Origin of the sequence: Knoellia terrae, assembly GCF_048606435.1 — a bacterium.
GTDB lineage: Bacteria > Actinomycetota > Actinomycetes > Actinomycetales > Dermatophilaceae > Knoellia > Knoellia terrae.
The window spans coordinates 113,309-169,270 of the sequence record NZ_JBMBWH010000003.1 but is presented as its reverse complement, the minus strand read 5'-3'; the positions used below and the strand labels follow the sequence as shown (position 1 = coordinate 169,270).

At 69.4% G+C, this 55,962-nt stretch carries 54 protein-coding genes and 1 tRNA gene (1 of these 55 running past the window's edge); 17 read left to right on the top strand and 38 right to left on the bottom strand.

Features of this window, described 5'->3' with window-relative positions; translation table 11 throughout:
• The 3 genes in view from tatA to ACOJV9_RS05985 are tightly spaced (at most 33 nt apart) and all read right to left on the bottom strand, a layout consistent with a single transcriptional unit that may run on beyond the window.
• On the bottom strand, nt 1-49 hold the beginning of the coding sequence (tatA, locus tag ACOJV9_RS05995; protein WP_420184282.1) for a Sec-independent protein translocase subunit TatA. The gene continues 257 nt to the left of window position 1, outside the view; only the first 49 of its 306 coding nucleotides appear in the window; its start codon is at nt 47-49; its stop codon lies beyond the left edge, outside the window.
• Between the two features lie 33 nt (nt 50-82).
• A complete protein-coding gene (locus ACOJV9_RS05990) occupies nt 83-1,054 on the bottom strand; it encodes a helix-turn-helix transcriptional regulator (RefSeq protein ID WP_420184281.1) in 972 nt (323 codons plus the stop codon).
• Nucleotides 1,054-2,043: a helix-turn-helix transcriptional regulator gene (locus ACOJV9_RS05985; RefSeq protein WP_420184280.1), complete on the bottom strand. Its 990-nt coding sequence runs from the start codon at nt 2,041-2,043 to the stop codon at nt 1,054-1,056. Before ACOJV9_RS05985 ends, ACOJV9_RS05990 begins: the two co-directional genes overlap by 1 nt.
• Before the next feature lie 31 nt (nt 2,044-2,074).
• On the opposite strand from ACOJV9_RS05985, the gene ACOJV9_RS05980 reads away from it, so the two are divergent.
• Entirely contained in the window at nt 2,075-3,178 is a 1,104-nt protein-coding gene (locus ACOJV9_RS05980; RefSeq protein WP_420184279.1) for a DUF3866 family protein, read from the top strand.
• Here the strand turns inward: ACOJV9_RS05980 and ACOJV9_RS05975 are convergent.
• The 3 genes from ACOJV9_RS05975 to pafA are packed head-to-tail and all read right to left on the bottom strand — an operon-like array spanning nt 3,165 to nt 5,972.
• Nucleotides 3,165-3,548 carry an FKBP-type peptidyl-prolyl cis-trans isomerase gene (locus ACOJV9_RS05975; protein ID WP_420184278.1) on the bottom strand — a complete coding sequence of 128 codons (384 nt, stop codon included), beginning with the start codon at nt 3,546-3,548 and terminating at the stop codon, nt 3,165-3,167. The genes ACOJV9_RS05980 and ACOJV9_RS05975 overlap by 14 nt on opposite strands.
• A gap of 41 nt (nt 3,549-3,589) precedes the next feature.
• Nucleotides 3,590-4,552 carry an FKBP-type peptidyl-prolyl cis-trans isomerase gene (locus ACOJV9_RS05970; protein WP_420184277.1) on the bottom strand — a complete coding sequence of 321 codons (963 nt, stop codon included), beginning with the start codon at nt 4,550-4,552 and terminating at the stop codon, nt 3,590-3,592.
• Between the two features lie 58 nt (nt 4,553-4,610).
• Nucleotides 4,611-5,972, bottom strand: a complete 1,362-nt coding sequence (gene pafA, locus ACOJV9_RS05965) for a Pup--protein ligase (protein ID WP_420184276.1) — start codon at nt 5,970-5,972, stop codon at nt 4,611-4,613.
• Between the two features lie 126 nt (nt 5,973-6,098).
• Between pafA and ACOJV9_RS05960 the strand changes: the two genes are divergently transcribed.
• On the top strand, nt 6,099-6,734 hold the full coding sequence (locus ACOJV9_RS05960) for a peroxiredoxin (protein WP_420184275.1): 636 nt from the start codon (nt 6,099-6,101) through the stop codon (nt 6,732-6,734).
• 59 nt (nt 6,735-6,793) lie between these two features.
• The gene (locus tag ACOJV9_RS05955; protein ID WP_420184274.1) at nt 6,794-7,498 is read left to right on the top strand and encodes a dienelactone hydrolase family protein; all 705 of its coding nucleotides are present in this window, start codon (nt 6,794-6,796) and stop codon (nt 7,496-7,498) included.
• On the opposite strand, the gene prcA is transcribed toward ACOJV9_RS05955, so the two are convergent.
• The 4 genes from prcA to dop are packed head-to-tail and all read right to left on the bottom strand — an operon-like array spanning nt 7,495 to nt 10,909.
• On the bottom strand, nt 7,495-8,304 hold the full coding sequence (prcA, locus tag ACOJV9_RS05950; protein ID WP_420184273.1) for a proteasome subunit alpha: 810 nt from the start codon (nt 8,302-8,304) through the stop codon (nt 7,495-7,497). The genes ACOJV9_RS05955 and prcA overlap by 4 nt on opposite strands.
• The gene (gene prcB, locus ACOJV9_RS05945; RefSeq protein WP_420184272.1) at nt 8,301-9,143 is read right to left on the bottom strand and encodes a proteasome subunit beta; all 843 of its coding nucleotides are present in this window, start codon (nt 9,141-9,143) and stop codon (nt 8,301-8,303) included. The genes prcA and prcB overlap by 4 nt, the downstream gene beginning before the upstream one ends.
• Nucleotides 9,140-9,331, bottom strand: coding sequence for a ubiquitin-like protein Pup (locus ACOJV9_RS05940; protein ID WP_420184271.1), 192 nt, complete (start codon nt 9,329-9,331; stop codon nt 9,140-9,142). The genes prcB and ACOJV9_RS05940 overlap by 4 nt, the downstream gene beginning before the upstream one ends.
• Nucleotides 9,332-9,382: 51 nt before the next feature.
• Nucleotides 9,383-10,909 carry a depupylase/deamidase Dop gene (gene dop / locus ACOJV9_RS05935; protein ID WP_420184270.1) on the bottom strand — a complete coding sequence of 509 codons (1,527 nt, stop codon included), beginning with the start codon at nt 10,907-10,909 and terminating at the stop codon, nt 9,383-9,385.
• 91 nt (nt 10,910-11,000) lie between these two features.
• Here dop and ACOJV9_RS05930 point away from each other — a divergent pair, with 91 nt between their 5' ends.
• From ACOJV9_RS05930 to ACOJV9_RS05920, 3 genes are read left to right on the top strand one after another with little or no spacing between them, the layout of a single operon-like run.
• On the top strand, nt 11,001-11,981 hold the full coding sequence (locus ACOJV9_RS05930) for an alpha/beta hydrolase (protein ID WP_420184269.1): 981 nt from the start codon (nt 11,001-11,003) through the stop codon (nt 11,979-11,981).
• Nucleotides 11,982-11,990: 9 nt separating this feature from the next.
• Nucleotides 11,991-12,980, top strand: a complete 990-nt coding sequence (locus tag ACOJV9_RS05925; protein ID WP_420184268.1) for a ribose-phosphate diphosphokinase — start codon at nt 11,991-11,993, stop codon at nt 12,978-12,980.
• 4 nt (nt 12,981-12,984) lie between these two features.
• Nucleotides 12,985-13,332, top strand: a complete 348-nt coding sequence (locus tag ACOJV9_RS05920) for a DUF3054 domain-containing protein (RefSeq protein WP_420184267.1) — start codon at nt 12,985-12,987, stop codon at nt 13,330-13,332.
• Between the two features lie 38 nt (nt 13,333-13,370).
• Here the strand turns inward: ACOJV9_RS05920 and ACOJV9_RS05915 are convergent, their stop codons facing one another.
• The 4 genes from ACOJV9_RS05915 to ACOJV9_RS05900 form a co-directional block, all read right to left on the bottom strand.
• Entirely contained in the window at nt 13,371-14,381 is a 1,011-nt protein-coding gene (locus ACOJV9_RS05915; RefSeq protein ID WP_420184266.1) for a hypothetical protein, read from the bottom strand.
• Between the two features lie 602 nt (nt 14,382-14,983).
• Nucleotides 14,984-16,648 carry a proteasome ATPase gene (arc, locus tag ACOJV9_RS05910; protein WP_420184265.1) on the bottom strand — a complete coding sequence of 555 codons (1,665 nt, stop codon included), beginning with the start codon at nt 16,646-16,648 and terminating at the stop codon, nt 14,984-14,986.
• Between the two features lie 34 nt (nt 16,649-16,682).
• Nucleotides 16,683-17,684 carry a tRNA (adenine-N1)-methyltransferase gene (locus tag ACOJV9_RS05905; protein WP_420184264.1) on the bottom strand — a complete coding sequence of 334 codons (1,002 nt, stop codon included), beginning with the start codon at nt 17,682-17,684 and terminating at the stop codon, nt 16,683-16,685.
• A gap of 11 nt (nt 17,685-17,695) precedes the next feature.
• Complete coding sequence (locus ACOJV9_RS05900) at nt 17,696-18,796, bottom strand: site-2 protease family protein (RefSeq protein ID WP_420184263.1); 1,101 nt, start codon at nt 18,794-18,796, stop codon at nt 17,696-17,698.
• A gap of 63 nt (nt 18,797-18,859) precedes the next feature.
• On the opposite strand from ACOJV9_RS05900, the gene metH reads away from it, so the two are divergent.
• A complete protein-coding gene (gene metH, locus ACOJV9_RS05895) occupies nt 18,860-22,687 on the top strand; it encodes a methionine synthase (RefSeq protein WP_474544336.1) in 3,828 nt (1,275 codons plus the stop codon).
• A gap of 1 nt (nt 22,688) precedes the next feature.
• Here metH and ACOJV9_RS05890 read toward each other — a convergent pair whose 3' ends face one another.
• A complete protein-coding gene (locus ACOJV9_RS05890; RefSeq protein ID WP_420184262.1) occupies nt 22,689-23,198 on the bottom strand; it encodes a MarR family winged helix-turn-helix transcriptional regulator in 510 nt (169 codons plus the stop codon).
• A 147-nt stretch (nt 23,199-23,345) separates the two neighbouring features.
• On the opposite strand from ACOJV9_RS05890, the gene ACOJV9_RS05885 reads away from it, so the two are divergent.
• Nucleotides 23,346-24,644 carry an MFS transporter gene (locus ACOJV9_RS05885; protein WP_420184261.1) on the top strand — a complete coding sequence of 433 codons (1,299 nt, stop codon included), beginning with the start codon at nt 23,346-23,348 and terminating at the stop codon, nt 24,642-24,644.
• Nucleotides 24,645-24,725: 81 nt separating this feature from the next.
• Nucleotides 24,726-25,571 carry a RecB family exonuclease gene (locus ACOJV9_RS05880; protein ID WP_420184260.1) on the top strand — a complete coding sequence of 282 codons (846 nt, stop codon included), beginning with the start codon at nt 24,726-24,728 and terminating at the stop codon, nt 25,569-25,571.
• Here ACOJV9_RS05880 and ACOJV9_RS05875 read toward each other — a convergent pair.
• Nucleotides 25,500-26,207, bottom strand: coding sequence for an HAD family hydrolase (locus ACOJV9_RS05875; RefSeq protein ID WP_420184259.1), 708 nt, complete (start codon nt 26,205-26,207; stop codon nt 25,500-25,502). The genes ACOJV9_RS05880 and ACOJV9_RS05875 overlap by 72 nt on opposite strands.
• A gap of 48 nt (nt 26,208-26,255) precedes the next feature.
• On the opposite strand from ACOJV9_RS05875, the gene ACOJV9_RS05870 reads away from it, so the two are divergent.
• On the top strand, nt 26,256-27,101 hold the full coding sequence (locus tag ACOJV9_RS05870) for a PAC2 family protein (protein WP_420184258.1): 846 nt from the start codon (nt 26,256-26,258) through the stop codon (nt 27,099-27,101).
• Nucleotides 27,102-27,130: 29 nt separating this feature from the next.
• Here the strand turns inward: ACOJV9_RS05870 and mshC are convergent, their stop codons facing one another.
• The 8 genes from mshC to ACOJV9_RS05830 are packed head-to-tail and all read right to left on the bottom strand — an operon-like array spanning nt 27,131 to nt 32,959.
• On the bottom strand, nt 27,131-28,375 hold the full coding sequence (mshC, locus tag ACOJV9_RS05865; RefSeq protein WP_420184257.1) for a cysteine--1-D-myo-inosityl 2-amino-2-deoxy-alpha-D-glucopyranoside ligase: 1,245 nt from the start codon (nt 28,373-28,375) through the stop codon (nt 27,131-27,133).
• Nucleotides 28,376-28,397: 22 nt separating this feature from the next.
• Complete coding sequence (locus ACOJV9_RS05860; RefSeq protein ID WP_420184256.1) at nt 28,398-29,189, bottom strand: SCO1664 family protein; 792 nt, start codon at nt 29,187-29,189, stop codon at nt 28,398-28,400.
• Between the two features lie 2 nt (nt 29,190-29,191).
• Complete coding sequence (locus tag ACOJV9_RS05855; protein WP_420184255.1) at nt 29,192-29,701, bottom strand: DUF3090 domain-containing protein; 510 nt, start codon at nt 29,699-29,701, stop codon at nt 29,192-29,194.
• A 9-nt stretch (nt 29,702-29,710) separates the two neighbouring features.
• Nucleotides 29,711-30,442 (bottom strand): energy-coupling factor ABC transporter ATP-binding protein, encoded by a 732-nt coding sequence (locus ACOJV9_RS05850; RefSeq protein ID WP_420184254.1) that lies wholly within the window; start codon nt 30,440-30,442, stop codon nt 29,711-29,713.
• Nucleotides 30,439-31,200 (bottom strand): cobalt ECF transporter T component CbiQ, encoded by a 762-nt coding sequence (gene cbiQ, locus ACOJV9_RS05845; protein WP_420184253.1) that lies wholly within the window; start codon nt 31,198-31,200, stop codon nt 30,439-30,441. The genes ACOJV9_RS05850 and cbiQ overlap by 4 nt, the downstream gene beginning before the upstream one ends.
• A 1-nt stretch (nt 31,201) precedes the next feature.
• Complete coding sequence (locus ACOJV9_RS05840; protein ID WP_420184252.1) at nt 31,202-31,534, bottom strand: PDGLE domain-containing protein; 333 nt, start codon at nt 31,532-31,534, stop codon at nt 31,202-31,204.
• The gene (locus tag ACOJV9_RS05835; protein WP_420184251.1) at nt 31,531-32,223 is read right to left on the bottom strand and encodes an energy-coupling factor ABC transporter permease; all 693 of its coding nucleotides are present in this window, start codon (nt 32,221-32,223) and stop codon (nt 31,531-31,533) included. The genes ACOJV9_RS05840 and ACOJV9_RS05835 overlap by 4 nt, the downstream gene beginning before the upstream one ends.
• Before the next feature lie 40 nt (nt 32,224-32,263).
• The gene (locus tag ACOJV9_RS05830; protein ID WP_420184250.1) at nt 32,264-32,959 is read right to left on the bottom strand and encodes an MSMEG_4193 family putative phosphomutase; all 696 of its coding nucleotides are present in this window, start codon (nt 32,957-32,959) and stop codon (nt 32,264-32,266) included.
• Between the two features lie 29 nt (nt 32,960-32,988).
• On the opposite strand from ACOJV9_RS05830, the gene ACOJV9_RS05825 reads away from it, so the two are divergent.
• Entirely contained in the window at nt 32,989-33,972 is a 984-nt protein-coding gene (locus ACOJV9_RS05825; protein WP_420184249.1) for a magnesium and cobalt transport protein CorA, read from the top strand.
• A gap of 6 nt (nt 33,973-33,978) precedes the next feature.
• Here the strand turns inward: ACOJV9_RS05825 and ACOJV9_RS05820 are convergent, their stop codons facing one another.
• From ACOJV9_RS05820 to ACOJV9_RS05810, 3 genes are read right to left on the bottom strand one after another with little or no spacing between them, the layout of a single operon-like run.
• A complete protein-coding gene (locus tag ACOJV9_RS05820) occupies nt 33,979-34,857 on the bottom strand; it encodes an undecaprenyl-diphosphate phosphatase (protein ID WP_420184248.1) in 879 nt (292 codons plus the stop codon).
• The gene (locus tag ACOJV9_RS05815; RefSeq protein ID WP_420184247.1) at nt 34,854-35,927 is read right to left on the bottom strand and encodes an LLM class F420-dependent oxidoreductase; all 1,074 of its coding nucleotides are present in this window, start codon (nt 35,925-35,927) and stop codon (nt 34,854-34,856) included. Before ACOJV9_RS05815 ends, ACOJV9_RS05820 begins: the two co-directional genes overlap by 4 nt.
• Nucleotides 35,928-35,983: 56 nt before the next feature.
• Entirely contained in the window at nt 35,984-36,367 is a 384-nt protein-coding gene (locus tag ACOJV9_RS05810) for a hypothetical protein (RefSeq protein WP_420184246.1), read from the bottom strand.
• 38 nt (nt 36,368-36,405) lie between these two features.
• Here ACOJV9_RS05810 and ACOJV9_RS05805 point away from each other — a divergent pair, with 38 nt between their 5' ends.
• Entirely contained in the window at nt 36,406-36,591 is a 186-nt protein-coding gene (locus ACOJV9_RS05805; protein ID WP_420184245.1) for a DUF5703 family protein, read from the top strand.
• An 18-nt stretch (nt 36,592-36,609) separates the two neighbouring features.
• Here the strand turns inward: ACOJV9_RS05805 and ACOJV9_RS05800 are convergent, their stop codons facing one another.
• Complete coding sequence (locus ACOJV9_RS05800; RefSeq protein ID WP_420184244.1) at nt 36,610-37,938, bottom strand: M20/M25/M40 family metallo-hydrolase; 1,329 nt, start codon at nt 37,936-37,938, stop codon at nt 36,610-36,612.
• A 103-nt stretch (nt 37,939-38,041) separates the two neighbouring features.
• Here ACOJV9_RS05800 and ACOJV9_RS05795 point away from each other — a divergent pair.
• Nucleotides 38,042-38,126, top strand: a tRNA-Leu gene (locus tag ACOJV9_RS05795).
• A gap of 496 nt (nt 38,127-38,622) precedes the next feature.
• On the opposite strand, the gene ACOJV9_RS05790 is transcribed toward ACOJV9_RS05795, so the two are convergent.
• Nucleotides 38,623-38,991: a hypothetical protein gene (locus tag ACOJV9_RS05790; RefSeq protein ID WP_420184243.1), complete on the bottom strand. Its 369-nt coding sequence runs from the start codon at nt 38,989-38,991 to the stop codon at nt 38,623-38,625.
• Between the two features lie 271 nt (nt 38,992-39,262).
• On the opposite strand from ACOJV9_RS05790, the gene ACOJV9_RS05785 reads away from it, so the two are divergent.
• The gene (locus ACOJV9_RS05785) at nt 39,263-41,911 is read left to right on the top strand and encodes a hypothetical protein (protein ID WP_420184242.1); all 2,649 of its coding nucleotides are present in this window, start codon (nt 39,263-39,265) and stop codon (nt 41,909-41,911) included.
• A gap of 61 nt (nt 41,912-41,972) precedes the next feature.
• Here ACOJV9_RS05785 and ACOJV9_RS05780 read toward each other — a convergent pair whose 3' ends face one another.
• From ACOJV9_RS05780 to ACOJV9_RS05755, 6 genes are all read right to left on the bottom strand, one after another.
• Nucleotides 41,973-42,461 (bottom strand): DUF4760 domain-containing protein, encoded by a 489-nt coding sequence (locus ACOJV9_RS05780; RefSeq protein WP_420184241.1) that lies wholly within the window; start codon nt 42,459-42,461, stop codon nt 41,973-41,975.
• Nucleotides 42,462-42,972: 511 nt separating this feature from the next.
• A complete protein-coding gene (locus ACOJV9_RS05775; protein WP_420184240.1) occupies nt 42,973-43,989 on the bottom strand; it encodes a S1 family peptidase in 1,017 nt (338 codons plus the stop codon).
• A gap of 1,212 nt (nt 43,990-45,201) precedes the next feature.
• Entirely contained in the window at nt 45,202-45,447 is a 246-nt protein-coding gene (locus ACOJV9_RS05770) for a hypothetical protein (protein ID WP_420184239.1), read from the bottom strand.
• Nucleotides 45,448-45,699: 252 nt separating this feature from the next.
• Nucleotides 45,700-46,110, bottom strand: a complete 411-nt coding sequence (locus ACOJV9_RS05765; RefSeq protein WP_420184238.1) for a hypothetical protein — start codon at nt 46,108-46,110, stop codon at nt 45,700-45,702.
• A 235-nt stretch (nt 46,111-46,345) separates the two neighbouring features.
• Nucleotides 46,346-46,960 carry a hypothetical protein gene (locus ACOJV9_RS05760; protein WP_420184237.1) on the bottom strand — a complete coding sequence of 205 codons (615 nt, stop codon included), beginning with the start codon at nt 46,958-46,960 and terminating at the stop codon, nt 46,346-46,348.
• A 194-nt stretch (nt 46,961-47,154) separates the two neighbouring features.
• Nucleotides 47,155-48,222, bottom strand: coding sequence for a CHAT domain-containing protein (locus tag ACOJV9_RS05755; protein ID WP_420184236.1), 1,068 nt, complete (start codon nt 48,220-48,222; stop codon nt 47,155-47,157).
• A gap of 369 nt (nt 48,223-48,591) precedes the next feature.
• Between ACOJV9_RS05755 and ACOJV9_RS05750 the strand changes: the two genes are divergently transcribed.
• From ACOJV9_RS05750 to ACOJV9_RS05740, 3 genes are all read left to right on the top strand, one after another.
• Nucleotides 48,592-49,743, top strand: coding sequence for a hypothetical protein (locus ACOJV9_RS05750; protein WP_420184235.1), 1,152 nt, complete (start codon nt 48,592-48,594; stop codon nt 49,741-49,743).
• 321 nt (nt 49,744-50,064) lie between these two features.
• Nucleotides 50,065-51,657 (top strand): reverse transcriptase domain-containing protein, encoded by a 1,593-nt coding sequence (locus tag ACOJV9_RS05745; RefSeq protein ID WP_420184234.1) that lies wholly within the window; start codon nt 50,065-50,067, stop codon nt 51,655-51,657.
• 227 nt (nt 51,658-51,884) lie between these two features.
• The gene (locus tag ACOJV9_RS05740; protein ID WP_420184233.1) at nt 51,885-52,232 is read left to right on the top strand and encodes a hypothetical protein; all 348 of its coding nucleotides are present in this window, start codon (nt 51,885-51,887) and stop codon (nt 52,230-52,232) included.
• Nucleotides 52,233-52,935: 703 nt separating this feature from the next.
• Here the strand turns inward: ACOJV9_RS05740 and ACOJV9_RS05735 are convergent.
• The 3 genes from ACOJV9_RS05735 to ACOJV9_RS05725 form a co-directional block, all read right to left on the bottom strand.
• Nucleotides 52,936-53,712, bottom strand: coding sequence for a hypothetical protein (locus tag ACOJV9_RS05735; RefSeq protein ID WP_420184232.1), 777 nt, complete (start codon nt 53,710-53,712; stop codon nt 52,936-52,938).
• A gap of 294 nt (nt 53,713-54,006) precedes the next feature.
• Nucleotides 54,007-54,516: a hypothetical protein gene (locus ACOJV9_RS05730; protein ID WP_420184231.1), complete on the bottom strand. Its 510-nt coding sequence runs from the start codon at nt 54,514-54,516 to the stop codon at nt 54,007-54,009.
• Nucleotides 54,517-54,619: 103 nt separating this feature from the next.
• A complete protein-coding gene (locus ACOJV9_RS05725; protein ID WP_420184230.1) occupies nt 54,620-55,180 on the bottom strand; it encodes a hypothetical protein in 561 nt (186 codons plus the stop codon).
• Nucleotides 55,181-55,962: the final 782 nt, after the last annotated feature.

Here is a 55,962-nt window from a genome sequence, read left to right as displayed (position 1 = left end):
GGAGCACCGCGATGATGATGATCTCGGGAGCCCCGAAGTTGCGAAGCATGATGCGTGCCTTCTTCCGATGAGAGGTCTGGGGTCAGTCTACGTCGTGGGTGCCAGGGGCCAGCGCTGCGCGGGCGCGCTCGGCCAGCCGCTCGCGCAGGTCCGGTGGCGCCACCACGACGGCGTGGCCGCCCAGCCGGAGCACGAGTCGCTCCAGCCACGCGGTGTCGGCCGTGCGCAGGGTGATGGTGCGCGACCCGTCCTCGGCGTCGCTGACCGACTCGACCGGGTAGTAGTCGCTCACCCACAGGGCACCGGGCAGCAGCCGCAGCGTGACGAGGAGGTCGTCGTCGGTGGGGCTGAAGATGCTGTCGCCCACATCGCGGGGCGCGACCCCCTCCGGGGGCGTGCCGTCCTCGTCGAGCAGCGTGAGGGCCTCGACCCGGTCGAGCCGGAACACCCGGGTGCCGACGGCCCGGTGGCACCAGCCCTCGAGGTACCAGAAGCCGTCGGCGGCGATGACGCGCATGGGGTCGACGTCGCGCTCGGTCGACTCGTCGCGCCCCGGCACGTGGTAGCTCAGGTGCAGGCGTCGGTGGCGCTGGACGCCCTCGCGGGCACGGGCGAGGACGGCGTCGTCCACGCCGGCGCCGGCCAGGTCCACGGAGACCCGTGAAGCGGGCTCCGCCGAGGCCCCGGCCGCCGCCTCCAGCTTGGCCAGGGCCCGTTCGATGGCGTCGCGCTCGGTCAGCCCGGGCACCTCGAGGAGGGTGCGCAGCCCGACGATGAGGGTCACGGCCTCGTCCACCCCGAGGCGCAGGGGCCGTGAGATGGCGTCGGCGTTCCCGACGAAGACGCGGCCCTCCTCCCAGTCCGCCTCGATGAGCTCGTCGGGCATCTGCCCGTAGCCGCAGAGGAAGAGCAGGTTGAGGTCGGACTCGAGCTGCTCGACGCTGACGTCGAGACCGCGCGCGGCCTCCTCGAGCTCGATCCCCTGGCGGTTGACCAGCCAGGGGACCATCGTCAGCAGCCGGGTCAGCCGGCTGGTGGCCGTCTCGACCGCCATCAGGCGCTCACCTCGTGGGCGGCGAGGGTGGCGCGCAGGTGGGTCCGGACGCGCTCGAGCAGCTCGAGAGGCTCGACCACGGTCACGGCGTCACCGTGCCCGGCGAGCTCGGCGGCGAACCCGTCGACGTCGTGGAAGTCGACGGTCAGCTCGGACCACCCGCTGTCGGTCTCGGTCGTCGCGCTCGCGCGACGGCGCAAGCTGTGTGCCGCCCCCGGGCGGACGCACACCCGGGCGGGACGCGCCTCTCCGCGCGGGTCGGACTGCTCGACGAGGACGCGCGCCTCGTGGTCGGCGGGCACCTCGAACGACCCGGGCCGCCCCGCGGTGCGGACCCGTCCGTCGATGCGGGACAGCCGGAAGACACGGGTGTCCTCACGGTCGAGGTCGTACCCCGCGAGGTACCAGCGGCCGTGCCACTGGACGAGGGACCAGGGCTGCACCTTGCGCGTGCGGGCCTGCGTGCCCTCCGGCCGGCGGTAGTCGAACGTGATGGGCGTGCGGCTCAGCACGGCGTCCTTGACGGCCTCGAACGCCGGCTCGGTGGTCCGCAGCCGCGGCTCGATGCCGATGAGGGCGCCCTCGTCACGCTCGACACCGGCCGCGCGCAGCTTGCGCAGCGCCTCGGCGGCAGGACCGGCCATGGACGCGTGCGCCCAGCTGCGGCTGGCCAGGCCGAGCACGGCGAGCTCGTCCGGCTCGAAGTCGATGTCGGGCAGGGCGTAGTCGCGCTGGTGGATCCGGTAGCCGGGCTCGTCCTCGTGGAAGGCGTCGATCTCCTCGGTCGCCAGCGGCACGCCGAGCCCTCGCAGCTCGTCCTTGTCACGCTCGAACATCCGGTCGAAGGCCTCGGTCGACGCGGTCGCGCCGTACTGCGGCACGAGGGTGCGGATCTGCGCCTTGGAGAGGGGGCGACGGGTGTAGAGGAGCACGAGCACGAGGTTGAGGAGGCGCTCGGTCTTGGCGGCCGTGCCCGTCGCTGCGCTCATGTCTCCGACGCTACTCGATAGCCTGCGCACTGTGATGCAGTGGCGCGAGGGCGTGGTCGTCCAGGAGATCCGGGAGTGGCCGGGGGCGGTGGAGTATGCCGTCCGGCTGGCTTCCGCGGGCGACTCCGGTGCCGAGGTGCGCGCGCTGGCGTACACCGCGATGGTCGGTCGGCCGGAGCCCGGCGACCGGGTGGTCCTCAACGCCTCGGCGCTGCTCAAGGGACTGGGCACCGGCGGCCTGGCCTTCGTCGTGGCCATCCCCGACCGCCTTCCCGAGGACGCGCCTGACTCCCCCGGCCACATCGTCAAGGCGCGCTACACCCCGCAGCAGCAGATGTTCCTCGCCGTGGACGAGCAGGACAGCATCCACCACGACGTCCTCCTCGACGCAGACTCCCTGGACGGGATGCCCGTGGTCGTGGCCGACCTCCACTCGGCGCTGCCCGCGGTCGTCGCGGGCATCCGGCTCACCATGCCGGAGGCCCGCGTCGCCTACGTCATGACCGACGGCGGGGCCCTGCCGCTCGCCTTCTCGCGCGCGGTGGCCGGGCTCAAGGAGGCCGGGTGGCTCGCGGCGTCCCTGACCGTGGGCCAGGCCTTCGGCGGTGACCACGAGGCCGTGTCCGTGCACAGCGGGCTGCTCGCCGCCCGGCACGTCGTCGGGGCCGACGTCACCGTGGTCACGCAGGGCCCGGGCAACGTCGGCACCGGCACCCGATGGGGCTACTCCGGGATCGCGGCCGCCGATGCGCTGCACGCGGCGCACGTCCTCGGGGGCACCTCGGTCGCGGCGCTGCGCGTCTCGGGAGCCGACCCCCGCCCACGGCACCGTGGCATCTCGCACCACAGCACGACGGCATACGGGCGGGCGCTGCTCTCCCCCGCGATCGTCCCCGTCCTCGCGGGCGGGGGCGAGCTCGCGGCCCTGGTGCGACGGCAGGCGACCCTCCTGGCCGCCACCAGCCGTGCCGACCTCGACGTCGTCGAGATCGGCACGGAAGGGGTGCTCGCTGCCCTGCGGCAGAGCCCGGTGGGGCTGTCGACGATGGGGCGTGGCCTCGAGGAGGACCTCGCCGCCTTCGTCGTCAGCGCCGTCGCGGGTGTCGCCGCGGCCCAGCGGGTCAGCGGACGCTGACGAGGTCCACCACGAAGACCAGGCTCTCGCCGGGCTTGATGACGGCGCCGGCGCCGCGCTCGCCGTAGGCGAGGTCGCTCGGGATGTGCAGGCGGCGACGGCCGCCCTCCTTCATGCCGACGATGCCATCGTCCCAGCCACGGATGACCTGACCGACGCCGAGGCGGAAGGTCAGCGGCTCGCCGCGGTTCCAGGAGGCGTCGAACTCCTCGCCGGTCGAGTGCGCGACACCGACGTAGTGGCAGGACACGGTGGAGCCGGCCGTCGCCTCGGCGCCGTCACCGACGCTCAGGTCCTCGGTGACGAGCTCAGTGGGGACGTCGCCCGGGAAGTCGATCTCGGGGCGGCTGGTGTTGGGGTCGAAGCCCATGGTGGGTCCTTTCGGGAACGGTCGTGCGGACGGGTGCTGGCTCAGACGGCGGCGAGGACGTCGACGACGAAGACCATCGTGTCGGTGCCCTTGATCTCGCCCTGGCCCTGGGCGCCGTAGCCGTCGGCCGGGGGCACGACGAGGAGCAGCCGGCTGCCGACCGGCTGGCCGACGATCGACTTGTCCCAGCCGGGGACGACCTGGCCGACACCGATGGCCGTGGTGAAGCCCGTGGCGTTGGAGTCGAAGACCTTGCCGTTGCCCCAGAGGGCGCCGGTGTAGGCGACGCGGACGGTCTGCCCGCTGGCGACCTTGGCGCCCTTGCCGGTGACGAGCGGCTGGGTGACGAGCGTGGTGGGAGGCGTGGCCTTGGGCATCGTGATCGTCGCGGGCTTGCCCGCGTTCATCTTCACCGTGGGCAGACCGGGCTTCGGGGCGACGGCCGTGCCCTCGGCCTCCTTGAGCGAGGGCGAGGCCTTGATGACGTCGACGACGAAGACGGCGGGGTCCTCGGCCTTGAGGCCCAGGCCGCTGTTGCCCTGCGGTCCGAAGACGTCGGCCGCCGGCGCGGCGAGCAGCAGCCGCGCGCCCGGCTTGGCGCCGTTGAGCTGGTTGGTGAGGATCGGCAGCATCCGCTGGTCGGACAGGTCGATGCCGAGCGTCTGCTTGTCGGTCCACGTGCTCGTCGCGACCTTGCCGTCGGTGCCGTTGACGATCTGGATGTGCACGGACGTGAGGTCGCTGGCGCCCAGCGGCGTGCCCTCACCCTCGGTGATCACCCGCTTGACCTCCTCGGTGACCTTGAGCGGCGTCGGGGCGATCGTGACCTTCGGCTCCTTGGCGGCCTCGCCCTCGACCTTGACCTGGGCCAGCGGGCCGGAGGCGGCGGACGAGCTCCCGGAGGAGTCCCCGGAGGAGCCGCCGGAGGACTCTCCGCAGCCGACGAGGGCGACGAGACCGACCGTCAGGGCGGCGGCGAGGGGGGCAAGACGGGGGCGGGACACAGGAGTACCTCAGATCGAGCGGGGTGGGGGGATGTCCCCACCATAACCACTGGACCTGTCACATCCCTGAGATGAGCCGCTCCACCCGGGGGTCCTCGTTGCGGAACGGGTCCTTGCACAGGACGGTCCGTTGCGCCTGGTCGTTGAGCTTGAGGTGCACCCAGTCGACGGTGAAGTCACGACGGTGCTCCTGCGCGGCCCGGATGAAGTCGCCGCGCAGCTTGGCGCGCGTGGTCTGGGGCGGCTTGACCTTGGCCTCGAACACCTCGGGGTCGGTCACCGCCCGGGCAGCCCGTCCCCGCGCCTGGAGCAGGTAGAACAGCCCTCTGCGCCGGTCGATGTCGTGGTAGGCGAGGTCGATCTGGGCGAGGCGGGGGTGGTCGAGCCCCATCCCGTGCTTGCTCGCGTAGCCGTCGAGCAGCTTGTACTTGATCATCCAGTCGATCTCGGTGTCGACGAGCGAGTGGTTGCCGGACTCGACCGCGTCGAGCGTGCGCTCCCACAGGTCGAGCACCGTCTTGTGGTCCGGGTCGTGCGCGCCCTCGCGGTCGACGTAGGCGGTCGCCGCGGCGAGGTACTCGCGCTGGAGGTCGAGGGCGCTCAGCTCACGGCCGTTGGCCAGGCGCACCGTCCGCCGGCCGGTCATGTCGTGGCTGATCTCGCGGATGGCGCGGATGGGGTTCTCGAGGGTGAGGTCGCGCATGACGACGCCGTCCTCGATCATCCGCAGCACGAGGTCGCACGAGCCGACCTTGAGCATCGTCGTGGTCTCGCTCATGTTGGAGTCGCCGACGATGACGTGGAGCCGGCGGTAGTGCTCCGCGTCGGCGTGCGGCTCGTCCCGCGTGTTGATGATCGGGCGGCTGCGGGTGGTCGCGGACGACACGCCCTCCCAGATGTGGTCCGCCCGCTGGCTCACGGCATACTCCACGCCCTTGGACGTGCGCACGAGCTTGCCTGCGCCACAGGTGATCTGGCGGCTGATGAGGAACGGCAGCAGCGCGTCGGAGAAGACCTGGAAGTCGCCTGCACGGCCGATGAGGTAGTTCTCGTGGCAGCCGTACGAGTTGCCCGCCGAGTCGGTGTTGTTCTTGAAGACGTAGATGTCGCCGGCCACGCCGTCCTCCCGCAGCCGGAGCTGGGCGTCGGCGACGAGCCCCTCGACGATCCGCTCCCCCGCGCGGTCGTGCGCCACGAGCTGGCGCAGGGAGTCGCACTCCGCGGTGGCGTACTCGGGGTGGCTGCCGACGTCGAGGTAGAGCCGGGAGCCGTTGGCGAGGAAGACGTTGCTGGAGCGACCCCAGGCGACGACCTTCCGGAACAGGTAGCGCGCCACCTCGTCGGGCGTGAGCGTGCGCTGGCCGTCGGACGAGGCGGTGATGCCGTACTCGTTCTCGATCCCGAAGATCCGTCGCTCCATGGACCAACCCTAGTTCCGGGTGGGACCTCGCGGCGTCCAGCATCCGGAACGGCGGTACCGGCTCGCCAGACCTAACGGCATGTTTGGCGTCGGACAACATCTTGTTATCTCTGAGAGGACCTCCCCATGGCCACGCTGCGTCTCGGCGACCACGCCCCCGACTTCACCGCGGACACCACCGAGGGCGAGATCAGCTTTCACGACTGGAAGGGCGACGGCTGGGCCGTCCTCTTCAGCCACCCGGCCGACTTCACCCCCGTGTGCACCACCGAGCTCGGGCGGGTTGCCGCCCTCAAGGACGAGTGGGCCCGGCGCGACGCCAAGGTGCTCGCCGTCTCGGTCGACGCCATCGACGACCACCACGCCTGGAAGAAGGACATCGAGCAGGTCGGCGGCTCGGCGGTGACCTACCCGATCGTCGCCGACAAGGACCGCAGGGTCGCCGAGCTCTACGACATGATCCACCCCGGCGAGGGTGACACCTCGAGCGTGCGCTCGGTCTTCCTCATCGACCCGGTCGGCAAGGTCCGGCTCTCGTTGACCTACCCCAAGAGCGCCGGCCGCAACTTCGACGAGGTCCTGCGTGCCCTCGACGCGTTGCAGGTCAACGACTCCGGACCCTTCTCCACCCCGGCCGACTGGAAGGTCGGCGAGCGCGTCATCGTCGCCCCCACGGTGTCGACCGAGGACGCCCGGGAGCGGTTCGTGGACGTCGAGGAGGTCACGCCCTACCTGCGCTACGCCAACGCCCCCACCGCCTGAGGGACCACCTCGGTGCCGTGTGCTCCCCTGCCGGGAGCACACGGCATACGTTGGTCCCCATGACCGACGCACCCGGACTCGAGATCCCCGCCGACCTGCTCCTGCCCGAGAGCGGCACCGGCCCCGGGATCGTCCTGCTGCAGGAGATCTTCGGCGTCACGGACTACATCCGCTCGCGGGCCCGGGACCTCGCCGACCTCGGCCACGTCGTGCTCGTGCCGCACCTCTACGCCCGGCTCGGCGACCCCGTGGTCGAGGAGGGCGGTGACGGGCTGCCCCGTGCCATGGAGCTGCTCCAGCAGCTCGACTGGGAGCAGGCCGTGGCGGACGGTGTGGCGGCCCTCGACGCGCTTCGCTCCCACGACGCCGTCACCGGTGGCACCGGGGTGCTCGGGTTCTGTCTCGGCGGCGGGCTCGCGTTCGCCGTCGCCGCACGGGCCGAGGTGAAGCCGGACGTGCTCGTCAGCTACTACGGCTCGGCGCTGCCTGACCTCCTCGCTCTCGCGCCGCAGGTGGGCATGCCGAGCCTGCACCACTTCGGCGAGGCCGACACCTACATCCCCCTCGACACCGTGCGCGAGATCGAGCGCGCCGTCACCGCGACCAACGACGCCGTGACGTTCGAGACGTATGCCGGTGCCGGCCACGCGTTCGACAACCCGTCACCGACGTTCCACCACGCCGAGGCGTCGCAGGCCGCGTGGGCGACCACGACGGCCTGGCTCGCCGAGCACCTCCCCGCCGGCGAGGCGTCCGCGGGCTAGTCGGAGTCGGGGGTCGGCTCGTCGCCGTGCCGCTGCGTCTGCGGGTTGCTGGCCGCCTGCCGGGGGCTGTCGTGGTCGACCGGTGGGACGTCGTCGGTGGGGTCCTCGTCGGACAGCAGCTGACCCAGCAGGTCGCCGTTGATCCGCCGGAACGTCCGTCGCGGACGGCTGCGGTCGAGCACCGCGACCTCGAGCGACTCGGGCCCGAGCCGACGGTCGGGACCACCCGCCGGGTCGTGGGCGAGACCCTCGACGGCGAGGCGGAGCGACTGGGCCAGGGTGAGTCCCGCTCGCCACTTCTCGGTGAGGCGCTCCTCGATCTGCTCGGACGCGCCTCCCATGGCGACGAGCCCGCGCTCGTCCGCCACCGAGCCGTCGTAGGTGAGACGGAAGATCTGGTCGCTGTCCGCGTCGCGACCGACCTCGGCGACGACGATCTCGACCTCGTAGGGCTTCGACTCCTGCGTGAACACGGTGCCGAGCGTCTGGGCGTAGGCGTTGGCCAGACCGCGGGCGCTGACGTCGCTGCGGTCGTAGGAGTAACCGCGCAGGTCGGCGTATCGGACACCGGCGACCCGGAGGTTCTCGAACTCGTTGTACTTGCCGACGGCCGCGAACGCGATCCGGTCGTAGATCTCCCCGATCTTGTGCAGGCTGCGCGACTGGTTCTCGGCGACGAACGCGATGCCGTGGTCGTAGCCGAGGACGACGACCGACCGACCGCGGGCGATGCCCTTGCGGGCGAAGTCGGCCCGGTCCTTCATCAACTGCTCGGGCGAGACGTAGAACGGCATACCGGCGGTCATGAGGCACCTCCGTCACGTCGGCCGCCCGGGTTGCCGCGGCGGTGGGAGAGGATCGCGTCGACCACGGGGGCGACGTCGTCGTCGGCGAGGAAGCGCGCACCGTCGGCGGTGACGATGCCGACGGTCGGCCAGATGCGGCGCCCGACGTCGGGCCCGCCGGTGGCCGAGTCGTCGTCGGCGGCGTCCCAGAGCGCCTCGACGGCCACACGGACGGCCTCGTCGGCGTCCATGCCGGGGCGGTGCAGCTTCTTGAGGGCGCCCCGCGCGAACAGCGAGCCGGAGCCGACGCTGTGGTGGTCGTGCTCCTCGTAGCAGCCGCCGGTCACGTCGTAGGAGAAGATCCGGCCGCAGCGGTCGTGGTGGTCGAAGCCGGCGAAGACCGGGACGACGCTGAGCCCCTGCATGGCCATCCCGAGGTTGCCGCGGATCATCGAGGCGAGGCGGTTGGCCTTGCCCTCGAGCGACATCAGGGCGCCCTCGATCTTCTCGTAGTGCTCGAGCTCGACCTGGAAGAGGCGGACCAGCTCGATCGCCAGGCCGGCCGTCCCGGCGATGCCGACGACCGAGAACTCGTCGGTCGCGAAGACCTTCTCCATGTCGCGGTTGGCGATGATGTTGCCCATCGTCGCGCGACGGTCACCGGCCATGAGGACACCGCCCTCGAAGGTCAGCGTGACGATGGTCGTGCCGTGAGGGGCGTCGATGGTGGCGCCGGGCGGCAGCCCGCGGCGTGACGGGATGAGGCTCGGCTCGTGCTCCGCGACGAAGTCGGTGAACGACGAGGACCCCGTGCGGAGGTATGCCGCGGGGAGACCGCCGCTGTCGGACACCGGTGTCACTGGCCGCCCTTCTGGACGAAACCGCGGACGAACTCCTCGGCGTTGGTCTCGAGGACGCCGTCGATCTCGTCGAGGATGTCGTCGATCTCGGTGTCGGACACCTGCGCCGAGGGTGCGGCCACCGGCTCGGTGGCGTCGTCGGGACCGTCGTCTCGTCGCCCGGGCTTGATCTGTTCCTGGCCGGCCATGGGCTCCTCCTCGTGTCGCGAAAGCACCGCGAGGTGCCTGGTGGTCCGAGCCTAGTCCGCGCCTCCGTCGACGGCCGCGAGGGACGCGAGGAGCGAGCGGATGTCGGGCGCTCCGTCGACGAGGTCCCCGACGGCGTCACGGGTGCCCCGCAGCGGCTCGAGGATGGGGATGCGCTGCAGGGTGCGCTCCCCCGGCACCTCGACGACCACGGAGTCCCAGGAGGCCGCCACCACCGACTCCGGGAACTTGCGCAGGCAGGCTCCGCGGAACCACGCGCGCGTGTCCTCGGGGGCCTGGTCCATGGCGACGGCCGCCTCCGCCTCGGGCACGAGGACCTCGACCCGTCCTGAGGCGGCCAGGCGGTGGGCCAGCCCGCGGTCGGCGCGCACGTCGGACCACTGGATGTCCACGGCGCGCAGGCGCGGGTCTCCCCAGCCGAGGGCGTCCCGCTCGCGGTAGCCCTCGAGGACGGACAGCTTGGCCACCCAGTCGACCCAGCGTCGGGCGTCCATCGGGTCGCCCTCGAGGGCGGTGAGGACGGTGTCCCACCAGTGCAGGACCTCGGTGGTCGCCTGGTCGATGTCGCTGCCCCAGCGGTCCTCGACGTAGCGGGCGGCCAGCTCGTGGAAGGTGCGGAGCAGCTCGACGGGCCGGATCGAGCGCCCGTCGACGAGCTCGATGGTCGACCTCAGCGTCGGGTCGTGGCTGACGGCGTGCAGGGTGCGCACCGGCGAGGCGACGGACAGGTCGGTGGTGAAGGCGTCGTCCTCGATCATGGCGAGGACGAGCGAGGTCGACCCCATCTTGAGCAGGTTGGCGACATCGCAGTGGTTGGCGTCCCCGAGGATGACGTGCAGGCGGCGGTAGAGGTCCGCGACGGCGTGCGGCTCGTCGCGGGTGTTGATGATCGGACGCTTCAGGGTCGTCTCGAGACCGACCTCGGTCTCGAAGAAGTCGCTGCGCTGGGCGAGCTGGTAGCCCGGGGTGCGGGAGTCGACGCCGATGCCGACGCGGCCCGAGCCGCACATCACCTGGCGGACGACGAAGAAGGGCGTGAGGCGGGAGATGATCCGCGCGAACGGCGTGCGCCGCGACATGAGGTAGTTCTCGTGGGTGCCGTAGGAGGCACCCTTGCCGTCGGTGTTGTTCTTGTAGAGGTTGACTCCCGGCGGGACGCTCGCCAGGCGGTGCACGGCCTCGCGCATGACGAGCTCCCCCGCCTTGTCCCACACGACGGCGTCGCGCGGGTTGGTCACCTCCGGCGAGCTGTACTCGGGGTGCGCGTGGTCGACGTAGAGCCGAGCCCCGTTGGTGAGGACGACGTTGGCCATCGTCGGGTCCTCGACGTCGGTGAGCTGGCTCGCGTGGGCGACGCCCCGACCCATGTCGAAGCCCCGCGCGTCGCGCAGCGGCGCCTCGTCGGCGTAGTCCCACGACGCCTGCGCGGGACGGATGCCCCGGCTCGCGGCATACGTGGTCACGACGTCGCCGGAGAGCACCATCGGGTTGGCACCGGGCGAGCCGGGGACCGAGATGCCGTACTCGGTCTCGATGCCCATGACCCGACGGACCGTCATCGAGCGACCGGGGCAGCCGTGGAACGCGTCATGACGCAAGCCAACCATGCCGCCCGTCCGCCACAGGGCAGGCACTCGGCATACTCGGCGGATGCGCCGATACCGCGGGATGTCCCCGACCACGACCGCAGCGGTCGCCCTCATCGACCGGCTCAGGGTGCCCGTCGAGGACATGAGCGAGCAGCAGCGGCACGAGGCACGGGCGACGACGTACCCGACCCGGAAGCCGTTCTCGGCCCTCCTCGGCCGGGTCGACCCGGCCGTCGGCATCACCTTCGGCACGGCCCCGGCCCGCGACGGCTACGAGATCCCGCTGCGCATCTACCGGCCCCGGGCGATCCGCGACGTCCAGACGGACGTCCCGGTCATCGTCTACTTCCACGGCGGCGGCTGGGTCCTCGGCAACGTCGTCAACTACGACCCGCTGTGCACCCACCTCGCGGCCGAGGTGGGTGCGGTCGTCGTCAGCGTCGACTACCGGCTCGCCCCCGAGCACCCCTCCCCCACGGCCGTCCACGACGCGGTGGACGCCACGACGTGGCTCGCGGCCCAGTCCGACGTGCTGCGCGCCGACGCTCACCGGCTGGCCGTGTGCGGTGACTCGGCGGGGGCCAACCTCGCGGCGGTCGTCGCCCAGGTGGTGCGCGACGGCGGGTCGGGCTGGATCCGCCACCAGGCGCTGCTCTACCCGGCCACCGACCTCACCATGGCCTCTCCGTCGATCGAGGAGCACGCCCACGCCCCGATCCTCACGCGCACCTCGATCCTCGCCTTCCGTGAGCACTACGCACCGAAGCGGGACTACGAGAACCCCCTGATGTCCCCGCTGTTCGGGACGCTCGAGGGTCTGCCACCCGCGTTGGTCCAGACCGCGGACCTCGACCCGATCCGTGACGACGGCACCCGGTATGCCGCGGCGCTGCGGTCCGCGGGCGTGGAGACCCGGTTGACCAACTACCTCAGGGTCCCGCACGGGTTCGCGAGCTTCCCGGGCGTCAGCGCCGCCGGTGCACAGCACCGCTGGGAGCTCGTCAGTGAACTGCGCCGTCACCTCGGACTCGCTCTGGCCTAGGGTCGCACCATGCGCGAGATCGTCGTCTTCTCCGGAAGTGCCCACCCCGTCCTCGCGTCCCAGATCTGCGACCAGCTCGGCGTGCCGCTGTCCCAGACGGAGATCAAGCGCTTCAGCAACGACTGCCTCCAGGCACAGCTGCTCGCGAACTGCCGCCAGCGCGACGTCTACATCGTGCAGCCCCTCGTCCCCCCGACGCAGGAGCACCTCATGGAGCTGCTGCTGATGATCGACGCGGCCAGAGGTGCCTCGGCCGCGCAGATCACCGCCGTCATCCCGCATTACGCGTACGCCCGGTCCGACAAGAAGGACGCCTCACGCATCTCGCTCGGTGGCCGCCTCGTCGCCGACCTCATCTCCACCGCCGGTGCGCACCGGGTGCTGACGATGAACCTGCACGCGCCGCAGGTGCACGGCTTCTTCTCGGTGCCCGTGGACCACCTCACGGCGCTCGGCGTGCTCGCCGACCACTTCCGCGGCACCGACCTGACGAACTCGGTCGTCGTCTCCCCCGACCTCGGCAACGCCAAGGAGGCCACCCAGTTCTCGCGCCTGCTCGGCCTGCCCGTCGCAGCCGGCAGCAAGCAGCGCAAGAGCGACGACAAGGTCGTCATCGACTCGATCGTCGGCGATGTGCGGGGCAGGCGGGCGATCGTCCTCGACGACGAGATCGCCACCGGCGGGTCCATCGTCGAGCTCCTCGACCGGCTCGCGGACGAGGGCGTCACCGAGGCCGCCGTCGCGTGCACCCACGGGCTCTTCTCGGGCAACGCCGTCGAGCGGCTCCGTCGCCACCCCATGGTCAGCCAGGTGGTCACCACCGACACGGTCCCGGCTCCCGACGGGTGGCCGCAGCTGCAGGTGCGCACGGTGTCCGGTCTCTTCGCCGAGGCCATCACCCGGATCCACCACGGCGAGTCGGTGAGCATCCTCTTCGACGGCGTCGACCCGACGCACGCCCCGCCGCAGGCCTCGCTCTTCGACAGGGTCGGCAGCTGACCCGGTGAGCCGCCTCCTCGCCCCGGCCCTGGACCTGCTCGCCGTCCTCGTGTTCGCCCTCGTCGGCCGGCGGTCGCATGCGCACGGCATCACCCTCGGTGGAGTTCTCGAGACCGCGGCCCCGTTCCTCTGCGGCACGGCCGCGGGCTACCTCGTCGCCGCCCTGACCTTGGACGCCGCACCCCGCTCGTGGCAGTTCGGCGCCGTCGTCGTCGTGGCGACGGTCGTCGTCGGCATGCTGCTGCGCCGGCTCGCCGCCACCGGCACCGCGCCCTCGTTCGTCGTCGTGGCCACCCTCTTCGTCGCCGCGACGATGCTGGGCTGGCGCCTCGTCGCCCGCCTCGCCGCCTGACGGGTCGGCGACCAGGGCCAGAGCGCTCGGCCGGGCCCTCAGGCTTCGGCGACCTGCTCCGCGAGCTGGACCCGGAGTGCCCGTGCCAGTCCGATGAGGGCGAGGTTCACCAGCACGGCGAGGTAGCCGGCGAACTGCGCATCGAGCAGCTGGAAGAACTGCACCACGAGGAGGTCCAGCAGCAGGGCACCCTCGAACACCCGGAGAGCCTCCTGGCGCCGGCTCCGCAGCCAGGCACCGAGGGCCAGTACGCCGATCAGCAGCGCCAGCGCCGCGGAACCGGCATACACGAGGTTGCGCACCGACGGTTCGGTGAGGACGATCCGTGCCGGGTGGAGCAGCGAGAACGCCAAAAACAGCAGGAACAGCACCACCGAGACGCGTCGGATCATCCGTGCCCGCGGCAGCTCGACGATGAGGCGTCGGGCGGCCGCGTAGCCCCGCCCCGGCCACGACCGGGTGACCGGATGCGGCGGCACCCCCTCGAGCGTCTCGGTGAGCAGGCGGACGGTGTGGTCCTGCTGGTCGGCCCTGCGCAGCAGCGCCAGGGCGCGGTCCCGCTCGACCTCGTCCATGTCGTGGGCCGCGGACTCCTTGAGCAGCTCCACCGCGTTGACCACGAGCTCGACATGGCTGAGCGGCTTGCGGTGCACGAGCAGCTCCACCGTGAGACCGATCGTCACGAAGGTCCCGTAGATGATGGCCGGCACCGGCTCGTAGAAGTAGTCGTTGTCGCCCGTGACGAACTTGCCCACCTCGTCGATGAACAGGCCGAAGCCGACGCCGCCGATGGTCGCGGCCACCGTCTGCGCCGTCCGTCCGAGGAACAGCAGCATGACGAGGATGGCGACGAGCATGCCGAGGCCGCCCCACAGCAGGTGGGCCAGGTGGAGGCCACCGCTCCCGATCTGCGGATAGTCGGCCAGCTCCAGGTAGATGCGGGTCAGCGCGATCGCCGCAACGGCACTGACGACGAACAGCTCGAACCGGTCACCACCCTCCGCGTCGCGCAGAGGAAGGCGCGAATGACCATGCGAGAGAACGCTCACCGGCCCATCCTAGGAAGCGGGCACCCAGAGTCGCCCCTTGCGTCGTCCAGAGCGCGCTCACTGGGAGTCGCCCCTTGCGTCGTCCAGAACGCGCTCACTGGGAGTCGCCCCTTGCGTCGTCCAGAACGCGCTCACTGGGAGTCGCCCCTTGCGTCGTCCAGAACGCGCTCACTGGGAGTCGCCCCTTGCGTCGTCCAGAACGCGCTCACTGGGAGTCGCCCCTTGCGTCGTCCAGAACGCGCTCACTGGGAGTCGCCCCTTGCGTCGTCCGTGACGCGCTCAGTGGTCCTGCGGCCGGGCACGGCCTCGGTCTGCGAGCTCACCTTTCCGTGCCGAGTGCCCGGACCTTGGCCCAACGCGCGTCCCGGACGACGCCACGGGGCTCGGGCCACTCGGTGGGGAGGATCCCGGGGGTCCTGACCCCGCGGATCCTCCCCGCGAGCACCTCACCCGCCCGTGGCGCAGTGCTGGGCGTGCGTCGGACCGCAGGGTTCTCGGCGCCAGCGACGCTCAGGTGACCGCTCGTAGCAAAGGTGGCGCCGAGGACCCGGAGGTTCGCTGGGCGCGTTCGGCACTGCGCGAGGGCGGAGGACCCGGGCCGATCAGAGGTACTGGCCGGTGTTGGCGATGGTGGAGATCGAGCGGCCGGGCTCGTTGCCCTCCTTGGTCTTGATGAGCGTGCGGATGTAGACGATCCGCTCACCCTTCTTGCCGGAGATGCGCGCCCAGTCGTCGGGGTTGGTCGTGTTGGGCAGGTCCTCGTTCTCCTTGAACTCGTCGACGACGCTCTGGAGCAGGTGGTCGACGCGCAGTCCCCGGTGCCCGGTGGTGAGCAGGTCCTTGATCGCCATCTTCTTGGCCCGGTCGACGATGTTCTGGATCATCGCGCCGCTGTTGAAGTCCTTGAAGTAGAGGATCTCCTTGTCGCCACCGGCATACGTCACCTCGAGGAACTCGTTCTCGTCGTCCTCGGCGTACATGCGGGTCACGACCGCCTGGGTCATCGCGTCGACGGTGGCCTCGGGCGAGCCGCCGTTCTCGGCGACGTCGTCGGCGTGCAGCGGCAGGTCGGCGGTCAGGTACTTGGCGAAGATCTCGGTCGCGGCCTGGGCGTCCGGGCGCTCGATCTTGATCTTCACGTCGAGACGGCCGGGGCGCAGGATGGCCGGGTCGATCATGTCCTCGCGGTTGCTGGCCCCGATGACGATGACGTTCTCGAGGCCCTCGACGCCGTCGATCTCGCTCAGCAGCTGGGGCACGATCGTCGTCTCGACGTCGGAGGAGACGCCTGACCCTCGCGTGCGGAAGAGGCTGTCCATCTCGTCGAAGAACACGACGACGGGGAAGCCCTCGGAGGACTTCTCACGGGCCCGCTGGAAGATGAGGCGGATGTGCCGCTCGGTCTCGCCGACGTACTTGTTGAGCAGCTCGGGGCCCTTGATGTTGAGAAAGTAGCTCTTGCCCGCCGGCCGACCCTCCTTCTCGGCGATCTTGCGCGACAGCGAGGCGGCGACCGCCTTGGCGATCATCGTCTTGCCGCAGCCGGGAGGGCCGTAGAGGAGGACGCCCTTGGGAGCCTTGAGGTGGTGCTCGGTGAACAGGTCGGGGTGCAGGTAGGGCAGCTCGACGGCGTCGCGGATGAGCTCGATCTGGCTGCCCAGGCCGCCGATGTCGTCGTAGGCGATGTCGGGGACCTCCTCGAGCACGAGGTCGGCGACCTCCGCCCTCGGGATCTGCTCGTAGACGAAGGAGCTGCGCGGCTCGAGCAGGAGGGCGTCGCCGACGCGCAGCCGGACGTCGTCGAGGGACGCCGCCACGCGGCACACCCGCTCCTCGTCGGCGCGCGAGAGGACGAGCACGCGGCCGTCGTCGAGGATCTCCTTGAGCAGCACGACCTCGCCGGCCCGCTCGAAGCCGTGGACGGCGACGACGTTCATCGCCTCGTTGAGCATGACCTCGCGGCCGACCTCGATGTCGCCCGGGTCGATGGTCGGGCTCACGGCCACGTGCATCTTGCGGCCGCCGGTGAGCACGTCGACCGTCTTGTCGTCGAACGTCTCCACGACCACGCCGTAGCCGGACGGCGGCTGACCGAGGCGGTCGACCTCCGACTTGAGCGTGACGATCTGCTCACGGGCGTCGCGCAGGGTGCGCACCAGGCGCTCGTTCTGGGCGGAGACGGTGTTGACCTGCGAACGCAGGTCGGTGACCGTGCCCTCGAGGCGGCGCAGGGTCTCGCCGTCCCTGGACGGGGGGAACTCGGTCATCGGGGGCCTCCTCGGCTCGGGTGACCCCTCAACGCTAACCCGTGACGCTGCGCCTGACCTTCCTGACTCGCTTGTCGGACGGGACACGTTCGCCGATGGCCTCCGGGGTCCACTCCTCGGCGCTCGCGCCGGGCAGCGCCTCGGCGGGTGCGCCGTCCTCGCCCTCGGCCTCGTCGTACCCCTTCCCGGGGCGGCGCTTGCGCAGCGGCGGGGTCACACCGGGCGCCAGCCGACGGGTCGTGATGAGGAAGCCGGTGTGGCCGTGCATGCGGTGCTGCGGGCGCACGGCGAGCCCCTCGAGGTGCCACCCGCGCACGAGCGACTCCCAGGCCGAGGGCTCGGTCCACTCCCCCGCGTCACGCATGGCCTCGGCGACCTTGGACAGCTGGGTGGCGGTGGCGACGTAGCAGATGAGGACACCACCGGGCGCGAGGGCCTGGCCGACGACGTCGAGGCACTCCCAGGGGGCGAGCATGTCGAGGACGACCCGGTCGACCGTGCCGGGCTCGACCTGCTCGGGCAGGGACTCGACGAGGTCGCCGACGGTCACGGTCCAGGCGGGGTGGTCGGTGCCGAAGTGGGCCCGCGCGTTCGCCATGGCGATGTCGGCGAAGTCCTCACGGCGCTCGAAGGAGTGCACCCGGCCGCTGTCGCCCACGGCCCGCAGCAGCGACATCGACAGCGCACCGGACCCCACGCCCGCCTCGACGACGACGGCCCCCGGGAAGATGTCGGCCATCGTGACGATCTGGCCGGCGTCCTTGGGGTAGACCACCGCCGCGCCGCGCGGCATCGACATGACGTAGTCGGACAGCAGCGGCCGCAGCGCGAGGTACTGGAACCCGGCGGTGTTCGTCACGGTGGAGCCGTCCGGTGCGCCGATGAGCTCGTCGTGCTGGAGGTAGCCGCGGTGGGTGTGGAACTGCTTGCCCGGCGCGAGGGTGATGGTGTGGAGCCGTCCCTTGGAGTCGGTGAGCTGCACCCGCTCGCCCTCGGCAAAGGGTCCACGTCGAAGGTCGGATCCGGTCGCACTCATGGGGCCGGAGTCTAGTTCGCGCCGATGACGGCGTTGACCGCCTCGACCGTCACCAGCCCGAGCACCCGCCCGTCCTCGACCGCGAGGACGACCGGGCTGCCGGACTCCTGGATGGCCGTCACGACCGCGGTGAGGTCCTCGGTCGAGGTGGTCTCGGCGACCCAGCCGTCGGGCTGGACCCGCGCGAGGGCCGAGACGGGGGTGCTGGCCCACCGCTCGCGCGGGACGGTCACGGCGTCCTGGGGGAGCACGAGCGAGGTCGGGAGCCCGGTCGGCCCGACCACCACGGCCAGGCCGCCGGTCGCCGCGGCGGCCTCGAGGACGTCGTCCCCGCGAAGCACCGGGACCGGCCGCGCCACCTGTGCGACCGTGCCGCGCCCGAGCATCTGGCGCGCCTGCCCGGTGCGGATCGCCGCCGTCGCGCCCTGCCACATGAACATGGCGATGAGCCCCATCCAGATGATTGACGTCAACGACGGCGACGCGCTCAGCAGCAGGGGCCGGACGACGAACCACGCCACGAGCCCGAGGATGACGACGCGGCCGGTCCACCCCGCGGCGATGAGCCCCTGCTCGCGGCGCCCGGTCAGCCGCCAGACCAGCGCGTCGACGAGCTGGCCGCCGTCGAGCGGCAGTCCCGGCAGCAGGTTGAAGACGGCGAGCAGCAGGTTGACGACGACCACGCCGTAGAGCACGCGCGCGGGGATGTCGGACGTGACGACGAGCTGGGCGACCCAGGCCACCCCTGCGAGCAGGACGTTGGCGACGGGGCCCACGGCGGCGATCGCCGCCGCCTTCCCGGGCGTCGACAGGCGAGCGTCGTATGCCGTGTGCCCACCCCAGAGGTCCGCGACGACGCGGTGGACGGGCAGGCCGAGGGCACGTGCCATCCCGGCGTGGGCACCCTCGTGCACGAGGACCGAGACCAGGAGCGCGACGGCATACGTCAGGCCCACGAGGTAGGCGACGGCCCCGAGCTCGGGGGCGCCGCTGCCGACGATGACGGTGATGACCGCAGCCAGGAGGAACCAGCTCGCGCCGATCTGGACCGGGACGCCCGCGATGCGGGCGATGACCAGCCCCGAAGGCTTGGTCTCGGTCGGTGGGGCCACGCCGCGACCCTACACAGGGACGGCGGCACGCCTGCCGTCCCGGGGCGACGGCATACTTGACGGGTGATCTCCTCCTCCACCACGTCCCCGGCGGACACCGCCGTCGACCACCGTCCGGACGCGACCGCCGACCTCACGGCCGCGCTCACGGAGCGAGTCCTCGTCCTCGACGGCGCCATGGGCACGATGATCCAGCGCGAGGGCCTCTCCGAGGAGGACTATCGCGGGGAGCGCTTCGCCGACTGGCCGAGCGACCTGCGCGGCAACAACGACCTGCTCAGCCTCACGAGCCCGACCGTCATCGAGGGCATCCACCGTGCCTACCTCGAGGCAGGCGCGGACCTCGTCGAGACCAACACCTTCAACGCACAGCGGATCTCCCTCGCCGACTACGACATGGCCGACCTCGCCTACGAGATCAACCTGGCGGCGGCCCGCCTGGCGCGGCGCGCCTGCGACGCCGTCGCCGCCGACACCGGACGGCCGCGCTGGGTCATGGGCGCGTTGGGGCCGACCACCCGGACGGCCTCGATCTCCCCGGACGTCAACGACCCCGGGGCTCGCAACGTCACCTTCGACCAGCTCGTCGAGGCCTACACCGAGCAGGCCCGGGGCCTCGTGGACGGCGGGGCGGACGCCCTGCTCGTCGAGACGATCTTCGACACGCTCAACGCCAAGGCCGCGATCTTCGCCCTCGAGACCCTCTTCGAGGAGCACGGGCGGCGCTGGCCGGTCCTCATCTCGGGCACGATCACCGACGCGTCCGGCCGCACCCTCTCCGGCCAGGTCACCGAGGCCTTCTGGAACTCGGTGCGGCACGCCCGACCCCTCGTCGTGGGCCTCAACTGCGCACTCGGGGCCGACGAGCTGCGTCCCTACATCGCCGAGCTGTCCCGCATCGCCGACTGCTTCGTCTCGGCCTACCCGAACGCCGGGCTGCCCAACGCCTTCGGTGAGTACGACGAGACGCCGGAGCAGATGTCCTCGGTGGTCGGCGAGTTCGCCTCCAGCGGACTGGTCAACGTCCTCGGCGGCTGCTGCGGGACGACGCCCGAGCACATCGGTGCGATCGCGCAGGCCGCTGCCGCCGGCGTGACCCGGACGCCTGCAGAGGTCCCGGGGGCGTTGCGCCTCAGTGGTCTCGAGCCGCTCACCGTCGACGAGGACTCGCTCTTCGTCAACGTCGGGGAGCGCACCAACATCACCGGCTCCGCACGCTTCCGCCGGCTCATCAAGGAGGAGGACTACCCCACAGCCCTCTCCGTCGCACGCCAGCAGGTCGAGGCCGGCGCCCAGGTCATCGACATCAACATGGACGAGGGGATGATCGACGGCGTCGCCGCGATGGACCGCTTCGTCAAGCTCGTGGCGAGCGAGCCCGACATCTGCCGGGTGCCGCTGATGATCGACTCGAGCAAGTGGGAGGTCATCGAGACCGGCCTCAAGTGCTCGCAAGGGAAGGCGATCGTCAACTCGATCTCGATGAAGGAGGGGGTCGAGCCGTTCCTCGAGCAGGCCCGGCTGTGCCGCAAGTACGGCGCGGCCGTCGTCGTCATGGCCTTCGACGAGGAGGGTCAGGCGGACTCCCTCGAGCGCCGCAAGCAGATCTGCCGGCGGGCCTACGACCTCCTCACGAAGGAGGTCGGGATGGACCCGCACGACATCATCTTCGACCCCAACATCTTCGCCGTCGCCACGGGCATCGAGGAGCACGCGGCATACGGGACGGACTTCATCGAGGCAACGCGCTGGATCAAGGAGAACCTGCCGGGCGCGCTGGTCTCCGGTGGCGTCTCGAACGTGTCGTTCTCGTTCCGGGGCAACAACCCCGTGCGCGAGGCGATCCACGCCGTCTTCCTCTACAACGCCATCCGGGCGGGCATGGACATGGGCATCGTCAACGCCGGTGCACTCGTCGTGCTCGACGACGTCGACCCCGAGCTGAGGGAGCGCATCGAGGACGTCGTGCTCAACCGCCGTCCCGACTCGACCGAGCGCCTGCTCGAGATCGCCGACCGCTTCAACAACACCGGCGACGCGGCGCCCGAGGTGACCGAGGCCGAGTGGCGTGGTCTCCCCGTGCGCGAGCGGATCACGCACGCGCTCGTCAAGGGCATCGACGACTTCGTCGTCGAGGACACCGAGGACCTGCGCGCCGAGATCGAGTCGGCCGGGGGCAAGCCGATCGAGGTGATCGAGGGCCCGCTGATGGACGGCATGAACGTCGTCGGCGACCTGTTCGGCGCCGGCAAGATGTTCCTTCCCCAGGTGGTGAAGTCGGCCCGCGTGATGAAGAAGGCGGTCGCCCACCTCATCCCCTACATCGAGGCCGAGAAGGAGCGGTCGGGGGTCACGACGCAGAGCTCGAAGGGGCTCATCGTCATGGCCACCGTCAAGGGCGACGTGCACGACATCGGCAAGAACATCGTCGGGGTCGTCCTCCAGTGCAACAACTACGACGTCATCGACCTCGGGGTCATGGTGCCGGCGCAGAAGATCCTCGACACCGCCAAGGAGAAGGGCGCCGACATCATCGGCCTCTCCGGGCTCATCACGCCGTCGCTCGACGAGATGGTCCGCGTCGCCGGTGAGATGGAGCGCCAGGGCTTCGACATCCCGCTGCTCATCGGCGGGGCGACCACCTCGCGCGCCCACACGGCCGTCAAGGTCGACAAGCAGTACAGCGGCCCGGTCGTCTGGGTCAAGGACGCCTCCCGCTCGGTGCCCGTCGCCAGCCAGCTGCTGTCCGACACCCAGCGTGAGCCGTTCCTCGCCACGGTCACCGCGGACTACGACTCGATGCGCGCCCGGCACGCGGCGAAGACGACCGACCGGCCGCTGGCGACACTCGAGGCGGCGCGGGCCGCCCGCACGCCGGTCGACTGGTCCGGCCACCGGCCGATGCGGCCGCACATGCTGGCCCAGCAGAGCAAGGACGTCTGGTCGGGACGCACCGACTCGCACTGGCACCGCGCCGCCGCGCAGTTCACCCGGGTCTTCCGGAGCTACCCGGTCGAGGAGCTGCGCCGCTACATCGACTGGACGCCGTTCTTCCAGGCGTGGGAGATGAAGGGCCGCTACCCCGACATCCTCTCGAACCCTGCGACCGGTGACGCCGCCCGCAGGCTCTACGAGGACGCCCAGGCGATGCTCGACCGTATCGTCGAGGAGCGCTGGCTCACCGCCAACGGTGTCATCGGTCTGTTCCCCGCCAACGCCGTCGGTGACGACATCGAGGTCTACACCGACGAGTCCCGTGAGCAGGTGCTCACCACCCTCTACGGGCTCCGCCAACAGGGACAGCACCGCCCCGGCGTCCCCAACCGGGCGATGTCGGACTACGTCGCACCCAAGGACAGCGGCATCCGCGACTACGTCGGGGCCTTCGCCGTGACCGCGGGGCTGGGCACGCACGAGAAGATCGCCGAGTTCAAGGAGGCCATCGACGACTACAGCGCGATCCTCCTCGAGTCCCTGGCCGACCGGCTCGCCGAGGCCTTCGCGGAGCGCATGCACGAGCGCGTGCGTCGCGAGTTCTGGGGGCACGCCGGCGACGAGCACCTCAGCAACGAGGACCTCATCGCCGAGCGGTATGCCGGCATCCGTCCGGCACCCGGCTACCCCGCCTGCCCCGACCACACCGAGAAGGAGACGATCTTCCGCCTCCTGGACGCGCAGGAGCAGACCGGCATGGAGCTCACCGAGTCCATGGCCATGTCGCCGGGCGCCTCGGTGAGCGGCTGGTACTTCTCGCATCCGCAGAGCCAGTACTTCGTCATCGGCCGCCTCGGACGCGACCAGGTCGAGGACTACGCCAAGCGCAAGGGCTGGACGCTCGCCGAGGCCGAGCGCTGGCTCGGCCCCAACCTCGGCTACCAGCCCGAGGACTGACTCAGGCCTCGACGTCGTCGAGCTCGGCGATGACCTCCTCCAGGAGGCGGGCGAGCTCGCCGCGCTCCCGGGCGTCGAGTCCGCGCAGGACGTCGCTCTCGACGACGTCCGCCTCGCGGACCGACGACGTGAACAGCTCCCAGCCGTCGTGGGTCAGCGAGACGAGGGTGCGTGTGCGGTTCTGCGCGTCTGGACGGCGCTCGACCAGCCCTCGCTGGACCATCTTGTCGAGGCGGTGCGTCATCGAGGACGGTGCGACGCTGGTGAGCTCGGCGAGCTGGCTCGGGGTCAGGCACGACTCCCCCGCCTTCGCGAGCGAGGCGATGACGGCCCACTCGCCCTGGGTGAGGTCGAGGTCGGCGAGCTGGCGCGCGTACCACTGGTCGAGCTTCTTCGTCACTCCGTAGAGCGCTGTGATCACGCGCTGCACCGACTCCTCACCACCGGCTGCGACGTAGGCCGCGACGGCGTCACGGTGCTGCTGCGCGGCGGACCTCTGTCGTCGGGGCATGTCCCGAGTGTCGCATGCGTTGTTCGAATGCTAACCTTTCGATATCGAACGTTCGGGTTCGAACTCTTCGGCATCGAAGCCGAGTCGTGGTCCCGGTCCGGTGCGGTTCGGGGTCTGCCCCACACCCCAACACCCCACACCGGAAAGGTGCTCCTCGCCGTGCGCGCCATGCTGCTCGTCCTCGCCTCGTCCATCGGCATGCTCGGATGGGGAGCCGTGCTGCCCTACCAGTACGCGTATGCCGCCGACACCCGTGGGTGGGGCGCCCTCGCCGCGGCCGCAGCGTCGTCCCTCTTCTCGGTCGGTGCGCTCGTGGCTGCCCCCGTCGCCGGGCGCCTCAGTGACCGGTTCGACCCGGTGAAGGTCGCCGTGCTGTCCCAGCTCGTCGGTGCGCTCGGCGTGGGCGCCCTGGTCTTCGCCGACTCCCCCACCGCGTTCCTCGCGGGCATGTTCGTCTTCGGTCTCGGGCTGACCGCGGCCGTCCCGGCCAAGCAGGTCCTCGTCCTGCGTTGGGTGTCCACGGCCGACCGCCGCCGGACCTTCGCGTACAAGTTCACCGGCGAGGCCCTGGGGATGGCGGCCGGTGCCTACATCGCCGGCCACCTCGTCGACCTCCGCGACCCTCAGGGGCTCGACGTCGGGTTCCTCACCGCCGCAGCCGGCTTCGGGATCTCGTCCCTCATCATCGGGCTCGCGGGCCGCGGCGCGGGCGTCCACCCGGGCAGCGACATCGTCACCGACGTCTCCGTGCCGGCGAGCCCGCGCGAGTCGCTCCGGCTGGTCTTCGCCAGTCCGGCGCTGCGCTGGACGGCGGTGGTCACGGTGACCCTGGCGCTCGGCTTCTACGCCCAGTTCGAGTCGGGGCTCCCCGCCTACGGCCTCACGGTCCTCGACATCGACACCGCCGCGATCGGCACTGCTGCGGCGGTCAACGCCGTCGTCATCGTCGCTCTCCAGGTCGTCGTGGTCCGCCTCACCGCGCACCGCAGCGCGCCGACCCTGCTCATGGCCGTCGGTGCGATCTGGGTGCTCTCGTGGGTCGTCCTGTCCTTCGCCCAGCTCGCCCCGGGCGTCGCCTCTGCCCTCTTCGTCACGACCTACGGCATCTTCGCCGTCGGCGAGACGATGTACAGCCCGGTCCTCAACCCGCTCACCGCTTCGCTCGCACCCCGCGGCATGGTGGGCCAGACCCTGGGGATCTTCGGGGCCCTGCAGACGACCTTCTCCGCGCTGGGCCCGCTCGTCGCCGGCGTGCTGCTGGGTGCCGGTCTGGCGAACGGCTTCCTCGGGCTCCACCTCGCGATCAGCTGCCTTGCGGTGTATGCCGCGTGGCGCCTGCGCGGAGCCCTTCGTCGGGAGGCGGCGCAGCCGGCCACGACGGACGCCGGCGACGAGGGATGGCGCGCCTCTCGCCGCGACGGCGGTGACCCGGTCCTCGCTGCCTAGCCGACCACCGGCCGCATCGCCGGCCTGCGGCGACGGGCCGGGTGGGCAGGGGTGTCGGCGGGACGGCATACGGTGTTAGTCATGGTTCCCGCCCTGTCCCCGAGCCGCGCAGCGGACTTCAAGCAGTGCCCGCTGCTGTTCCGGTTCCGGACGATCGACAAGCTCGACGGCCCCCCGTCCCCGGCGGCCGCCCGCGGCACCCTCGTGCACGAGGTGCTCGAGCACCTCTTCGAGCTCCCCGCGGCGGAGCGCACCCCCGAGGCCGCCCTCGCCCTGCTCCAGCCGCGCTGGGCCAGCCTGGTCGAGGAGCGCCCCGAGCTCGCGACGATGATCGAGGACGACGAGAGCCTCGACGAGGACGGCTGGTTCGCTGCTGCCGGCGCCCTCGTCGAGCGCTGGTTCACCCTCGAGAACCCCCAGTGGCTCGAGCCGGCCGAGCGTGAGCTCTACGTCGAGACCGAGGTCGACGGTCTCACCCTGCGCGGCTACGTCGACCGGCTGGACATTGCGCCGGACGGGGCGATGCGCGTCGTCGACTACAAGACGGGCAGGTCGCCGCGGGAGGCGTTCGAGGGCAAGGCGCTCTTCCAGATGAAGTTCTACGCGCTCGTCCTGTGGCGTCAGCGCGGCACCATCCCCAAGCAGCTGCAGCTCGTCTACCTCGGCAACGGCGAGATAGTCCGCTACGAGCCGGACGAGCACGACCTGCTCGGACTGGAGCGCAATGTCCGGGCGGTGTGGGACGCGATCGTGCGAGCCAGCGACACGGGTGACTGGCGACCCCGGGTGTCGAAGCTGTGCGACTGGTGCGACTTCAAGGAGCTGTGCCCCGAGTGGGGCGGCACTCCCCCGCCGCTACCCGCCGACGCGGGGCGCCTCGTCCTCGACCCGCGCGTCACGGGCGAGGCGCTCGTCGGCGACGACTGACACCAGGTCCTGCGGCGTGAGGCCGCGCAGACTCGCCAGCTGGACGGCGCCCCGCGTCAGCGGGACGGGCACGACGTGGGGGACGGCGATCGTCGGCACCCCGGCGGCGACGGCCGACCTGACCCCGGTCGGGGAGTCCTCGATGGCGATGCAGTCGCGTGCCTCGACGCCGAGCAGGCGTGCGGCAGCGAGGTAGGGCTCGGGGTGCGGCTTGCCGTGCTTCACCTCGTCACCCGTGACGATGGCAGTGAAGGTGTCCTCGGGCAGCGCTTCGACGACCGCCGCCGCCAGCGAGCGCCATGACATCGTCACCAGCGCGTTGGGGACCCCGGCCTCGACGAGCGCAGCGAGCAGCTCCCTGGCGCCCGGCCGCCACGGCACGTGCTCGCGCACCTGGGCGGTCACCCGCACGAGGAGCTCGTCGATGATGCGCTCGGGCTCCCACGTGATCGGCGAGTTGTCGCGGATGAACTCCGCGCTCACCATGAGGTCGTTGCCGACGAGCTGGTGCGCGTACTCGTCGGACCACACCCCGCCGTGCTCCTCGACGATGGCGTGCTCGGCCGAGATCCAGTACGGCTCGGTGTCGACGAGCGTCCCGTCCATGTCCCAGAGCACGGCAGCAGGCAACGTCATGGGCCGAGTCTACGAATAGGGTGGAGCCGTACCCACGAGGAGGACGCGTTGATCGAGCTCGACGACCTGCCCGAGATGGAGAACGCCGTCATGATCGCGGCGTTCGAGGGCTGGAATGACGCCGGCGAGGCGGCCAGTGGTGTCATCGAGCACCTCGCGGAGCTCTGGGACGCCGAGCCGGTCGCGGCCCTCGACCCCGAGGACTACTACGACTTCCAGGTGAACCGGCCGCGGGTCATCTCCGAGGGCGGACGGCGTCGGATCAGCTGGCGCACCACGCGCATCCTCGTCGCCACCGACACGCCGATCGGGCGCGACGTGATCCTCGTGCAGGGCGTCGAGCCGTCCTTCCGGTGGCGGGCCTTCGCGATCGAGCTCATGGAGATCGCGCAGGCCGCCGACGTCACGACGGTCATCACCCTCGGGGCCCTGCTGGCGGACGTCGCCCACACGAGGCCGATCCAGGTCACGGCGACCTCCGACAACGAGGACACGCGCCACCGGCACGACCTCGAGGCAAGCACCTACGAGGGCCCGACGGGCATCGTCGGGGTCATCGCCGACGCCGCGGTGCAGGTCGGTGTCGGGTCCATCTCGGTCTGGGCTGCGGTGCCCCACTATGCGCACCACACTCCCTCGCCCAAGGCGAGCCGCGCCATCCTGTCGCGGCTCGAGGACCTGCTCGACGGGACCATCGACCACGGCAGCCTCGATGACGACGCGCGCGCGTGGGAGGTCGGTCTGGACGCGCTCGCGTCGGAGGACACCGAGGTGGCCGAGTACGTCGAGTCGCTCGAGGAGGCACAGGACACCGCCGAGCTGCCCGAGGCCAGCGGTGACGCGATCGCCAAGGAGTTCGAGCGCTACCTGCGCAAGCGGGGCACCGAGGACTGACGACGGGCGGGACGTGGGCCCGCCCCGGCTCAGACCCGTACGCCGAGCAGGGCGTCCAGCGTCCGGGCGAGCAGTCCCGGAGCCGAGGCGTCGCTGCCTCCGGCGGACAGTGTGAGGTCGGCCCAGGCGTCGACCGCGGCCAGCGCGGCGGGTGCGTCGAGGTCGTCGGCGAGCGCGGCACGGACGGCCGCGACGGTGCCCTCTGCGGGTGGTGCCGCGTTGACCGACAGCGACTCCCGCCAGTGGCCCAGCCGGGCCTGCGCGGCGGCAAGCAGGTCCGGGGTGTAGTCCCAGTCGGAGCGGTAGTGCTGCGCGAGCAGCACCAGACGGATGGCCATCGGGTCGACCCCCTCCTCGCGCAGCGCGGAGACGAGGACGAGGTTGCCGCGCGACTTGCTCATCTTGTGCCCGTCCAGCCCCACCATGCCGGCGTGCGCGTGCACCCGGGCGTAGTCCTCGACCCCGATCGCGCTCGCCTGGGCGACGGTCATCTCGTGGTGCGGGAAGACGAGGTCCGAGCCGCCGCCGTTGACGTCGATCGGCACGTCGAGCCGGTCCAGGGCGATCGCGGTGCACTCCACGTGCCACCCGGGCCGGCCGGTGGGGAGTCCCGGGAACTCCCACGACGGCTCGCCGACGCGGGCGGCGCGCCAGAGCAGCGGGTCCAGGGCGTCGCGCTTCCCGGGACGGTCGGGGTCTCCCCCACGGTCGGCGAAGACGGCGAGCATCTGGTCGCGCGACCAGCCGGACACCTGCCCGAAGCCGGTCACCGCAGCGAGGTCGACGTAGAGGTCCGGACCGTCGGCGTCGTCGTTCGACACCTCGTATGCCGCTCCGCTCGCTACCGTGCGCAGCACCAGCTCCGCGATGGTCGGCATGGCCTCGACGACCCCGACGTAGTCCTGGGGAGGGATCACCTGCAGCGCGGTCATGTCCTCGCGGAAGAGGTCGGCCTCGGTGACGGCCAGGTCACGCCAGTCGATGCCGTCGCGCTTCGCCCGCTCCAGCAGCGGGTCGTCGATGTCGGTGACGTTCTGGGTGTAATGCACCTCGTGACCGTTGTCGCGCAGCACCCGGCCCACGAGGTCGAAGGCGACGTAGGTCGCGGCGTGACCGAGGTGAGTGGCGTCGTAGGGCGTGATGCCGCACACGTAGAGCCGGGCGACGGGGCCCGGGGTGACGTCCTGCAGCTGCCCGGTGCTGGTGTCGTGGAGCCGGAGGCCGGCGCCGCCCGGTGGGATGGCGGGCAGGAACGGAGGAGGCCACGAGATCACTGACGCAGCCTACGGCGGTCCCTCACATGGCCGGCCACGGGATGGCCGGCCAGCCGGGTGTCGGACGTGGGTGCCGTCGCTCGGCGACGAGGTGCTCGGCCCGCCGGTCCAGAGCGCTCACCTCGTCGTCGGTGAGGAGCCCGTCGAGACGGCGCACCAGGTCGCCGTCGCGCAGGGCGGTGCGGACCCGCTCGACGCGCGCGACGTCGTCGGGATCCAGCTCCTGACCGGCCCAGCCCCAGAGGACGGTCCTCAGCTTGGGCTCGACGCTGAGACTCACCCCGTGGTCCACGCCCCAGAGTCCACCGGCGACCCGGAGAAGGTGGCTGCCCTTGCGGTCGGAGTTGTTGATCAGCGCGTCGTAGACGGCCGCGGTCCGCACCTCCGGCTCGACGGAGTGCGCCACGACGACCTCCTGCCCGTCCGGCGTCTCCCCGCGCAGCACCTCGCGCCACCCGTCCGGGACGGCGTCAGGGGCGACCACGTCGACGACGAGCTCGGCGGGCGTCTCGGGGTCGCCGATCCACTCCTGGCTGGAGGCCGGGCCCCAGGGCCCGTCGTGGAGGACGGTCGGCGGCACGATGCCGAACCCGCCGGCCTCGCTCACGAGGTATGCCGCCCGCTCACGACCCGCGAGCGTGCCGTCGGGGTAGTCCCACAGCGGCCGCTCGAGGGCGACCGGCTTGTGGATCGCGAGCCGCGAGTGATCGTCGCGCGTGACGCGGACGAGGACGGCTCCGTTGGACGAGTCGACGATGCGGCCCAGCAGCTCGACCTCGCCGAGGGCGAGGAGGTCCTCGACCTCGGTGCCCATGGCTAGCGCTTGTAGCCGTTGGACCGGGGGCAGATGTGCCCCTCGGGGTCGAGCGGCTGCCCGCAGAACGGGCAGGGCGGGCGACCGGCCGCGACGATGGCCAGGCATCGGCGGGCGAAGGCCCGGGCGCTGGTCGGGTCGAGAACCACCCGGACGGAGTCAGCCGGGGTCTCCTCCTCCGGGTCACGGTCGTGGCACTCGATGACGACGCTCGAGCGGTCCTCGTCCCAGGCCAGGCTGACGGTGTCGACCCGGAACTCGTCCTCGATCGGGGTCTCGAGCGCCTCGGAGTCGGTGTGGTGCTCCGCCACGGCCTCGGAGCCCTCGGGCCCACCGACGGTGTCGAGCAGGTCGGAGATGCGCTCGGCGAGGATGCTCACCTGCACCTTCTCGATCGACACGGACACCAGGCGGCCACCGCCACGGGCCTGGAGGAAGAAGGTGCGGCCCCCGGGAGGGCCCACGGTGCCGGCGACGAAGCGCTCTGGCGGGTCGAAGTCACTGATCGCCATGCGCGCAGACTAACCCGTGAAGCCCCACGGGAGCTCGAGGCGGTGGCTGCGGAGCAGCGGTGCATCGGCCAGCAGCCCGCGGGTCGGGCCGTCGGCCACGACGACGCCGTCAGACAGCACCACCGACCGCTCGCAGAGCTCGAGGGCGAACGGCAGGTCGTGCGTGACCATGAGCACGGTGACGTCCAGCGAGGTGATGAGCTCCCCCAGCTCCCGGCGCGACGTCGGGTCGAGGTTCGACGACGGCTCGTCGAGGACGAGGATCTCCGGCTCCATGGCGAGCACCGTCGCGATCGCGACCCGGCGCCGTTGGCCGAACGAGAGGTGGTGCGGCGGCCGGTCGGCGTATGCCGTCATGTCGACGGCGCTGAGTGCGGCGTCCACGCGGGCCGCCAGGTCGTCGCCGCGCAGCCCGAGGTTCGCCGGGCCGAACGCGACGTCGTCCCTCACCGTCGGCATGAAGAGCTGGTCGTCGGGGTCCTGGAAGACGATGCCCACCCGGCGACGGATCTCGAGGTGGTTGGCCGGGGTGACCGCGAGGCCGGAGACGGACACCGTCCCGGCCCCTGCCTCGAGGATCCCGTTGAGGTGCAGGACGAGGGTCGTCTTCCCCGCGCCGTTGGGCCCGAGCAGGGCCACCCGCTCGCCACGGTGGATGTGCAGGTCCACGCCGAAGAGGGCCTGGTGGCCGTCGGGGTAGGCGAAGGCGAGTCCCGCCACCTCGAGGACGGGGATGCTCATCCGAGGCGCCCCAGGACGAGGGCTGCCACGGCAAGCATCGCCGGCACGAGCGCGACGGCCCAGTCGGCGGCCGAGGCGCGGAGCGGGTCGGTCACGGGCATCCGGCCGGTGTAGCCGCGCGACAGCATCGCGAGGTGGACCCGCTCACCCCGCTCGTAGCTGCGGATGAACAGGGCGCCGGCACTCGACGCGAGAACCGGCCAGGACCGCACGCTGCGAGGCGCGAAGGCCCGCGACTCCCGGGCCACCTTCATCCGTTGCGCCTGTGACCCGACCACCCCGAGGTAGCGGACCATGAAGGCGAGGATCTGGACGAGCCGGTCGGGGACACCGAGCTCCTGCAGGGCACGGACGAGGTCGCGGCTCGACGTGGTCGTCGCGAAGGCCACCGCCATGAGGACGCTGGTCGTCGCGGTGAGCAGGAGCGCCACCCCTGCCTCGACACCGTCGCGCGAGACGGTGAACGGCCCCGCCTGCATCCGTGGGCCGACGGCGACGAACGGCAGCACCAGCGCGAAGACGACGAACGGCGTCTCCACGGCGAGCCGGGGAAGCACGTGGCGCCACGGCACGCGGGTCGCCACGACGACGGCGAGGGCGACGGCCAGCATGGCGCCCCGGTGGTCGTGGGCGTCTCGCGGCATCGCGACGACGAGGAGCACGAACACGACGAGGCCGACGAGCTTGGTGTGGGCCGGGAGCCGGTGGACGACCGAGGTCCCCTCGACGTGCAGGTGGGGACTGAGCTCACCACCCACGTCAGTCGTCGTCGCCGGCGTCGCCGCGACGACGCAGGAGGTGCATCAGGCCGAAGGCGACGACCGCGACCACGGCGACACCGATGACGCCGGCCAGCCCGCCCGACAGCCGGGGGTTGTCGACACCGGCGGTGCCGTAGTCGGCCAGCGGCGAGTCGGCGGCGGCGTGCTCGCCCGCGGTGCCCCCGAAACCGAGCCGCTCCGCGACGAACTCCAGGCCGTCCGGGTTGGCCGAGGCCCACACCGAGACGACCCCGGCGAGGAGGACACAGATGCCGAGGCCGGCGACGACGAGCCGGGAGGTCGAGACGCGCTGCCGGGTGGGGGCGCTCACGCCGCGGCCCCCGTGCGGATCTCGAGGGGTCGCGCGGCGGTGAGGCCCCGGGCCCCGTGGACGAGGTCGGGCCGCGTGGCGATGATGCTGCCGACGGCCAGCAGGGTGATGACGCCCTCACCGACCCCGATGAGGGTGTGCCAGCCGAGCATCGTCGCCACGAGCGTGTCGAGCGGGATGGGCGCTCGTCCGCCCACGGCATACAGGGCGGTGAACGCCAGCGCCGTCGCGGGCACCGAGAGGAACCCCGCGACGCCGGCCATCGCGGGCACCGCCGAGGGCCCCGCCGAGCGGAGCACCCGGCGCAGTCCGACGAAGACCAGCCAGCCGGACCACACGCCGACGACGCCCATCAGGGTGACGTTGGTGCCGAGGGCGGTGATGCCGCCGTCGGCGAAGAGCAGCGCCTGGACCGTGAGGACGACGGTGAGGCACAGGGTCGCGGTCCACGGCCCGACGAGCACCGCGGCGAGCGTCCCACCGAGGAGGTGACCCGACGTCCCCGCCCCCACCGGGAAGTTGAGCATCTGGGCGGCGAAGACGAACACGGCGACGAGTCCGGCGAGCGGTGCGGTGCGGTCGTCGAGCTCGGCCCGTGCCCGGCGCAACGCGAGGGCGACGCCACTCGCCGCCACGACGGCCGTGGCGAGCGACGTCGGAGCGTCGAGGAACCCGTCCGGGACATGCATGCCGCGCCTCCGTTGTTGCGAATCGTGTGCAACAACGACTCTAGCCGGTGCCGCCCCCGACGGTGGCGTCGCCCACGGGAACGGTCGCGGGAACGGTCGTCAGCCCGTGGCGGAGCGCGTCGCCGGCCGAGTTCACGGCCAGGACCATCGCCCGGTCCCGGGTGCGCCGCACGAGCGAGACCGACGCCGGGTCGACGTGGACCCGTTGCAGCCCGGCCAGGCCGGCCCCCACCGCGTCGGCGAGCACCGCCTTGATCGGGTCGCCGTGGCTCACGGCCACCCACACGGCCTCCGGACCGCGCTCGGCCTCGACCTCCGCGTCGATGCGCACGATCGCGTCGACGATGCGCTCGGACATCTCGCTGAGGGACTCGGCGGCGTAGCGGTCGCTGTCGGGGAAGCGCGCGGACGCCGGGTCGTCCTGCACGGTGCGCCAGAGGGGGTCCGAGGTGAGCTCGGCGATCGGCCGGCCGGTCCAGGCGCCGTAGTGGCACTCCCCCAGGTCGTCGACCACCTCGGCCGTGGACCCGGGGAGCAGCAGGTCGGCGGTCTCGCGGCATCGCTGCAGGGGACTCGTCACGAGCCGGGCGACGGGCACGTCCGTGAGGCGGCCTGCGAGGCGGGACACCTCGTCGCGTCCCCGGTCGGTCAGACCGACGCCCTCGCTCCAGCCGGCGAGGACCGCGCCGGCGTTCGCGGTCGAGTGTCCGTGCCGGACGAGCAGAAGCAGAGCCACGGCGCCCACTGTAGGCAACAATGGCGCGCGTGATCGTCGACAAGGCCCTCTACCGTGACGGCGTCCGCACCTCGTGTGGCGACCTCAGTGACGAGCTCGACGCCATGAGGGCCTCCGGCGCCGCCGACGACTTCCTGTGGATCGGGCTGAAGAACCCCTCGATGGCGGAGCTCGAGAACGTCAACGACGAGCTCGGGCTGGGACTGCACCGGCTCGCGCTCGAGGATGCCGTCATGGGTCGCCAGCGCGCCAAGATCGAGCCGTACGGCACGGACGTCTTCGTCGTCCTCAAGACGCTGAGCTACATCGAGGAGACGTCCGACGTCGAGACCGGCGAGCTCATGGTCCACGTCGGGAAGCACTTCGTCCTCACCATCCGGCGTGGCGAGCTCAGCCCGCTCGCGGGCGTGCGGAAGGAGCTCGAGCAGGACGGCGAGAAGCTGGCACTCGGCCCGATGGCCGCCCTGCACGCCATCATCGACAAGGTCGTGGACCAGTACCGCGACATCGACGTGGAGCTCGCGCGTGACATCGACGAGATCGAGGAGGCTGTCTTCTCCGACGGCCTCGTCTCCTCGGACGTCATCTACCGGCTCAAGCGGGAGGTCCTCGAGTTCCGCCGCGCCATCACCCCGCTCGTCGTCCCGCTCCGCATGCTGCACACCAGCGGCCGCTCCCCGCTGCCCCATGACGAGCTGCGGCTGCTCTTCCGTGACATCGACGACCACCTGCACTTCGTCGCCGACCGCATCGACAGCTACGACCGCCTCCTCAGCGACGTGCTCAGCGCCAACCTCGCCAAGATCTCGGTGCAGCAGAACGCGGACATGCGCAAGATCTCGGCGTGGGTCGCCATCGCCGCCGTCCCCACGATGATCGCCGGGATCTACGGGATGAACTTCGACCACATGCCCGAGCTGCGCTGGCACTACGGCTACTTCGCCGTCCTCACCCTCATGGGCGTGGTCTGCGCGGGCCTGTGGCTGACCTTCAAGCGGGTGAGGTGGCTCTAGGGCCGCTCAGGTGGCGGTGAGCCAGCCGGCGCCCAGCACGACGAGCAGGAGCGCGCCGAGCACGACGCGGTAGGCGATGAACGACACCAGCGAGTTCGTCTGGACGAACCTCAGCAGCCAGGCGATCGAGGCGTAGGCGACGACGAACGCGACGACCATGCCGGTGAGGATGGGGCCGACGCCGAGGGCCTTGAGAGCGTCCACGTTGTCGAACGTCTCGTAGATCCCGGCCCCGGTGAGCGCCGGGATCGCGAGGAAGAAGGACAGCTCGGTCGAGGTCACGCGGTCGATGCCCCGCATGAGGCCGGCGGAGATGGTCGCGCCCGAGCGGGAGACGCCGGGGACGAGCGAGAAGCACTGCACCAGGCCGATGACGAGACCGTCCTTGATCGTCAGGGCGTCCTCCCCGCGCTGCACGCCCTGCGAGGCGAGCACGTCGTGGCGCCGCTCCGCGACCCACATGACCGCGCTCCACAGGATGAGGGCACCGGCGACCACCCAGAGGCTGCGGAGCGGCCCCGAGATGAGCTCCTTGAGCAGCAGCGCGGTGACGACGACGGGCAGGGACCCCACGATCACCGCCCAGGCCAGCTGGTAGTCGTGCTCCTGCCGGGCTTCGGCGCTGCGCAGTCCGGCCACCCAGGCGAGGAAGAGGCGCAGGATCTTCTTGCCGAAGTACGTGAACGTCGCGAGGATCGCGCCGATCTGGATGAGAGCGGTGTATGCCGTGACCGCCGGTGCGTCGACCGGCATCCCGAGCAGCTTCTCGGCGATGGTGAGGTGCCCCGTCGAGGAGACGGGGAGGTACTCGGTGAGGCCCTCGACGATGCCGAGGACCACCGCCTCGACGTAGCTGAGCTCGACGGGGGCGTCGACAAGGATCATGGGGTGGGGGCTTCCTGCACGGTCGTCGGGACGAGGTCGGCCATCACCCGCAGGGTCTCGACCCGCTCCTCGAGAGTCAGGGCAAAGGGTGACACGCCGAGGGTCGTGACCCCGGCAGCGGCGTAGCGGGCGGCGCGTTCACGGATCCGCTCCGGCGGCCCGATGAGCGCCGTCGCGTCGATGAACTCGACCGGCACCGCGGCGGCCGCGTCGCGGTGCTGCCCGGCGAGGAACAGCTCCTGGACCCGGGCGGCCTCCTCCTCGAAGCCCATCCGGCAGGCGAGCTGGTTGTAGAAGTTCTTGTCCCGCGAGCCCATGCCGCCGATGTAGAGCGCCGAGTAGGCGGCGACCGCAGCGGCGCCCGCCTCGACGTCGTGGGTGAGGACGACCGGCACCGTCGGCACGATGTCGAACCCCTCCAGCGGGTGCGTGTCCGTCCCCCGGCCGGCTGCGCGCCGGCCGGCCGCGATCGACTCGACGACCTCACCGGAGTGCTCCGGCGAGAAGAAGATCGCGAGCCAGCCGTCGGCGATCTCACCGGTGAGCTCGAGGTTCCTCGGGCCGACCGCGGCGAGGTAGACGGGCAGGTGGTCCTGCGTCGGCGCGATGGTGAGCTTGAGGGCCTTGCCCGGTCCGTCGGGCAGGGGCAGCGTGAAGTGCTGGCCGGCATACTCGAGCCGTTGGCGCTCCAGCGCCAGGCGCACGATCTCGACGTACTCCCGAGTGCGTCCGAGCGGCTTGTCGAAACGGACGCCGTGCCAGCCCTCGCTCACCTGTGGCCCGGACACCCCGAGACCGAGCCGGAACCGCCCTCCGGAGAGGTGGTCCAGGGTCGCCGCGGTCATTGCCGTCATCGCGGGCGTGCGTGCCGGGATCTGCATGACGGCCGACCCGAGGGCGATGCGCTCGGTCCTGGCGCCGATCCAGGAGAGGAAGGTGACGGCGTCGCTGCCGTAGGCCTCGGCGACCCATGCCGAGTCGTAGCCGAGGCGGTCCGCCTCCACCGCCAGGGTCAGCATGTCCTGGCTGGAGGACAGCCCCATGTAGCCGAGGTTCACCGCGAGTCGCATGCGCTCACGGTAGTGGGACGCGAGCAGGCCACCAGCGAGGTGGTCGCCGCCTCCGGTCAGCGCGAGCGGTCCGTGCTGCCTGCGCCGTCGTTCGCGGAGCCGCTGCTGTCGGCGTCGTCCTCGTCGTCGGAGTCGTCGTCGAAGTCCTCGTCGTCCAGGCCGGCGTAGACGCCGCCATCGTCGTCGTCGTCCTCGTCGAGATCGTCCTCGTCGTCCCCGTCCTCCGAGTCCGAGTCGTCGCCGGTGTAGACGTCGAGCGGGGTCATCTCACCGAACGCCTCGTAGAGCGCGTTGTCGTAGGTCTCGAAGGCGTCGAGCAGGTCGTCGTAGGCCGCGGCCACCGTCGGGTCGTCCTCGCCGCGACGGCCGGAGCAGGCCTCGAGGTGGCGTTCGAAGGCGGAGACGAGGAGGGACAGGGCGGCACGCGGGTCGGCGCTCATGGTCAGAACCGTAGCGGGTCGTACCCCACAATGGGTCGATGGTCGAGTACGAGTATCGGGTCCTGTCGTTCGGACGCGACACCCGCCGGGGGGACATCCGGCGCGCCCTCACCGAGCACGCCGAGTACGGCCACTGGGAGCTGCACCGCACGCGGATCTACATCGGTGGCGTCACGCGAGCATGGCTGCGCCGCAAGATCATTCGCGCCCGTCGCGCGTCCTGACCGTCCGGGCGGTGCGGGTCAGCAGGTCTCGATGAGACGCTGGAGCACGCGCGCGCCGAACCTCAGCGATTCGGTCGGCACCCGCTCGTTGATCCCATGGAACATCGGCGCGAAGTCGAGGTCCGCCGGCAGCCGCAGCGGGGCGAACCCGTAGCCGGTGATCCCCAGCAGCGAGAGCGCCTTGTTGTCGGTGCCGCCGGAGAGGCAGTAGGGCAGGACCTCGGCGTCCGGGTCCTCCGAGCGCAGCGCGGCGACCATGGCGTCGACGAGCGCTCCCTCGAACGGGGCGTCGAGGGCGATGTCGCGGTGGATGACCTCGATGGTGACGTGCTCGCCGACGAGGTCGGCGATCGTGCGCATCAGGTCCTCCTCGTGTCCCGGCAGGAAGCGGCAGTCGACGTTGGCGCTCGCCTGCTGCGGGATGACGTTGTGCTTGTAGCCGGCGTCGAGCATCGTCGCGTTGCTCGTGTCCTGGAGCGTGCCGCGCACGAACCCCTGGGCTCCGCCGAGGTGGTCGAGGAGCTCGTCGAGGTCCTCGTCGGAGTACGGGACGCCGGTGATCTCGCTCAGGCCGTCGAGCAGGGTGCGGACCGACGGGATGAACTCACGCGGCCACTTGTGCGCCGCGAGCCGGGTCAGGGCCTCTGCCAGACGGGCGATGGGGTTCTCGTCGTTGGGGACCGACCCGTGGCCGGCCCGCCCGGTCGCGGTGAGGCGGATCCAGGCGATGCCCTTCTCGGCGGTCTGGAGCAGGTAGGCGCGCTTCTCGCCCCCGTCGGACGTCGGCACGGTGACGCTGTAGCCGCCCACCTCGCTGATCGCCTCCGTGACGCCCTCGAAGAGGTCGGGGCGGGTGTCGACGAGGTGGTGGGAACCCTTGACTCCCCCGGCCTCCTCGTCGGCGAAGAGGGCGATGACGAGGTCGCGCGGCGGGACGATCCCCTCGCGGGCGATGTGCCGGACGCAGGCGATGATCATCGCGTCCATGTCCTTCATGTCGACGGCGCCGCGTCCCCAGATGCAGCCGTCCCGCTCGAGGCCGGAGAAGGGGTCGACCTCCCAGTCGGCCGCGTTGGCCGGCACGACGTCGAGGTGGCCGTGGATGCACAGGCCGCCACGCTCGCGGTCGGCGCCGGGGATCCGCACGACGACCGAGGCCCGACCGGGGTCGGACTCGACGATCTCCGGGTCCAGCCCGACCTCGCGGAACAGCCCGGCCACGTGGTCCGCCGCGGCCCGCTCCCCCGGCCCCGAGCCGTCACCGTAGTTCGACGTGTCGATCCGGATGAGGTCCTGGCAGATCCTGACGACCTCGTCCTCGGGCCGGCTCTGCGTGCTCTGGGTCATGCCGTCCAGCCTAGGTGTCGCAGCCGATTTCCGGTTGTGCCGGTATGCCGTGTAAAGTTCCCGCTCGTTGCAGGCACCGCCCCGCGGAGCAGGCAGCCACCTCGTCCGGGTGGCGGAAATGGCAGACGCGCTAGCTTGAGGTGCTAGTCCTCGTATAGAGGGTGGGGGTTCAAGTCCCCCCTCGGACACCGATACTCGGGCGAAGGCCCCGGAATCCCGGGCCTTCGCCCGACGTGTACGGCCGCTGAAATCCGATCGGGCACCGATGGTCGGGTTTGAGCCCGACGCCTTCTCGCCCCCCTTCCCGGGGCCTTGGCCGGCTCCTAGAGACGCTGCCTCAGAGGCGATGGGGCTGTCCGGTCCGGTTGGCGCGCGCCTGGTCGCGGCGGCCGCGGGCGCGCCGGGTGAGGCGTCGTTGCTGCTCTGGGTCGCCGGTGGGCGGGTCCGGGTGCTCTGGTCCTCGGGGAGCCTCGGATGAGCCGCCGCGCTCGCCCGCTGGCCAGCGGCTCCCCGATCACCAATGGGCGGGCCACGCGTGGCACGGCGGCGGTCCCCGGCGGGCTGGTCACCGGGCGACACGACGGGGCCGCTTCAGGACTGCCTGCTCGACGACCGGCGACCTGTCGGTGCCCGGCCCGGCTTGAGGTCGTCTCCCCCGCCGTGGACGCCATCCCCGGCGGCGGGTCAGGATCGGGTGTCGCCGCCGTGGAGCTCCACGCCGTGGTCGACGCGGCCCTGGCCGGTCGCCCGGTCCAGGTCGGGCTGCGGCTGCTCGTGGACTGCAGGTGTCGCGCGGGGGCCAACGATGGTGGCGGACCCGTCGGCGGTGGCGGGCCATGACGGGTCGAGCCGGGCCACGGCCAAGGCCCACAGCGCGCGGTGCCCCGAGAGGGTCAGGTTCAGCCGGACCCCGCCCAGCTCGATCACCTCGACCCCCGGCGGGTCGGCCAGAACGGCCCTCGCGGACGGCGACCCCAGCAGCCGGGTCAGCGTCTGCGGGCTGGTCCGCACGCCGATCGGGCCGGTACCGCCGCCCATCCAGCGGCGCAGCACGGCCAATGTCAGGGGGCGAAGCCCACCTTCTCCCACCCGGAGTACATTACGCCACCACCGTAGTATGGAGCAGGCTGATCATCCGCGTACCTCGATCCGCACCAGTGAGAAAGGCCATCCAATGACGCTCACCACACGCGACAGTAGCCCCCGGACGGGACGTCGACCGGCGGCTTCGCGGGCCCCCGGCGGCCGGCTGACTCCCACCACCACACCGAAGCCCGCACCGGGTCCTGAACTGCAGATCGCCGACTGGGCCGACCCTAGGTGGGTGGAGCGGATCGACGACTCCTGCCTGCTGCTGTTCGACCGCGCCAGTGCCGAACACTCCGGACCAGCCATCACCTCGACCATCAAGGGCCTGTGCGAAAGCGTCGAATATTTCGCCACCACGTTCGGGATCAATGCCATGCCCGCCATTGACGCCATCGGCGGACGGTCCGAACTCACCCGCCGCCTCCAGCACGAGTCCGTGCTGCACCTCAGCGACGACCTCAACCGGACGGGTCGGTCCATCAAAACCTGGACCCTGGTGGTCACCGACCTGCTCCCGCAAGGGATCCTGATCGCGCTCCAAACCGGCAGCGGCACCAAGATCGACGCCGCGTACCACCAGCCGGCGGCGTACTGGCTGGCCATGTCCGTCCTCGCCGAGTACCGGCCCGGGGTCCTGTTTTCTCGGGAGTGGCCCCGCAGCGGGCGGGACGGTTTTGCCATGGGTCCGGTCGTGTACGAGCTGCGCAGGATGGTCGACACCGGGCGGGTTCCTGCCATCGGTGCCGTCACCGGTTTACGGATGCAGGAGTTCGGCGACGAGACCGAAGAGACCCTGTACCGGCAAGGGCAGGCCGCCCGACTGGAAGCGAAGTGGTTCGGGCAGCGCGGTGCCCTGGCCAGGCAGAAAACCGCCCCTCACATGCTCCATGGGAGGGCCCCCTATGCCGGCAACAATCCGGCTCCCCCGGGCACGGCCACCGCCACGGTGGTCCCCGGCGCCTTCGACGACGGTGGGCCTGAGCAGTGGCCCGACGTGTCCCTCAAACCGGGCGAGGCCCGCTACCTGTACGTCGACACCCCTTCCTACCGACCCCGGCCCGTACTGGTGCGGAGCACCCGCAGCCAGGTGTTCCTCTCGGACGGCTCGCCCGCTCCCGACCAGGCCGGCCTCGTCGTCTGGTTCCTGGCCCACCTGGGCACCAGAGACGAGAACGGGCAGGTGTGGGACCAGGTGCGCTGTGCCAGACACCTGGCCGACAGCGGCTACAGCACCGAGGCGCTGCGCAACCTGCACCGACCCGACGCGGTCTGGACGATCAACTACACCTCAAAAGCGACGCTGCGGTACTCGACCCGGAACCTGTGCCGCAGCATTCTGGATCACCTCGACGAGTACGCGACCGGCACCTTCACCCTGGCCATGCCCGGCGGCCACGGCGAGACGGGCACCATCCGTGGGGTCTTCCCTCCGTCAGGCTTCTGGTTGGCGCCCGGCCGACCCGCCGAGATCCGGGACTACCTGGCGGAGGTCGGCAATGCCCCTAGCGGGCCCGCACACGTGTTCGCCGGTCTCCCGGTGGAGCTCAACGGCGGTGCGGCCAGCCTGGAGGCGTCCGCGCGCCGGGGGCCGCCCCAGTACCACTTCGTGCAGGCGGACGGCCACCGCATCCGGAGCCGACACGCCCCCATCCCGCCGGTCCAACACGACTTCCTGATCCAGCTGCTGGCACAGGGGTTCACAGCCAACCTGGCGCTGCCGCGGCTGGCGCCGCCCGACTCCCCCGTCCCCGAACTCGACGCCACCGCACGCGAGGCGCACCGGCAAGTGGCCGCACTCGAAGCCGTCCAGGAAGGTCGCCTCGACCGGCTGGACCTCGACGACCTCCAAGAACACACCACCCGGGCCGCCCTGAGCAGGCGCTACCACGACGGCGAGCTGGAGCTGGTCCGTTTGCGCACGGTCGCCGATCTCGCGCAGAAGGCCCTCGACGTGGCCCTCGCCCCGAACCCCACCGGGGTCCACCACGAGCGTCTGATCGACCTTCTCGGGGCGCTCGCCGATCCCAGATCCGCCGTGGCCCGCGACCTCATGGGCGAAGGGCTCACACTCACCGCCGTGCACGAGGTCCTCCAGGAACCCGATCACGTCCCGCGGCACCGGGTCGAGGTCACCGTCCGGCTCGCCATCCACGACGGTCACGACACCTGGGAGCTGGTCAGCACCGGCACGTACGAAGGGGGCCCCGCAGCCAAGGTCCTGCCCCGTCTAACCGCGGCGGTCAACGACCTCCGGCGCGGCGTCGGCCTACAGGACAGCCTCGGCGCCGACTGGCATCGGTGGCTGGGCCAGATCCGGACGGCGCTCGGCCCGGGAGGGCGCACCACTCGGGTGCATCTGATCGACGACCCTCGGCTGCAACGGTTGGTCATGGCCGTCATGCATCCGACCTCCCCCGAGATCGGCGCCGACCCGCACCACCCCCGCCTGGCCGGTCCGGCGGTGAGCGGCGCCGGCCTGACTGCTTTGGCCAAACGGCTGGCGGAACCCCCTGCCCTCATCCGGCAGATTGCCGCGGTCCATGGCGCTCCTCCCCCCGGGCACAAGTGGCTGCAGGATGCGGCCCGCGTCGTCGGTGACGCCTACGTGGCCGTCGCGGACACCGGTCGCGCCGACCTCGTCCAGATGGGCAAGCGCGGCGCGGTCCACCAGCTGCTCCGCGGCCGATTCGGGCCAGAGTGGCAACGGGTCGACCAGGAGCTGGTACTGGCCCGCTGCGCGGGCTGCGGCGGCACCGCCCGGGTCGCGTTACGCCTGCGCGAAGCCGCTGGATCTGTCTGCCTGAGCTGCCGTACGGACCGGTACGGGGTGCTCTGGCCGCCGGACTACGACCGGTACGCCCACCCCCACCGACGGTTCCCGTAGCCGCGTGAACGCCCTGGAAGTCACGACCTCAGCGGCAGATGCGGACGTCTGCGAACAACCGTCATTCCCGGATGGTGCGGCTTGATGAATCCTCTGCGAGACGGGCTTCGTGCCATCTGACCGCTTCGTCTCCGAACACACGGAGATGGGTCCAGGTTGTCCACGTTTGGCTGCCAAGGCGATACTCAATGAAAGGGAGTGCCCGTTGAAAGACACGGGCGAAGGCGTGTCCCCATTCCTGCAATGCGAGCTCGCGGTCGATGTATCCCCGAAGGACGTACATGGCGAAGATGTCAAACATTCCTAGGGATCGGTTGATCAGCTGATAGTTCTCCGGCTCCTGCTGGTGCAGACGGGCAGCATCGTCGACCGTCTTGACGCGCTCATACAGGAGCATTCGGCCACGTTGAATCTCAGGGTCGATAAGCCGCTCGTGGACGCGCAGGAACAGTTCCCGTTTGTCCTGCTTCTTGTTTGTAACAAAGGTGCCCAGGCTAACGGCTAAGGCCGAGAATGAGATCAGCAGCGCGGCGACATCAGAGTTCTCCATACGATTACCGTGGCCAGGCTGTGACTCGAAGGCGGTGCTGGCGGGAAGACTCAAGGGCGATGGATCCGAGGTGATCTATGGTCGCAGACTCGTCAAGATCAGCGGGGGCGCAGCGTCGCTGGTACCAAGTCGCGCGAAGCGAGCGGCCATCTCCGCGTAGGTCGGGGAAGACCGTCCCGGTGCTGGGCGTGCGCTCCTGGGCCATGTGCCATTGTGACCCCGCTCATGAGTTTTTGCCAGAGCCGTTCCTGCCCTGCCGGCTCGGCGGCATGTCCGGACGTTGCCGCCGCCTCCGAAATGGGGGCGAGCGTCACCTCGGCTGCCTCGAGGGTGAGTTGTTGGGCAGGGAGTCTTGAATCGAATTGAAGTCGCTGTACCGCTGGACCAGCTGCGCTTCTAGTCTTCATGGCCGACCGCGGCCCGGCCTCGTTACTAGCGTCTCGGTCAATGGCGTCAGTCCTCAATCGGCATCCCCGAACTCACGCCCGATGGCACGGAGCGCAGCTTCTCGTCAGCAGTTGGACCGCGAGGCGGCCTTCGCCTTATCGATGAGGAGCCCGGAGTCGCTGAGCACGAAGGTGTAGTTGAGGACGAAGGCGGTGCAGCGCTCGCCGTTATCTGTGAGGTCCTCTGTTTGGAGCGCGACGCGGGCTGTAGCTCCAACGTCGGTTTCGACCGCTTCGAGCACCTCCACCTCTGTCCAGTACGACTGATCTAGGGCGTCGCCCCACGCTCGTAGACCCCCGAGTGACTCCTGGGCACGCGGCGTGAACATAGCAAAGGCCGACTCGTAGTCGCCTCGGTTGATCGCTTCGCCGTGGGCGTTGAGCATGTTGGCGATTGTCGCGGCCACCGGCTCGTCGGCGGGGTGACTGGGCTCGAGGTCCGGCGCCTCGGGGTCCGGGTCCTTCCCACACCCCGCGTTGTCAGTCCCCTCAAGGTTCGACCACTGCTCGACTCCGGACCGGACGTCCGGGATAGGGATAACGTAGTTGGTGCCTTCGACGGGGCGCGTCTGTTCTGCGTCAGCCCACTCCCTGCCCCCGCTGAGCAGGCCGATGACCATGCCGCGTTCATCGACCACCGGCCCCCCACTGTTACCGGCGTTGGTCGCAGCATCCGTAGTGAATGCCCGCGCAACTTGCTGGTCGCCGTAGTCGACCGGCATAGGTAGCCCGGCGACGACACCTCGCGCGATCCGAACTGTGTAGGCGCCGAGCGGGTATCCGAGGACAGCGAGCTCAGAGCCGCGGGATGGGACCTCCTCCGCGAGCTCGAGCGGCGTCACGTCGACAGGCGTTTCGAGCCGTACCAGTGCAGTGTCGGTGCTGGGGTCGGTGCCTAGGACCACGGCCGTGACGACATCGTCGCCGGGAGTCTGCACAGATATGGCACCCGCGCCTGCGACGACATGGGCAGCGGTGACGACGACGTCTGGCTCCACGAGGAAGCCGCTCCCGGTCATCTGTCCCTCCTCGCAGGTCAGGACAGTGAGCTTGACGACGGCGTCCTCGTCAGCGTCGAACACCTGCGCCCACGTCATCGGCACAGGACTGGGCGTCCCACTCGGGGTCAAAGGACTGGGAGTCTCACTCGGGGTCGTGGGGCTGGCTGGCGCGGCCGTGGTGGGGGCGGCCGGCGTCGACGCAGGTGGGGACTCCCCTCCGGACGCGCACGATGTAGCCACCAGCACTCCGGCGAGGACTATGACGTACGCGATCCGCATGAGCGTCGCCCCCCTTCCGTTCGGAAGATAGCGAACAATCGGCTCGCCCGAAAGGCCCCCTATTGATAGTTCCGGGCCACCTAAGCTCGGGATCCTGCTACGCCGCTCACTGGGGACGTTCAGGGGCGAATCCAAGTTCGCCCCAACGACGAATGACCGGACTACTCCCTCCGCGGCAGAGGCCACGGTGGGGCAGGAGTCTCGTTAGGCGGGCAGCACCTCGCGGAGCACGGCAGCTACGGCACGGTCGTTCTGGCAGGTGTCTTCCGTGGCCGCCGATAGCATTTCTTCATCACGAGTTGAACTGAGTCATGCAAAAGTCGCCGGTTCCAAGACCTGCGTGAGCAGACCTCGCCCTCACCGCAACGGTCAGGCGCTCCTTCGAGCATGACTCGTCGCGAGGGTCATGCGGCGGTGTGACGCGACTTCCTCGGTTGGCATTCTGGCCATGCTGGCGTGCGAGAAGGGAGTCTCTCGATGTCCTACGCGCGGTTCCAGCCGGCGTTCCGGAGATCTCAAATCGAGATGAGCCGCGATTCCTCAGCGCGGAGAGTGACCTGGCCTTGCCGGCGTCGGGAATCTCTACTGGGCGCAGCCAGTGAGAGAAGACCCGCCCGTTGGCTGACATACGAGCGACTGCAGCGTTCACGTTGGCGAGTGGCGCCAGCGTGCCGAGGTCTCCCGTATCGCTGGCCACCGCGAGCGAGACCGCCGGGGAGCTGCCCTTTCGCGACCATCCACAGGTGGGTCGTCATGCCAACGTAGAAGACTCGTAGTTCGTCTTGCTCCTGTTGACCAACGAAGCAGTAGAGCCCAGGTGCGTTCGGAATGGGCCCGACAGTGTTCCACCCGACCAGACCTGCCTCGGGAACGTTAGCGGCGGGGACAACCTGAAGCCGGTGTTCCTCGAAGCCGAGCTGCCACAGGTGCTCCCGCTGCACGAGTGTTCCAGGGCCTAGACTCCCGAGATTCGGCTTCGGCCCAAGTGACGGCTCGGCAAGGCGTGCTATCCGTCTAGCGGGCGCCATCCATCGACCGTTTGTATCCGCAGCTGTCAGGCTGGTTGCGGATGACGCCGTCTGGTCCAGGAACCCGAGAGATCAACCCTGAGGCAGCCAAGCCCCGAGCCGCCTGGTTGACCTGTTTATGCGCTACGCCCAGCAGGCGAGCAAGATCGGAGTCCTTCAGCGAGCCCTGCTCGCCGATTAGGCGAAGCATCTCTGACTTGATGGTCACGACTTCCAGCATGAAGGTGAACACTAGGGTGTTGTCTAGTCCCACCTCCTTGGCCCACCTTCGCTCGCGACCTGGCCAACGGTTCAGACCGGACGATCGTGACGGCGAACATTCGGAGGTCGGGCCGGACAAGCGGCGCTGTGACGCACCTCGAGCTTCACCTCACGCCAAGGCAGGGCGCCGCTGTGCGCTTGTCGATGCGGCTAAACGTGCAGTGGGGGTGCCCAGTCGGCGGTGGTGGCAGGAAGAGTCATCCGTTGACCACTGCTCGGGGGATTAGCCAATCAGGGGCTCGCGGCGCGCCCATCGGGCCGCGACCACTGCTTGGGCCGCATAGATAAGGAGCATCGCCAGCAGCAGGAGCACCAACATGACCCACCGAGTGGGCGTGAGGTCATGAGCAGCCTCTGTCTCCTGAACGCCGATGACGATCGCGGCGTAGCCGAGGAAGGCCACCCCGCCGCCGAAGAGCACCCATGGCCAGCGCCTTCGATTTGCAGCAAGAGCCACGCAGCCAGGGAGCAGCGCGGCGGTGTAGATAGCGGAGATAATGACCAACCCCCGGGGGGTGAACTCCGTCCCTGTGTTAGTGACTAGCGCTACCGCTCGCATCAGCATCCTTGTGATCCCAGCACTGAGGAGGCCTGGGACCGCGGCGGCCGCGAATCCGCGGGCAAAGGCATCCATATAGCCCCCTACAGGTCGCTTGGAGATCCGGCGATGGCTCGAGACTGCCCGTCGTCGGCAGATACAGCAACCGCCTTCGACACTACGCGCCGGTCCAAGGGGCACCGGGCCGTCGTCGGAAGGTTGTCACGCGGCGGTGTAACGCGGGTCAGCGTTCGCGCTCTTGCTGCCCTGTACCCCGGGCGACCGAGGATGCCAGCCGCATCTGTGACGGCCTGCGGGAGTGCCGAGGCAGTCAGGTCGTGACGGAGGCGACGCGACTTGCGCGGTGGCTTGCCGCGACGACCATCGCGGCCACGGCGAACCCGGAGCCGGGCCCGGAGGGGACGTGACCCACCAGGACCATGCCCCCGAACACTGAGACCACCCCCAGGGCAGCCACAGACCATGCCACCCACCAGCTGGCACCGATGTAGCGACGAAGGGCGAATCCCAGGAACGCAAACGCGACGGTCGCCCCCACGAACCCCAGACCGGTCAGGACGAACCCGACACTGCCCACGACGTCGCTGGGTATCGCGTAGTCCCCCAGAATCCCGACCGCGACCAGGGCCAGGCACCCAAGCGCGCCGACCCAGGCACGCCGCAGCCAGGGCGCGGCCCGGCCAAACTGAGAACGCACCAGGGTCACCGACCCGGCCAGGGCCAGCACCCAGGCCGCGAGGTAGAGCACGCCGTAGCTGTCGTAGACGCTGATAGAGCCGGGCTCCAACAGGCCAGCATTAGCTAGCGGGTTCTGCAGCACAGCCAGCCACGGTCTCGGTGACTCGCCCGGCACGGCGTATGCAGTGAAGTAGGACAGTGCAAACGCTGGGGTGATCAACAGCGCGGTGAAGCCACCGACTGCCATCGCCCAACGAGCCCGCACCGGCCCTGCCTACCACTCCAGATGCCTTCGGGACCACCATTTTGGCCACTTGCAAAGCAGTGAAGCCAGTCCTCGTCGTTGATCGACACCCGACGACAGGCGGCGGTAGGACGCAGCTTCGACGTCCCGATAGAGAGGATCCTGAAGGCCGCGGCCGCTTGTCGTACACGGCTTCTCTACTCGCCTGCGACTCGAACCAAGACCAAGTCGTTGACGTCGAGATCGTCGCGTGAGAGCAGGGTGGGCTTCCAACCCTCGTCCAGCCCCATGAGGTCCAGTACGACTGCACCTTGGCGTAGCGCCGGCCCGATCGGCTGCGCTGAGGCAATCGCAGCGTAGAACCTGGCGGCGAAGGCACTAGCAGCCAGGTCGCTGATCTCGGTCTCCATTGCGATGATCACCGGGGTCGCCGCAAGCAAGACCTCGGCTCCGTCAAGGGTGTCGCAGCCATTCAGGACCAGCAGCTTCGGCGGTTCAGCGGTGGCGCCAAGGGCACGAGCCAGCAGCTCAAATGGAACGTCGCGCCCGTCGGGGCTGTCGACGCTGGCGTTGTCGAACAAGACCGCGGCATCGCCGGCGTGGCCGGAAAAGTGGACAACGTGGGGTCGGACGTCGTTCAGACCGTCGAGTAGGTCCTCAGGGGTAGCTGCGGGCCGGTACTCGATGTTGATGAGATCTCGGTGTAGCGCACGTTTGACTGCCTGCTGAACGTCACGAACCTCGACCTCGGTTCGGAGGTCCATCTCAGGGTTGGCGGTCAGGTAGAGGACTCGGAGAATCTCTGGCTTCGGCGGCTGAACCGTCACGTAGTGCACCGTCGGGCTGGAGAGCCGGGCGATCTCGCGGGCATGACTCTTCTCCTTCTGCTGACGCCGAGCATCCGCCTGCTCCCTGGTTCGAGCCTCGGCCTTTTTCTTGTTCTCCTCCTTCTTCGCCGAACTCTTGATCTCACGGGCGAGGTTCTCCTCAGCCGTTGCCAAGTCTCCTGCTGACTTGCTGAGCTTGACCGAGAGGGCGGTCACCTTCTTGTCCTCGGCCTGAGCCCTCTTCTCCAGGTTCTCCGCGTTGCGCTGGTAGGTCCGAGCCATGCTGGCGCTGGTGCGCGGCGTGATCTTCTGAAGCTCCTTAGCCGCGTCGGCGCGATGCTTCCCGGCGGCTGCCCGCGCCTTCCCGCGATTCGTCTCGTCAGTGGCCTGCTGCTTCTTGATCGCCACGATCTTGTCGCGGTACTGCTTCTCCGACATCGCGTCCCTTTCTTGACCGGCGGGCGGTCTGGAGCCGGTCGTGCACGACTCCGGTCATCCTCCTAAAGGATATGGAGCGGGTCGGACAGATCCGGCCGATGGAGCGCTGCCGACGTGGTCGCGGTTCCGGAGAGGTGACCGAATCTTGGGACCATCACCTGCGCCTGATCAGCTTGCGCTTGCACTCAGGCGCACGACCTCGACCCACGGGTCAACCCGCCCAGAGATCTCTCGGAAGCCGCCCTACGAAGAGACCTGCGACAGAGGCCCAATCTGGGCGTTATGCGGCGATGAGACGCGGACAAGAGCGATTCGCCAAGTTGGGCCAGCTCGAGTTGGTCGATCTGGGTAGGCGGTTACCGTTGGCGTGTGATACCGCTCGCAAACCTCGAACTGCGCTGGCCCCAGACACTGTTCACTGCCGAGGCGTTGGTGTTGGGCGACGCCCCCGACCTCGGCACGCAGAACTGGCAAGACCGGGCCCAACTCTTGTTGGAGGAGGCATTTACTGGCACGGCGGCCCGTGAGCACCTCGCCCGGGTCGCTGCTGCGGAAGGTGGCTTTTGGGGTTCCAACGCCGGCGCCAATGACGTCTCCTCAAAGGGCGTTCTGAAGTGGCTCGCCAACTCCGCGGTAACCTTTCCGACCCAAGCGCAACCGCGACCGTACTGGAGCCAACGGCATGCGCCTCGGCCGCTTGCTGCCGACCCTTCCCGGCTGGGTGAATGGTTTCTGCAAACAATCCGCGACCTTCACGCGCACGGCTACTTCGAGCACACCTTTCCAGGCGGCTGCGAGGATGCCGGCGACGCCGACCTTGGCATGGATCCGTCGATGGTATTAGTCGAGCGCTTGGGTGTTCCCGACCTATGGCCGCTCCAAGCGAGTCGTGACAGTTGGGACCCGGAAAACAACACTGACCTCTTCTACGACTTGGTCGAAGCCTTGCATGACCTCGTTGCGCGGCCGCGGTCGCGGTCATACCACTCGTACTGGCAGCACTGGCACTACGGAGACTTCTCCACCTCCGTCGGACAGGAACTCTACCGATGGCGTGTCAACCGCATCCTCGGCGTCGCGGGCATCGATCTGCAGTTGGCTGACGCGGGCGAGGACGTTGGCAGACTCGTCCGCGTGACCGACGATGGCCGCGACACGTTGATCGAGCGGGTCCAAGCCGTAGGTGCGGACCGCGACGCCCGCCGGCACGCAGTGGCACTATTCCGCTCTCGAAGCGCCGATCGGGAGGCTAAGCGCAGTGCGGTCGTCGCTCTGGCGCGACTGCTTGAGGATCGGCGTCAGCTCCTCCAAACAACAATGCTGTCAAGAGACGAAGGCGCACTTTTCCAGATCGCCAACCAGTTCGACCTGCGCCACAGTAAGGCTGATCAGCGTCGTGAGTACGACGAGGCCTATCTCGATTGGATCTTCTGGTGGTATCTCGCCACCGTCGACCTTGCCGACCAACTCATCATGCGGTCGGGGGCCACTTCCTCGCCTGCAGAGGCTCCAACTCCTTGACACCCCTTGGGACGCCCAGCAGCGGCAGTGTGACGCAGCTACGGCCACACCCCCGGTTGTATGACGCGTGAGCGGCCCATCAGCCGGCGCCGCAGACGCGAAGCCTTGTATCCCTCGAGGCTGGCGGCAGCTGTCGATCGGCGTCGGAGCTGGATGGGATGTCTGGGCATGGACGCGACCAGCCGCGGCGCCTGAGCCCGCTTGCGAATGGGCCAGCTCTTCGGCAAGACCCGGTCCCGCGCCGCAGCTCGGCGGCCAAATCGCAGCCAAGATCCTTGAGCCGAGGCAATTTGGGCCTTTTGAATGGCAAGATCCCGTGGCATGGTGCTCGCGAACGCTCTGCTGCAACGCTTGGATCTCGATGCGGCGGCGGCTGCTGAGCTCTCTACAACGAACCGGTTGATGCCGAGACGGTGGGATCGCTTGGCCCTGGTCGACCGCGGCCCGGCAATCGCCGGCTGGCTGAAGGGTCGCTACCGGCGCGAAAGGCCGGGACCCCCCGCCTCAATTGTCTTCGTCGACAAGAACCGAAAGGGCATGCGCCCCATTAGCGAGATATCGCTCGAGGATCGAGTGCTCTATCGCGCCTTGGTCACACTCATCGCAGAATCCCTTCCTCAGGAGCTTGTCAACAGGCCACCCATTGCCACCTTCCGTGAGTCCCCGCTAGCTTCTCCAAATGCGCGCTATATAAGCAAAACCGACGTCTCAGCATATTACGAATTCATCGACCACGAGTTGCTCCACGATGAACTACTCGCGCAGACAGGAGAGGCTCTAGCAATAGAGGCTTTAATGGTCCTTCTTGAGCGTATAATGGGGCGACGAGTTGGACTTCCGCAGGTACACAAAGCAAGCGATATTCTCGGTGACACCTATATAGCCCCAGCCGCTCGCCGACTGCGACGGGCAGGCTATGACGTCTACACGTTTTCGGACGACTTCCGAATTGCTACGGCTTCGCTCGGAGCAGCCCGCAACGCACTCGAAGCTTGCGCCGCGGAAGTGCGGACCTTGGGCCTGGTTCTCAACGAGAGCAAGACGTACACCTATGGGAAGCGCAACTACCGAGCCTCGCTCACGGCATTCTCGGATGCCGAAGGGCGACTGTTTGACGAGGACACGGAACTCGATGGCTTGCGCCTCTTTTTTGAAAGCGACTACAGCGACGAGGACGAGAGCGTCGAACCTCCACTGGGTTTGTCCGGCTCCGAGATCGAGGGAGTAGCAGACACCGACGCGATCCAAGAGTCGCATACCAAAGATCGGACAGATGATGCCGTCGACGAGGCGCAAGTGCGTGCTGCAACTCGCACTTGGGAGTTGTGGCTCGAAGAGGATGAATCCGACGAAGTTCAATCCAGCCAAGACGCGGCAATAACGGAATCGCTCCTCAGCCGATCTCTGCCAATCTTGGGCGCGGCTGGAAATACCCAGCCTCTTGAGTACATGTCGGCGGTTCTGCGATTTGAGCCTGCATTAACGCCCCAGGCGGCCAAGTACCTCGTGGCCCTGGGGGCCACGGGGAAGGCGGCACGTACAGCCATCCGCGTACAACTGGACGCCCTCTCGCGCGAAGAGAACTTCAGCACTTGGCAGAAGATGTGGCTCGTCGACGCGGCAGGCAGCATCCGACGATCTACAACCCGGCATGAGCACTATGCCTGGCTCGTCGAGAGCGTTCGGGAAGGCGCTCCCGCGCTCGCAGCCACAGCGGCTGCTGCCCTTGGCAGGCTGGGGCTGTCCGAGGAGCTCGTGGTCGTCGGCGCGCTAGATCGAGTTGGTCCATCGTGGCGGCCACTCATGTTGTGGAGCCTCGCACTGATGGACGAGTCACAGGCCGAGGCCAATAGGGAAGATCGCTTGGACCAGATGGTGATTGAGGTGGCACGATCGTGGTTCCAGCAGTCCTAAGCGCGCGGGCTGAGGACGCGACACGCCTCTTGTTTCAGACCCTCGGGATGCATCAAAAGGCGCTAGCCAGCTACCGACCTGCAATTCGGGTCAGCCGCCGTCTCGCTGTTGGGGGGCCGGATCCCCGGCAGGTCCAGCGTCAGGCAACGCTACTGCGACTGCTTTCTATCACGGAGGCATACTGCGCGGATCGCTTGATTGACCACACCGAACGTGCCGTCGACCCAATGGCTGACCCCGTGCGCGGCAAAGTTTGGGAACAAGTAGCGATCGACGTGACCAGGACTTGGGAGGCGCAGAAGGACGCCTTCAAAAAGTGGCACACGATCTCGCCCAATTGGCTGCAAATAGAGGGCTTAGCTGAAGCCAGGAATGCAGTCGCACATGGTCTGGGGACTCTTACTCGTCGGCAGCAGAAGGGCCGATCGTCCACCATGACAAAAATCAATCGCACTGGAATTGCCGTGACAAACGACCAGATTGTCCTTGAGGAGCGCGACCTATTGGCAGCGGCCAAGGCTTGCCGGGATCTCATCCTAGAGATTGATGCCGCCACCTCACCGTCTACGCCGTGACTGGACCTGCCCCGATTACATTCCCCAAGGGCCGACTTCTCGCCAGTCCCTTGAGCCGCCCACCGGAGCATCGGTAAGCCGGATGACCCTCCCCATTCTGGCCGCCAGACGCCGTGGTCGCCGGGCCGCGGCGCGGCCAGCGCAGGGCACTGTGGGCGGTTGGCGGCGGGTCGCGGGCGCGCCCTATCTGGGCGGATTGGGGTGCCCACAGTGGGCGATAAGACGCACGCTTAGCGGCGGTGCTGCGACGTGGCACCCTGCGTCATGTAGCCGCTGCCGGCTCGCATCTGTCACGACGCGCATTAGCAGGGCCATCGCGATCCGTCGGTCCTGCTCGTCAGCACTATGGATTGTTGGGTCGGGGCTGAGAAATGAGTTGGCAACCCAAGGACGCCTTGCACATATCGAGTCGGGCCCCGCGCCGTACAGAGGCCTCGGTTACGTCTGAGCAGCGCCTCGACCAGCGGCAATTGCGCTTGGCGTTCGGGGGCCTATGTATCGGCAGGGCAGCACTCCGACAGAACCATTCACGTAGATCAGGCCCGGCAGTCGTAGCGGCCACATGCGGGCTCCAACAGCGCGCCGTTTGAGCGGGCTGGACAGAACACGCAGACGCGCCTCCGACATAATGAATGTCGCGGCACCTCTGGCGCGGTCAGTGATCAGTCGTGGTGTTCCATAACGCTGGCTGATGCAGCCTTGGTTATGTCCCCGCGCCCGGACGGCGAACATACTTTGCAATGTCCGCTCGTCGCTGGTTGATCAGGTCATTACGTACGAGGGCGCGGGCATATCCCATGCCCTGAGCGTCGATGGCGGGTTCGATGATGAGCCGAGTATCGAGTAGGAGCGGGTCGACGGTGTCCCGGCGGGTTACGTGCTCGCCATGCCACACGACAACTGTGGGAGCGTCCTTCCGGTAGCGGGCGTAGGCGTGAACTTGTGCGGCTCGGTCTTCGTCGACGGGGCTGGGTGGGAGGTTCACCCCGTCCGGGTACGTTGGGGGGCCTTCGCCGCGCCAGGGACGGGCCCGCTGGAAGTGGTCGAGGATGAGCATGCTGGGCCGGGGGTTGGACTTGAGGGGCCCTAGTACTGCGTTGACATTGTGGAGGGTGGGGACCTTGCACTGGTAGGTGTGAGGTCGCAATTCTTGGTGCCACGGCATGACGTCGAGGTCGGTGTCGTCGATTACGTGGAGCAGTCCTGAGCCGTCGTTCCAGTCAATCATCGCACGCAGGTCATCGTTCATGACGCCGTCGACGCGGACAAGATCGACGCGTTGGCCTGCATTGAGGGCGTCCTCGATAAGGCGCCCCACGATGCCCCACCATGCCGCAGATGATGTGGACGCCCTGAAGAGGATGAGGGTGAGTTCACCATGGGGCAGTGCGGGCAGGATGCCTGGAAAGGTGTCTAAGCGCCACAACTTCGCGGGCGGTGGTGGTTCTTGCTGGCGGCTGGTTTGGTCGTTGTTGCTCATGTCCTTGGTATCGGCACGATCCTCGGACGGGTTGACCGTGGGCCATTGCGCGCCCACCGAACATGTCTACGAGTTTGGGACCAGGTACTTCTACGAAGGGACGCCCCGTCAGAACGTCGTAGTGAAGGTGCTTCGGCGCCCCGAAGTCACCGGCGGCGGCGCCGCCAAGGGGCGACTTTGCCTTCAATGCGACCTCTCGTCCGCGGGACCTATCGGCGCTAGATAGTCGCCCGGCTACAGCTCGGCCGAGGCCCCTCGTACGAAAGGTTCGCCATGATGCAGGGGCTATGCAACTCACTCACCCTTCTCAACTTGCCTGCGTACCTGTTCCGATAGGGCTGCTCCAGGCCTTCTTCCAGACGTGGCCATCCCCCAGACGTCCCATGGAGCGGCGTCGACGAGTGTCCACGCGAGGGCAGCCGCCGCGCTATCGCTGTGATCGATGATCTTGCGGGCGCTCACCCAGTCCTGTCCGCAACGTCGCCAGTGAACCGCGTGATCGGGCCAGATCCCTGCGAGCGCCCAGTTCCGCGCTTCGCTCTTGACGAATCCGAGCGCCCGGAACCGTTCGACCATGGCTGCGTTCAGGCCCCACGACCCAGCCTCTTCGAGGGTCATCCCCATGGCGACGAACCGTTGGGCGTCTGTGGGACTGATCCCGCACGCGAACCATCGCTGGGCCTCAACCTCTTCACAGTTGAGGACCTCTAGGTAGACCTCCCGGTGGTGGCGGGAATCCTCAGTCCCATCGTCTCCGTAAATGAAGGAGTGCTGCAGATCGTCGAACGGCGAGTAGATGCTCATGTCAGTTCTATCGGCAGGAGGCGGCAGTTACACGACCGTCTGCAGCGAACCAACGGTTCACCGATGGCGATGTGGTGTGCCGTTTCACCTTGAGTCGATGAAGTCACCAGACGAAGTTGTGGTCGTAAGGGACTTCGTCGTCCTCGAGCAAGTCCTCGGCCGCTGCGTCACCGGCGGTGGCGTCCGTTTCCGGCAATGTGAGGAAGTCGGCCGGGTTCGCTCCGTGCGTGGCATGTTCCAATGCGTCAGCGAACGGCAGCCCGGTGACCGCCCAAAGCACCGCCTGGGCGATCGGCTTGGTGACGGTCCGAAGCGCGGCGGCCTGCGTCGGCGTGTATCCGGCGTCACGCCAGAACATGGCTTCGTACCCGAAGGCGCCGGAGTAGGCCCAGTCCCATGTTTCGTCTTTTTGGAATCCGCAGTCCACGAACGACCGGACAGCCTCCGGAACCATCCCCCACGCCCACGCGTCCTCCGGCGACATACCCAGCGCCTTGTACGCCATGGCCTGATCTGGGTAGACGTCTGCGTCCAGCCATGCCTGCGCTTCGAGCAGGTCACGATCAAACCCGGCCTCGACAAAGTCGTCGAGGGTGTACCACTGCCAAGGGTCACAGTTGGCTCGCTCGGCGGACTGGTAGGCGAGATCGAACTTGGGAGGCATAGACATGCCCACTACATCGGCACGCTGCGCAAGTGGGCGTACCCGCACGTGGCCCGTGAGTGGACCGACGCGCCCTTGCGTCGCGCGACCGTTACGTTGCCACCCTGGGCGGCGTTCAACCTAGCCAGCCCTCGCGTCACCTAGGACCTCTCGCCCCTCTCCGTCCCCGAAAGGCTCCGCACCTCAAATCGCCTGAGGCCCCGTCCCAACCCCGGCCGATGCCTCCAAGCGTCACAACAACGACGCAAGAAATCACGCCCATGACACGCCAGCACCCGACCTGCAACCTGCGGGAACGTCACGTTTCTTATCAACGCAACAGCCTCCATCGCTGTCGCGTCGGACCCTCAGGGACCAACCTGCAGATGACAGGGCTGCTAGGCACAGGGTGCGGCCGGCCGGACGAGTGCCCATGATGGCGACGTGGCTGCCGCGCACATGACACGCGCGAAGGCGCTAACACTCTAGGCGAGCGCAACGGTCTCTTTTCGACAGAGCCTCTGTGGGGTCGTAGGACCACCCGTCGAACCTGCGCTCCTCGCGACACAGACGAGCCGCCCCCTGGTGTTACTCCAGCGGTGGCAGTTGGGTCGGGCGACGGTCCGCCTCTTACGAGGCGGATCGCGGGCCGGTTCAATTCACATGGTGGGAAGCTGTGGTAGCGGCGTGTCCGAGACTTGGACGAGCCACGTCCATGGACACCGCAGTCCCCTCATCGTTCTGTCGACAATGACGCTCACACCGCGCCGGCAGCGGCCAATGCCCCAGACGCCTAGGCGCGC

Excerpts from the sequence above, each read along its gene's own strand:
- ACOJV9_RS05990 (WP_420184281.1), bottom strand. The coding sequence starts at position 1,054 with ATGGCGGTCGAGACGGCCACCAGCCGGCTGACCCGGCTGCTGACGATG.
- ACOJV9_RS05985 (WP_420184280.1), bottom strand. The coding sequence starts at position 2,043 with ATGAGCGCAGCGACGGGCACGGCCGCCAAGACCGAGCGCCTCCTCAAC.
- ACOJV9_RS05975 (WP_420184278.1), bottom strand. The coding sequence starts at position 3,548 with ATGGGCTTCGACCCCAACACCAGCCGCCCCGAGATCGACTTCCCGGGC.
- pafA (WP_420184276.1), bottom strand. The coding sequence starts at position 5,972 with ATGGAGCGACGGATCTTCGGGATCGAGAACGAGTACGGCATCACCGCC.
- ACOJV9_RS05960 (WP_420184275.1), top strand. The coding sequence starts at position 6,099 with ATGGCCACGCTGCGTCTCGGCGACCACGCCCCCGACTTCACCGCGGAC.
- ACOJV9_RS05955 (WP_420184274.1), top strand. The coding sequence starts at position 6,794 with ATGACCGACGCACCCGGACTCGAGATCCCCGCCGACCTGCTCCTGCCC.
- prcA (WP_420184273.1), bottom strand. The coding sequence starts at position 8,304 with ATGACCGCCGGTATGCCGTTCTACGTCTCGCCCGAGCAGTTGATGAAG.
- ACOJV9_RS05940 (WP_420184271.1), bottom strand. The coding sequence starts at position 9,331 with ATGGCCGGCCAGGAACAGATCAAGCCCGGGCGACGAGACGACGGTCCC.
- dop (WP_420184270.1), bottom strand. The coding sequence starts at position 10,909 with ATGACGGTCCGTCGGGTCATGGGCATCGAGACCGAGTACGGCATCTCG.
- ACOJV9_RS05930 (WP_420184269.1), top strand. The coding sequence starts at position 11,001 with ATGCGCCGATACCGCGGGATGTCCCCGACCACGACCGCAGCGGTCGCC.
- ACOJV9_RS05925 (WP_420184268.1), top strand. The coding sequence starts at position 11,991 with ATGCGCGAGATCGTCGTCTTCTCCGGAAGTGCCCACCCCGTCCTCGCG.
- arc (WP_420184265.1), bottom strand. The coding sequence starts at position 16,648 with ATGACCGAGTTCCCCCCGTCCAGGGACGGCGAGACCCTGCGCCGCCTC.
- ACOJV9_RS05905 (WP_420184264.1), bottom strand. The coding sequence starts at position 17,684 with ATGAGTGCGACCGGATCCGACCTTCGACGTGGACCCTTTGCCGAGGGC.
- ACOJV9_RS05890 (WP_420184262.1), bottom strand. The coding sequence starts at position 23,198 with ATGCCCCGACGACAGAGGTCCGCCGCGCAGCAGCACCGTGACGCCGTC.
- ACOJV9_RS05880 (WP_420184260.1), top strand. The coding sequence starts at position 24,726 with ATGGTTCCCGCCCTGTCCCCGAGCCGCGCAGCGGACTTCAAGCAGTGC.
- ACOJV9_RS05875 (WP_420184259.1), bottom strand. The coding sequence starts at position 26,207 with ATGACGTTGCCTGCTGCCGTGCTCTGGGACATGGACGGGACGCTCGTC.
- ACOJV9_RS05860 (WP_420184256.1), bottom strand. The coding sequence starts at position 29,189 with ATGGGCACCGAGGTCGAGGACCTCCTCGCCCTCGGCGAGGTCGAGCTG.
- ACOJV9_RS05855 (WP_420184255.1), bottom strand. The coding sequence starts at position 29,701 with ATGGCGATCAGTGACTTCGACCCGCCAGAGCGCTTCGTCGCCGGCACC.
- ACOJV9_RS05850 (WP_420184254.1), bottom strand. The coding sequence starts at position 30,442 with ATGAGCATCCCCGTCCTCGAGGTGGCGGGACTCGCCTTCGCCTACCCC.
- ACOJV9_RS05835 (WP_420184251.1), bottom strand. The coding sequence starts at position 32,223 with ATGCATGTCCCGGACGGGTTCCTCGACGCTCCGACGTCGCTCGCCACG.
- ACOJV9_RS05820 (WP_420184248.1), bottom strand. The coding sequence starts at position 34,857 with ATGATCCTTGTCGACGCCCCCGTCGAGCTCAGCTACGTCGAGGCGGTG.
- ACOJV9_RS05815 (WP_420184247.1), bottom strand. The coding sequence starts at position 35,927 with ATGCGACTCGCGGTGAACCTCGGCTACATGGGGCTGTCCTCCAGCCAG.
- ACOJV9_RS05810 (WP_420184246.1), bottom strand. The coding sequence starts at position 36,367 with ATGAGCGCCGACCCGCGTGCCGCCCTGTCCCTCCTCGTCTCCGCCTTC.
- ACOJV9_RS05805 (WP_420184245.1), top strand. The coding sequence starts at position 36,406 with ATGGTCGAGTACGAGTATCGGGTCCTGTCGTTCGGACGCGACACCCGC.
- ACOJV9_RS05800 (WP_420184244.1), bottom strand. The coding sequence starts at position 37,938 with ATGACCCAGAGCACGCAGAGCCGGCCCGAGGACGAGGTCGTCAGGATC.
- ACOJV9_RS05780 (WP_420184241.1), bottom strand. The coding sequence starts at position 42,461 with ATGGAGAACTCTGATGTCGCCGCGCTGCTGATCTCATTCTCGGCCTTA.
- ACOJV9_RS05765 (WP_420184238.1), bottom strand. The coding sequence starts at position 46,110 with ATGGATGCCTTTGCCCGCGGATTCGCGGCCGCCGCGGTCCCAGGCCTC.
- ACOJV9_RS05760 (WP_420184237.1), bottom strand. The coding sequence starts at position 46,960 with ATGGCAGTCGGTGGCTTCACCGCGCTGTTGATCACCCCAGCGTTTGCA.
- ACOJV9_RS05755 (WP_420184236.1), bottom strand. The coding sequence starts at position 48,222 with ATGTCGGAGAAGCAGTACCGCGACAAGATCGTGGCGATCAAGAAGCAG.
- ACOJV9_RS05745 (WP_420184234.1), top strand. The coding sequence starts at position 50,065 with ATGGTGCTCGCGAACGCTCTGCTGCAACGCTTGGATCTCGATGCGGCG.
- ACOJV9_RS05740 (WP_420184233.1), top strand. The coding sequence starts at position 51,885 with ATGGCTGACCCCGTGCGCGGCAAAGTTTGGGAACAAGTAGCGATCGAC.
- ACOJV9_RS05735 (WP_420184232.1), bottom strand. The coding sequence starts at position 53,712 with ATGAGCAACAACGACCAAACCAGCCGCCAGCAAGAACCACCACCGCCC.
- ACOJV9_RS05730 (WP_420184231.1), bottom strand. The coding sequence starts at position 54,516 with ATGAGCATCTACTCGCCGTTCGACGATCTGCAGCACTCCTTCATTTAC.
- ACOJV9_RS05725 (WP_420184230.1), bottom strand. The coding sequence starts at position 55,180 with ATGCCTCCCAAGTTCGATCTCGCCTACCAGTCCGCCGAGCGAGCCAAC.